Here is a 57,671-nt window from a genome sequence, read left to right as displayed (position 1 = left end):
TGAAAAAGAAGATGGAGATGTATTTAATACATTTGGCCGATTAGGCGCTTCAGCTAATGCCTTTACAAGTTTTACAAGAACTGCTTACCTTTTTTCTAGTACCAATCATGTTTCTGAAAGTTTAGAAACATTATTAAATTTTGTTCAAGAACCTTATTTTACAGAAGCAACCGTTAATAAAGAAAAAGGTATTATTACTCAAGAAATTCAAATGTATGAAGACGAACCAGACTGGCGTTTGTATTTTGGTATTTTAGGCAATATGTATCCGAAGCACCCATTACACATCGACATTGCCGGAACAGTGGATAGTATTATGGATATCACTCCTGAATTGCTGTACGAAAACCATGCGACTTTTTATCACCCTAGCAATATGAATTTATTTGTAGTAGGAAAATTAGACCCTGAAGAAATGATGCAATTGATCCGAGAAAACCAAACTAAGAAAGAATACTTGCCGGTCGAAACAATTGAACGAGTCTTTCCTGAAGAGACGATTCATGATATCAAGGTATTTGATTTCATTAAAATGCCTGTTAGTCGACCAAAAAGTATTGTTGGAGTAAAAGGAATCAATATAATACCAAATGGTATAAAAGCTTTAGAATATAAAACGACCATGGATTTACTACTGACTTTATTATTTGGTCCTACGTCAGCAAATTATTTAGATTTGTATGATAAAGGAATAATAGATGATAGTTTCTCCTATGAGTTTAATTTGGATCGTACCTTTCATTTTATTGATATTAGTGGAGATGCAAAAGATGCTACTGTGTTTAGTGATGAAATTAAGAAATTGTTACTCAGTGCAAAAAGTAGTTCAGAATTAACTGAAGAAAATTTAGCATTAGTTAAAAAACGAATGATTGGTCAAGAATTGCAGTCTTTAAATTCTTTAGAATACATTGCGAATCAATTTAGTCAACCCTCTTATGGAGAAGCAACTCTATTTGATATTGTTCCCATTATCGAAAGGATTACACTGATAGATATTAAAAAAGCAGCTGAAAAATTTATGGTTGAAGAACATATGACCACTTTTCATATTTTACCAAAAGAGGCGAATGAAGCTTGAAATTTGCATTGATCATGGGAGCAAGCGGTGATATAGGAAAAGGAATAGCGCAAGAATTAGCAGAAAAAGGCTGGTCGCTGTATTTGCATTATCATTCAAATGTAGAAAGCATCAATAGTCAGTTGCAGGATTATCAAGAACGCTACTCTAAACAAGATTTTTATGCAGTGTCTTTAGATATGACTAAAGAAGAGGATATTCCTCTTTTTCTTAATTCAATTTTCCAAGTTGATGTTGTTATTTTCGCTAGTGGTTTTACAACTTATCAGTTACTAACAGAAGTATCTTCTATGGACATGGAGCGTATGTGGGCAGTGCATGTTAAAACGCCAGTTATTTTAATGCAACAATTGCAAGATAAATTAGCTCGTTCGAAACATGGAAGAGTTATTTTTATCAGTTCTATTTACGGGGAAACGGGAAGTGCGATGGAAGTTTTTTATAGCACGACAAAAGGTGCTCAACTAGCTTTTGTTAAAGCGTATAGTAAAGAAGTAGCCAGCTTAGGAATAACCGTAAATGCTGTTTCTCCAGGAGCGATTGCGACTAAAATGAATCAAGAATTTACTTTAGCTGAAATAAAAGAGTTGGAAAGTGAAATTCCATTAGGACGGTTAGGAAGTATTTCTGAAATCAGTTTTTGGGTTACTCAATTGGTAGATAAAAGAAGTGGCTATATGACAGGTCAATCAATCATTATCAGCGGTGGTTGGTTAAAATAGAGAAATAAATGTTGCTGGAGTTTTAGTTATGTTATAATGCAAATGATATTAGATTTTCTCTTTAAATTAAGAGAATAGGTAGGTGAGACAGTTGAATGAAATTGGTGAAAAGTTAAAAGAAGCAAGAAAAGTAAAAGGGTATACATTAGATGATTTGCAACAAATGACAAAGATTCAAAAGCGTTACTTGATAGCTATTGAAGAAGGCAACTATGATGTTATGCCGGGAAAATTTTATGCTCGTGCATTTATAAAACAATATGCAGATACTGTCGGTTTGAATGGAGATCAATTGCTAGAAGAATATACGGATGCAGTGCCACATGCACATGATGAAGAATTCGTCGAAAAAGTTTCTACCGGTCAAACGCGTTCTGGGAAGAACATTGAAAATGTTTTATTAACAAAATTTCAAAATAATTTGCCTACAATTTTAATTGGTATTCTGGCAGTAGCTATTGTAGCAGCCATTTATTTTGCTGTAATCAAAACAAATAATCAAGGTGATGAAGCCATGATCACAAATAATTCTGAAGCAATATCCGTCTCTAGCGCTGAATCTATCTCAGAAAGTGAATCAGAGCCAACGACTGAATCAGCAGAGTCAGTTGATAGTATAGAAGAGGCTCTAGGAATAGAGATTGTATCTTCTACTGGGTCGACCACAACTTATGCGGTCACAGGAAATGCTGAAGATAATAGTTTGACATTAACAGCAACAGGTGGAGATTCTTGGATCAGCGTTGAAGGGGATGGCGCGACAATTGATGCTCAATTGATAGCAGATGGATCTACTTTAGAAACGGAAATTCCAGAGGGAACTTCATCTTTAGTGATTATAATTGGGAATACACCTGCAACAGAAATCAATCTTAATGGAGAAGATGTCCCATACGCTCCAGAAGCTGAAAATTCTGTGCGACAAGAAATTGAATTTCAATTTGAGTAAAACACTGTTACAGGTACTTTGAAAGGGTCCTTTAATGGGAATACTCTTTCAACTAATGTACCTGTTAATGAAGAGAGGAAGCAAAAAAATTGAACTTACCGAATAAACTTACAGTATTGAGAATTTTTATGATTCCACTATTTGTTATTATTGTATTAGCACCTTTTGATTGGGGCGTTATTCATCTTTTAGGTTCTACGATTGAGATGACTCAATTGGTAGGGGCTGTTTTATTTGCATTAGCAAGTTTCACAGACTGGTTAGATGGAAAAATTGCACGTAAGCAAGGCTTGGTAACAAATTTTGGTAAATTTGCTGATCCATTAGCTGATAAAATGTTGGTTATGACTGCTTTAATTATTTTAGTTGGACAAAACCTAGCTCCTTCTTGGGTTGTTTCTATTATTGTCTGTAGAGAATTAGCGGTTACTGGATTGAGGTTATTATTAGTGGAGCAAGGTGGAACAGTCCTAGCTGCAGCCTGGCCTGGGAAAATTAAAACGGCTACTCAAATGTTAGCTATTATTTTACTATTTATTGATAATTTACCATTTGAAGGAACTGGATTACCACTGGCTTCTATTATGTTGTATATCTGTTTGTTCTTCACTGTTTATTCGGGTGTAGATTATTTTGCAAAAAACAGTGCAGTATTTAAAGGTCCAAAATAAGCGGAAAAATTTAGAAACAACTAAAAAAGAAGGTCCTTTGAGTTGAATTTCAATGGACCTTCTTTTCTTGTCCTCTTGAAAAGTATGTTAAAATAAAGTTGCTAAATCAGTAAAGCTTGTATTTTATTTTCAATCGAATGACAAATTAAAATTTAAGAAAAGAATTCGCGTAATATAAAAATAGGAGTGAGTAAAATGAATGCTGAAATCATAGCAGTTGGAACAGAATTATTAATGGGACAAGTGATCAATACAAATGCATCTTTTCTATCTCGTGAGCTATCATTATTAGGAATAGATGTCTACCATCAAGTTGTGGTTGGAGATAACCCGAAACGACTGTTAGAAGCTATCCAAGTTGCAGAGCAAAGAAGTGATTTAGTGATTCTGTCAGGAGGTTTGGGACCTACAAAAGATGATATAACAAAGCAAATATTAGCTAATCATTTAGCTAAAGAACTAGTTTTAGATAAAAGTACAATGGATAAAATAATTGACTATCATGAAAATAGAAAACGAACAATGTCAGAAAATAACCGATTGCAAGCCATGGTTATTGAAGGTTCTACTATTTTGAAAAATAAGACAGGACTGGCAGCCGGGATGTTTTTAAAGGAAAAAAGTAAAGCTTTTATACTACTACCAGGTCCACCAAATGAATTAGAGCCAATGTTTATAAATGAGGTCAAACCATTATTAAGGGGAGAACCTAAAGAGGAAACTCATCTGATATCAAAAGTTTTACGCTTTTTTGATATCGGCGAATCTCAATTAGCTGCTGAATTAGATGATTTGATTGAGGAACAGAAAAATCCTACTCTTGCTACCTATGCTGGTAAGCACGAAGTAAGGCTTCGTATAACAGCAAATGGAAGTACTGCAGCAGCTTGTTATCTATTATTGGATAACATGGAAGCTACCATTCAACAACGCATAGGAGACTATTTTTATGGGTATGGAGAGGATGCGCGATTAGTAAATGTTGTTGCTGATTTATTGAAAGAACAAAAAATGACTCTTACAGCCGCTGAAAGTTTAACTGGCGGTGCCTTTCAAAGTTGTATGACAAGTGTTTCAGGTGCTAGTGATTATTTCAAAGGAGGTATCGTAACCTATAGTAATGAAGTAAAAACGGCTATTTTAGGAGTTTCTAAAAAAACGATCGAAAAATTTGGTGCCGTCAGTGCTGAATGTTCCATTGAAATGGCAAAAAATGCACAGCAGATGTTTAATACAAATATCGCCCTCTCGTTTACTGGAGTTGCAGGCCCAAGTAGGCTTGAAAAGAAAGAAGTAGGTACCGTTTGGATTGGTGTTGCTATTAAAGGAGAAACAGCATTTGCTAAAGAATATCATTTGGGGAAAGGGCGTGACAGCAATCGAGAAAAATCGATTATGTCTGGTTTAGACTTAATCCGAAGAGTACTACTTGATCTCCCCATACAACAAAAAGTTTTTGAAAAAATAAATGATTAAATATCCAGTTAAAAAGACCGAATGTTTGTTCGCTTTTTTCTTGCTTTTTTTATAAAAGAAAGGTATGATATTTGTTGTAGCAGATGAAATTATGAATGATTAATTAATAGTTAAAAAGACTTGAGGAGGATTTAATTAATGGCAGACGATCGTAAACAAGCATTAGACGCAGCATTAAAAAAAATCGAAAAAAACTTTGGTAAAGGTTCCGTTATGAGATTAGGAGAAAAAATAGACACACGTATTTCAACAATTCCTAGTGGCTCATTAGCATTAGATGTAGCTTTAGGTGTGGGTGGCTTTCCAAGAGGAAGAATTATTGAAGTATATGGTCCTGAAAGTTCAGGTAAAACAACAGTGGCATTGCACGCTGTTGCTGAAGTTCAAAAACAAGGCGGAATTGCTGCATTTATTGATGCTGAAAATGCTTTGGATCCAAAATACGCAGCTGCTCTTGGCGTAGACATTGATGAATTACTATTATCTCAACCTGATACAGGTGAACAAGGCTTAGAAATTGCAGATGCTTTGGTTTCCAGTGGGGCAGTAGATATTGTTGTAATTGATTCAGTAGCTGCGTTAGTACCACGTGCAGAAATCGAAGGAGAAATGGGAGACTCTCACGTAGGGTTACAAGCTCGTTTGATGTCTCAAGCTTTACGTAAATTATCTGGATCAATCAATAAAACAAAAACAATTGCGTTATTCATAAACCAAATTCGTGAAAAAGTTGGCGTAATGTTTGGTAATCCAGAAATTACACCGGGTGGTCGTGCTTTGAAATTTTATGCTACGATTCGTTTGGAAGTTAGAAGAGCTGAACAAATTAAACAAGGTACAGAAATCATGGGTAACCGCACAAAAATTAAAGTTGTGAAAAATAAAGTTGCTCCGCCATTTAGAGTTGCTGAAGTAGACATCATGTACGGAGAAGGTATATCTCAAGTTGGAGAACTAGTAGACATGGGTTCTGATAAAGATATTATTGATAAATCTGGTGCATGGTACTCTTATAATGGCGAACGTATTGGTCAAGGTCGTGAAAACGTCAAAAAATTCTTCAAGGAAAATCCTGAATTAAGAGCTGAAGTTGAGAAAAAAGTTCGTGCTGCTTATGGTTTTGGAGAATTAGGAACTGAAGAACCAGAAGTAGAAAAACCTGAAGATGATTCTTCAAAAGATTAAAGGAAAAAAACCAATAAGCGTTATGCTTGTTGGTTTTTTAATTTTTTCCGCTCAAGATGAACGAAAAGGGACGCATAAATAAATCAACTCAACTCAATGAAAGTTTATGAAAGGGCTACAAAACCATTATTTAAGTTGACATGTCTCGTCACTACAATTAAAATTAACTTATCTATTACTTTACAATTAGATATCGGGTAGGTTTTATTGGTATAAAGCTATTCATAATCTACCAAATAATGGATAAATAATAAATGACAAATTAAATAGATGATACGGAGGTGGAAGAATGGATTTTAGAAGTGTTACCTTCGCTATCGTTACTTTAGTTGTCGGTCTTATTGTTGGATATCTCGTCCGCAAAGCAACCCATGAAAAAGAGCTAGCTGGTGCTAGAAACACTGCAACTGGAATATTGGAAGAAGCAAAAAGAGAAGCAGAAACCATGAAAAAGGAAGCGATGTTAGAAGCGAAGGATGAAAGCCATAAATATCGAACTGAAATTGAAGCAGAGCTAAAAGAGAGAAGAAACGAAGTTCTAAGACAGGAAAATCGTTTGCTGCAACGCGAAGATAATATTGATCGCAAAAACGATAGCTTAGAAAAGCGTGAACAATCACTTGAGGCTAATGAAGCAAAATTAAGTTCTAGACAACTGAATGTTGACGATATAGAGAAGAAAGCCATTGAATTGGTGAAACAACAAGAAAGCGAATTGGAACGAGTAGCGGCTTTGTCACGAGAAGAAGCAAGACAATTGATTTTGCAAGAAACAGAAAATGAATTGTCTCATGAAGTAGCTGTTATGGTGAAAGATTCTGAACAAAAAGCAAAAGAAGAGGCTGATCGTAAAGCTAAAAACTTAATTGCGTTAGCTATTCAACGCTCCGCAGCTGATCAGGTTTCAGAGACAACGGTTTCCGTTGTGACGTTGCCTAATGATGAAATGAAAGGGCGCATCATAGGACGTGAAGGACGAAATATCAGAGCACTAGAAACGCTGACCGGTATGGATCTAATTATAGATGATACGCCAGAAGCAGTTGTTCTTAGTGGATTTGACCCAATTCGTCGTGAAATTGCTCGAATGACTCTTGAAAAATTAATCCAAGATGGACGGATTCATCCAGCTCGAATTGAAGAGATGGTAGAAAAATCACGTAAAGAAATGGATGAAAGAATTAGAGAAATTGGCGAACAAGCTACTTTTGATGTAGGTGTGCATTCGTTACATCCAGACTTGATCAAAATTTTAGGACGTCTAAAATTTAGAACAAGTTATGGTCAAAACGTGTTAAGCCATTCTATTGAAGTTGCGAAATTAGCAGGTGTGATGGCTTCTGAATTAGGAGAAGACGTTACATTAGCTAAACGTGCTGGTTTACTCCATGACATTGGTAAAGCATTAGATCATGAAGTTGAAGGATCCCATGTTGAAATTGGTGCAGAAATTGCGATGAAGTATAAAGAAAATGAAACAGTTGTGAACTCAATTGCTTCACATCATGGTGATGTAGCAGCAACATCTGTCATCTCTGTTCTAGTAGCTTCGTCTGATGCAATATCTGCAGCACGTCCGGGCGCAAGAAGCGAATCACTTGAAAATTATATTCATCGTCTTGAAAAATTAGAAAGTATTTCTAATGATTTTGAAGGGGTTGAACAAAGTTTTGCTATACAAGCAGGTCGCGAAATCCGAATTATGGTTAAACCTGAGAAATTAGATGATTTAGCAGCAAGTAAGCTTGCACGTGACGTTAGAAAACGCATCGAAAGCGAACTGGATTATCCTGGGCATATTAAGATAACCGTTATTCGTGAAATAAGAACGATTGAATATGCGAAATAGAATTAGTTAAACCAACCGATACAAGCCAAAGATGAATCTGGCTCGTATCGGTTTTTCTATTATGATTTTTAAAAATCATTTCTAATTTAAGAAAGATTAAGAATAAAACTAAGGGGTCAGCTTTTATTTTAGGCAATTTATTGTTAAAATATAGAAGATGAAAAAGAGAAGAGGAATAATTGAATGAAATTATTATTTATTGGAGATGTTGTCGGTTCAATGGGTCGCGAAATGGTTCATGATTATTTACCTAAGCTGAAAAAGATGTATAAGCCGCAAGTAACCATTTTAAATGGTGAAAATGCAGCTTCAGGCCGTGGAATAACAGAAAAAATTTATAAAGGTTTTTTACAAGATGGTGTTGATATTGTAACGATGGGAAATCATACATGGGATAACCGAGATATTTTTGAATTTATTGATGATGCTAAAAAAATGATTCGCCCAGCTAATTATCCTGAAGGAACACCAGGTAAAGGAATTTCTTATATAAAAGTCAATCAACTTGAATTGGCCGTTATAAACTTACATGGTCGTGTTTTTATGACAGATGTTGACGACCCTTTCAGAAAAGCTGATGAACTGGTAGACGAAGCATTACAACGGACACCTTTGATTTTTGTTGATTTTCATGCAGAAACAACAAGTGAAAAACAATCAATGGGATGGTATTTAGATGGCAGAGTATCTGCAGTAGTTGGAACCCATACTCATGTACAAACGAATGATGCACGTATTTTACCAAATGGGACAGCTTATTTGACAGATGCTGGAATGACGGGTCCTTATGATGGAGCGTTAGGAATGGATCGCGATGCTGTACTTAGAAGATTTTTGACCCAAATGCCAACACGATTTGAAGTGCCTAAAGAAGGTCGGAAAATTCTTTCGGGTTGTTTTATTGAACTTGATGATGTTACTGGCGAAGCTAAAAAAATTGAAAATATTGTTATCAATGACGATCATCCATTCAATGGTGGATTTGAGTAAATTAGTCGAAATGAATGTTTGCTGAACAATAAATAATCAAAAAGGGGCGAAAAACATGCCACAAAAAACAAAACAAACGCCTATGATGGAACAGTATCTAGGAATAAAAGCAAACTACCCAGATGCTTTTTTATTTTATCGCTTGGGAGATTTTTATGAGCTGTTTAATGAAGATGCTATTAAAGCCTCACAACTTTTAGAAGTAACATTGACAAGTCGCAATCGCAATGCAGATGAGCCAATTCCGATGTGTGGTGTACCTTATCATGCGGCTAAAGGCTATATTGATAATTTAATCGAAAAAGGATACAAAGTAGCTATTTGTGAACAAGTTGAGGATCCAAAAACAGCTAAAGGTATGGTGAAAAGAGAAGTCGTCCAATTGATTACACCAGGTACGGCTATGGATATTAAATCAATGGATGCTAAAACAAATAATTACTTAGCAGCCTTGATGAGTACAGAAACAGGTGGTTATTATTTAGCGTATGCTGATTTAAGCACTGGGGAATTAAAAACAACAAAGCTAAATTCATTAGAATCTGTGATGAGCGAATTGATGAGTTTGAAAACAAAAGAAGTTGTTTTTAAAGAAGCAAGGGAAGTAGAAGTACAAGCGAAATTAAAAACAACATTAGGAATCATGGTATCAACGCAAAAAGAAATAATTGAAAGTGCAGAGTTTTCTTATTTAACGAATGAGATAGAAAATAGTGAATTGATCAATGTTGTAAAACTATTGTTGTCCTATTTATTTGTTACTCAGAAAAGAAATCTAGGCCATCTTCAAAAAGTAGAAGTTTACTCTCCTGCTAATTATTTGAAAATGGATCATTATTCTAAGCATAATTTAGAATTGGTCTCTTCGATTCGTACAGGACAAAAAAAAGGAACGCTATTGTGGTTATTAGATGAAACCAAAACAGCTATGGGAGGAAGACTGCTAAAGCAGTGGATTGATCGGCCTCTTATCCAAGAACAACAGATTTCTATGAGACAAAACATTGTTGAAAGTTTGATCAATCATTTTTTTGAACGAACCGATTTAAATGAAGCTTTGACTAGAGTATACGATTTAGAACGGTTAGCTGGTAGGGTTGCATTTGGCAATGTTAATGGGCGTGATTTAATTCAACTCCAGACATCATTGCGTCAAATTCCCCAACTAGTTGAGATCATACAGCTAATGAACAAAGGCGAGTGGGATCAATTTATCACCGAATTAGATCAAGTTCCTGAAGTCGTTGATTTAATTGATCAAGCAATAGCAGAAGAAGCGCCTCTTTCTATAAAAGATGGCGGGATCATTAAAGATGGTTTCAATGAAACGCTGGATACTTATCGTGATGCTATGCGGAATGGGAAAAAGTGGATCGCTCAGTTAGAAGCAGAAGAAAAAGCAGCAACCGGAATTAAAAACCTAAAAATCGGATACAACCGTATTTTTGGCTATTATATTGAAATCACTAAATCAAATCTTATTCATTTACCTGAAGGGCGTTATGAGCGAAAACAAACGCTAGCTAATGCTGAACGATTTATTACGCCAGCTTTAAAAGAAAAGGAAATTTTAATATTGGAAGCCGAAGAAAAGTCGATGCTTTTAGAGTACACTTTATTTACGGAAGTTAGAGAAACGATTAAACAGTATATTGAACGATTGCAAAAATTAGCCAAAACAGTCGCGGCTATTGATGTATTACAAAGTTTTGCAACCATAAGTGAAAAATACCACTATACTCGTCCTATCATGGCAGCTGATAGCCAGGAAATTAGCTTACTAGAAGGACGGCATCCGGTTGTTGAAAAAGTACTAGGTCAACAAACGTATGTACCAAACAGTGTTGAAATGGATCAAGAAAAAGAGATTTTACTTATTACAGGACCTAACATGTCTGGTAAAAGTACGTATATGAGGCAACTAGCCTTGACGGTCATAATGGCTCAGATGGGTTGTTTTGTCCCTGCTGATAAGGCAAATATGCCGATATTCGATCAAATTTTCACACGTATTGGTGCAGCAGATGATTTGATTGCCGGACAAAGTACTTTTATGGTGGAAATGATGGAAGCGAATGAGGCTTTGCGGTATGCATCAAAAAATAGTCTGATTCTATTTGACGAAATCGGTCGCGGTACAGCAACCTATGATGGTATGGCATTAGCAGAAGCCATTATTGAATACATTCATGAAAAAGTTCATGCAAAAACGTTGTTCTCAACCCATTACCATGAACTAACGGTTCTAGATGAACGATTGCCTCGCTTAAAAAATGTTCATGTTGGTGCGGTAGAAGAAGAAGGAGAGTTAGTTTTTTTACACAAAATGCTCCCAGGTCCTGCAGATAAAAGCTATGGGATACAAGTTGCCAAACTGGCAGGTCTCCCAGACGAATTGCTGTCACGTGCAACAGTGATTTTAGAGCAGTTGGAACAAAAAGAGGAAATTGTCTTAAATCAGTCCACTCAAATTGATTCGGTTCAAGAGGCTCAAATTCCAAACAAGACTTCTGAAAAGAAAGAAACTAAGGTGATGGATGATAATCAACTTTCTTTATTTGGGCTTCTGGAAAATTCTGAAACTGAAGTTGTTCAAGCTGTTCGGAAAATGAACTTATCAACCATGACACCTTTAGATGCATTGAATTGTATTAATGAGTGGCAGCAAAAATTGAATTAATCTTAGTTAGTGGAAAGGAATGGAATAGATGGCAAAAATTCAAGAACTTTCAGATGTATTAGCTAATCAAATTGCCGCTGGAGAGGTAATCGAACGCCCAGCTTCAGTTGTAAAAGAATTGATTGAAAATGCAATTGATGCAGAAAGCAGCCAGATTGACATTCTTATCGAAGAAGCTGGATTAAAAAAAGTACAGGTCATTGATAACGGAATAGGCATCGAACCAGAAGAAGTTCAAAATGCCTTTAAGCGGCATGCAACTAGTAAAATTTATTCGCGAGATGATCTCTTCCGAATCCGAACACTTGGGTTTCGTGGCGAGGCTCTGCCCAGTATCGCCTCTGTTTCAGAAGTTGCTTTGGAAACGTCAACCGGTGGCGAACGCGGAACGTACCTTTCTTTGAAAGGCGGTAAAATTGTTGAGGAAAGATCGAATGAAGCACGAAAAGGCAGTAAGATTACGGTTGAGAATCTTTTTTTTAACACACCCGCACGTTTGAAATACGTAAAAAGTTTACAAGCAGAACTATCGAATGTAACAGACATTGTAAATCGACTGGCTATTAGTCACCCGAAAATTGCTTTTCGTTTAATTAATGATGGCAATCAGCTTTTAAGAACAGCTGGCAATGGTGATTTGAAACAGACGCTTGCTGGCATTTATGGGGTAGCTACGGCCAAAAAAATGAGAGAAATAAAAAAAGAAGATTTAGATTTTAAAGTATCTGGATTCATATCTTTGCCAGAACTTACAAGAGCCAGCCGAAACTATATTTCAATTATTATCAATGGACGCTACATCAAAAATTATTTGATAAATAAAGCTATTATCGCAGGTTATCGTTCTAAATTAATGGTTGGACGTTACCCAGTTGTTGCAATTGAAATTGATATGGATCCATTGCTATTGGATGTAAATGTTCATCCGACAAAGCAAGAAGTCCGAATCAGCAAAGAAAAAGAATTGATGCAATTGGTAGAATCAGCCATTCAGGATTGTTTAAGTAAAGAACAATTGATTCCAGATGGGCTAGAAAATTTGTCATTTAAAAAGAAAATAGATTTACCTATGGAAGAAAATGAGCAAACAACATTTGAACTTCAACAAGAAAGAATTTTTGAAAATGAAAACAACGAAATAAAGGAATCTGAAAAATTTTATATATCACCCAAATCCGATTTGCCACATTACCAGCCGACTTCCTTTGGAAGTGAAACGGGTCATGAAATTGAAAAAGAGCAAGAAAGTATCGATATAGATGTACTAGAAGAAAATAAGACCAGTGATAGTTATGACAAGAGGGTTAGTGAACTGTACGATCAGCATCAAGAGTCTCCTTTAAAAACAGCAGATAAATTAATGAAGAAACAAGCTTCTACTAAGGAATCGATTGATCAATTTCCCACTTTGGAATATGTTGGTCAAATGCATGGTACTTATTTATTCGCTCAAAATGAAAAGGGATTGTATATTTTGGATCAGCATGCTGCTCAAGAACGGATAAAATATGAGTATTTCCGAAAAAAGATTGGTGAAGTCAGCACTGACTTGCAAGATCTATTGGTGCCTATTATGTTGGATTATCCAAATAGCGATGCCATCAAAATTAAAGAGAATAATGATGCATTAGAAATGGTTGGTATCTTTTTAGAACCGTTTGGCCAAAACAGTTTCTTGTTGAGAAGTCATCCGGTATGGTTCAATCAAGGTGAAGAAGAAATGATTGTAAGCGAGATGATTGATATGCTATTGGATCATGGAAGTGTGAGCGTTGCTAAATTTAGAGAAGCAGCAGCCATAATGATGAGTTGCAAAGGCTCAATCAAAGCAAATCATTATCTTAATGATGCAGAAGCTAGAGCATTGCTAAAAGATTTGAAAATGACGGAAAATCCTTATAATTGTCCACATGGGAGACCTGTAGTAATCAATTTCACCAATAAAGATATGGAGAAAATGTTCAAACGGATACAAGATCCGCATTGAATTTCTTAAATGAGATTCAATAAATTGAAGCAACATAACAAAAAGTGTAAAATATATGATAGATACAAAAAGGAGGATTTTCATGACTAGCTATGATAAAAAAGAATTGAAAAATAAACTTACAGATATTCAATTTGAAGTAACTCAAAATGCAGCTACTGAACGTCCATTTACAGGAGAATATGATGATTTTTATGAGGATGGTATTTTTGTAGATGTTGTAAGTGGAAAACCACTATTTTCTTCAAACGATAAGTATGATGCAGGGTGCGGTTGGCCGTCTTTTACAAAACCGATAGAAGAAAAAGAAGTTATCGAAAAAATGGATACCAAATTTGGCATGCGCCGTACTGAGGTAAGAAGCTCAGAATCAGACTCTCATCTAGGACATATTTTTACAGATGGTCCTCAAGCTAAAGGTGGTCTACGTTACTGTATCAATTCAGCAGCATTAAGATTTGTGCCGGTTGATAAGTTAGACGAAGAAGGTTATAGCAGTTACCATAAATTATTTGCATGATTTATTTTTGTGAAATTTGATAAGCACTCTTTAGCTGTTTGACTAGCTAAAGAGTGCTTATTGTTTTTTTACATAGTCTTTTTTTTGGAAGCAACTCCTTTTTATTAGGCAAATGTGGTAAAATGAAAAGCGAACAGGTGTGCCTTTTTCCGCCTAGTAAAATGATAGAATGAGTGAATGGAGAAAATAATATGTATGAATACATTAAAGGAATAGTGGTATTTATTAATCCTGCTTACATTGTCCTTGAAACAAATGGAATAGGGTATCAATTATTTATTGCTAATCCTTTCCGTTTTTCAAATAAATTAAATGAGGAAGTAACCATTTATATTCATCAAGCAGTTCGAGAAGACGCCATTACGCTATACGGTTTCAAAGATTACGATGAAAAACAATTGTATTTAAAATTGCTTAGTGTTTCAGGAATAGGTCCAAAAAGTGGTTTGGCTATTTTAGCAAATGATAATCATCAAGGTTTAGTACAAGCAATTGAAAATGAAGATGCAGCTTACTTAACTAAATTTCCAGGAGTGGGTAAAAAGACCGCCGCACAAATTGTATTAGATTTAAAAGGGAAATTAGCCGATTTAACGCATACTCATGTTGAAAATACGGCTGACTATCAACAAGAGTTAGTTTTGCCAACTAATTATAGTCATGTCACTGAAGCAATTGAAGCCTTAGAAGCTCTAGGGTACAGTGCAAAAGAAATCAAAAAAATTGAACCTCAAATCCGTAAATTGAATAAAGAATCGACAGATGCTTATTTAAGAGAAGCCTTGCGATTATTGATGAAAAAATAAGCAATCAAGCAAATAAGAAAAGTGGTGAAAAATAATGGATTTAGATGAACGTATTATTTCTGGTGATAGCAGTACAACAGAAGAAATTTCATTAGAAAAATCTTTGCGTCCGCATTATTTAAAAGAATATATTGGTCAAGAAAAAGTAAAAAAAGAATTATCTATCTATATAGAAGCAGCGAAAAATCGCGAAGAAGCATTAGATCATGTCTTGCTTTACGGTCCTCCTGGATTAGGAAAAACAACTATGGCAATGGTTATTTCAAATGAAATGGAGGTGGCTATACGAACGACTAGTGGTCCTGCAATCGAGAAAGCTGGAGATTTAGTTGCTTTATTGAGTGAGTTAGAAGCTGGAGATGTTCTTTTTATTGATGAAATCCATCGAATGCCAAGACTTGTTGAAGAGATGTTGTACTCTGCCATGGAAGATTATTTTGTAGATATCATTGTGGGACAAGGGCCAACTGCACATCCAGTTCATTTTCCATTGCCTCCATTTACTCTTGTGGGCGCAACTACAAGAGCTGGACTATTATCTGCACCCTTAAGAGATCGGTTTGGTATTGTATCGCACATGGAATACTACACAGTAGAGGAGTTGAGCGATATTGTTTTGCGTTCAGCTGATATCTTTAATACTGAGATAATCGAATCAGGTGCAATTGAAATTGCTAGACGTTCAAGAGGAACGCCTCGTGTAGCCAATCGTTTATTAAAACGTGTAAGAGATTACGCGCAAGTACGATCTAATGGAATGATAAAAAAAGAAATAGCAGATGAAGCATTAGCGATGTTGCGGATCGATCAAGAAGGACTTGATTTTGTTGATCAAAAACTATTGAAAACGATGATCGAAAATTATAACGGTGGACCGGTTGGCCTATCTACGATTGCAGCTAACATTGGAGAAGAAATTGAAACAATTGAAGATATGGTTGAACCGTTCTTACTACAAGCGGGCTTCCTTCAACGAACACCGCGTGGAAGAATCGTAACACATTTAGGCTATACTCACTTAGGTTATCCTATTAATTACACAGACTAGTCGGGCAGACATATTGAATTGTTGTTATTAAAAAGTAAATAAGGGTATGGTCACTTCTTTTAGAAATAGACAGATATCTTTATTTTTCCCGGTTATAAATTTAAAATTGTAGATGCTTTCTCAACCGATTTCCATTTAACTAAACAATATTAGCGATGAAGAATATCGGTTCTTTAGCATTAGAGATATTCTATTTATCTGAATAAAATAAAAAATAGAAGTTGGCTTTTTAGGCCAACTTCTATTGGTTTTTAGAGAGGATAGGAGTGAATCAGCGAATCGTTAAAAAACGAAACTTTTGATTTGAACTTCTTTTAAAAACGACATACAGGTTCTTTACTACTTTTTTAAACTGTTACTAATCTGAAGCGTTTTTCAAATATCTGGGACAGTGAATCTGGTAACTCAAAACAGAATGTTGATTTTAAATGTTTTTTCTGAATCTAAACACTAAAGAAATTCGACTAATTCACTTCTATAAGCATCTCTCTATCCACCTATAATATACCATTTATAGAAAGCGTTTACCAATCAAGTGACTTGAAATTTAAAAAAAGTTTTATTTTCTTAAAATAGTGTGATAAACTGTAGTATTAGTGAGCACGTACTTGTTTTAAAAGATGTTGAATTTGGAGGTTTAAGTAAGTGGAAAACGTAAACGAGGAAGCAGTAACAAATACGCAACAACGCATTATTGATGCAGCATTAGATTTAGTTTCTCATGTTGGATATAAAAGTACCACAACTAAAATGATTGCACAAAAAGCCGAAGTCAATGAGACAACTATCTTTAAAAATTTTCAATCCAAACAAGTTCTAATGGATACGGCGTTCAAGCAGCATACTAAACAAATCACTAAAGAAGTAGATGAGTTTTTCTCTCAAAGTTTTAATAATACGACAGATCTAATGAAGCAATCTGGACAATTTATTGCAAAGATATTCGATAAACATCGTCAAATTGTTATTGGTACAATTAAAGAGGTAGGAAATGAACAAACAAAGACCATTTTTACCTATAGACAAGAGTATATTCAACAGAAGCTATGTAATAAATTAAAAGATTGTTCAAATGATCGTTCATTAACTGATCAACAGTATGAGACAATTGTTTTTATATTTAATAGTGCAATCATGAGCCTTCTAGTTGATAAAGCCAGAAAAGAATATTCAGATGATGAACAATCTATGACGATCCAATTGGATGATGTGATTGAGCTGATATTAAAAACAGTGAACTAATTTCTACTGAATTTAATTTGAAATCAGTTAGGAAAATGAGTAATTTAATTTAATGAAAGTAGGAATAGAAACATGTCAGAACCAGCAATCAAGTACCGATTAATAAAAAAAGAAAAGCATACAGGAGCTAGGCTTGGAGAAATTATTACTCCACATGGAACATTCCAAACGCCTATGTTTATGCCAGTTGGTACGTTAGCAACGGTTAAAAGTATTGCACCTGAAGAATTAGAGTCAATGGGAGCAAGCATCATTTTAAGCAATACGTATCATTTGTGGTTACGCCCAGGAGAAGATATCGTAGAAGAAGCAGGTGGACTTCATAAGTTTATGAACTGGGATAAAGGCATTTTAACGGATTCAGGTGGATTCCAAGTATTTTCATTAAGTGATATGCGAAAAATTGAGGAAGAAGGTGTCCATTTTAGGAACCATTTGAATGGTTCTAAAATGTTCTTGTCCCCAGAAAAAGCAATCAATATTCAAAATAAATTGGGTCCAGATATCATGATGAGTTTTGATGAGTGCCCGCCTTTTGATGAAAGTTTTGATTATGTGAAAAAATCAGTTGAACGGACAAGCCGTTGGGCGGAACGTGGGTTAAATGCTCACGCAAAACCAAATAGCCAGGGATTATTTGGAATCATTCAAGGTGCCGGGTTCAAGGAACTTCGTCAACAAAGCGCCCGAGACTTGATATCAATGGATTTTCCTGGATATTCAATTGGAGGATTATCTGTAGGAGAACCTAAAGAAAGTATGGATAAAGTGTTAGAATACACTATACCGCTGATACCAGAAGACAAACCACGTTATTTAATGGGAGTTGGAACAGCTGACTCTTTGATTGATAGCGTTATTCGTGGAGTAGATATGTTTGATTGTGTACTACCTACTCGTATTGCTCGTAATGGGACATGTATGACGAGTAAAGGTCGTGTCGTAATCAAAAATGCCCAGTATGAAAGAGATTTTGGACCACTGGATGCTAAATGTAATTGCTATACTTGCCGTAATTATTCGAGAGCGTACATACGCCACTTAATTAAATCAGGTGAAACATTTGGACTGCGTTTAACAAGTTACCACAATCTATATTTCTTGCTAAATGTAATGAAAGAAGTTAGACAAGCCATTATGGATGATAATCTATTAGAATATAGAGAAAGTTTCTTTGAAGAATATGGGTTTAATAAATTAAATGCCAAAAATTTCTAAAGGTTTTATAAGATTATCGGTTAAGAGATAGCAATCAGACACAATTTTTGGTAAAGTATATAATGAAAAGATGTTTTAAAGAAGAATGGAGTGAAATAAATGGAATTAATTCTTAATTTTCTACCTTTTATTGCGATTATGGCTTTGATGTATTTTATGATGATCCGTCCACAAAAAAAGGCTGCTACAAAAACACAAAATATGCTTGACGCTATGAAAAAAGGTAATTCAATCGTTACTATAGGTGGGTTACACGGCGTTATTGATGAAGTGAATACTACTAATAATACTGTTGTAATAGATTGCGATGGAATCTTTTTAACATTTGAAAAGAAAGCTATTGCTCGTGTAGTAACTACAGACGTTTCAAATTCTGTAAAAGATCTTGGTACAAACACTCCATCACATACAGCAGATGAAAAAGTTGACGAAGACCTTTAATATTGATAATCAATTGCTTAAAAAGGATGCCATCAGAAAAAACTGGCGGCATCCTTTTTAGTGTTTTAATGGTATTTAAAAAACTAATTTTTTGGTTAGAATATTATAGCAATTAATTACAAAAAAATGGAAATAAGGTATTTCGAATAAGGAAGGAGTGTGTGCTTTTGATTAATGAATCTTTTACTTACTATACCAAGTATGAGCCTTGGTTAAATTTAAAAATTCAAGAGTTTAACCAGTTGGGATATCATCAAATAGGTGAAGAAGATCTATGGAAGTATATTGTAAATATGTGTTGGAAAAAAAATGTCCCAGCTCATTACTATCAACAGATTAATGATATTATGAAGACTACGCCTAATCATTACTTAGACTATGCTGCAATAGAAGCACAAGTTTACAAAGTTACATCGCTTGATGATATGAATTTAGAAGATTTATTTTAAAAGGAATCAGATGAATTATTCTGATTCCTTTTGTTTACTGTTTTATGTGAATTTATTATTTTGTTTTTATAAATAGAATTTAATTATTTGCAATAAAAAAACGCCTTTAAACCTTTGTTTAAAGGCGTTTTAAATATTTTTTAATTAAATTCAATTTAGTGCTTTACAAAAAAAAGGAATTAGAGTATGCTTATTGTGAATTAGATAACAATATTAGGAGGAATTAATATGATGGAAGTTAATACTAAGGGAAAAATTAAAACTGGTAAAAAAAATAGTTTAAATAATCAAACTAGTGTAGCTGATGATATTGAACTTTTAGTTAATCAAGGAAAAGAAGCTCTAGGTATTCTAGAAACTTTTGATCAAGAGAAAATTGATTTTATTGTCCATCAAATGGCGATGGCAGGTTTAGACCAACATATGCCTCTAGCTAAAATGGCAGTAGAAGAAACTGGTAGAGGAATCTATGAAGATAAATGTATCAAAAATATGTTTGCAACAGAATCAATTTGGAATTCAATAAAAGATAATAAAACAGTAGGGATCATTAGTAGAGATAGCCAAACAGATTTAATAGAAGTAGCTACTCCGGTGGGTGTAGTATGCGGGGTCACACCGGTTACTAATCCAACGTCTACAACGATGTTCAAAGCGTTAATTGCTTTGAAAACGCGTAACCCAATCATTTTCTCTTTTCACCCAAGTGCTCAAAAGTGTTCTATAGCTGCAGCAAATACATTGAAAAAAGCAGCCATAAAAGCTGGAGCACCAGAAAATTGTATTCAATGGATCGAGAAACCTTCTTTAGAAGCAACCAGCGCCTTGATGCAACATCCAGGAATTGCTGTAGTATTAGCAACCGGAGGTTCAGCAATGGTTAAAGCGGCTTATTCAACAGGTAAACCAGCACTAGGTGTTGGACCAGGAAATGTTCCAAGCTACATCGAGAAATCTGCTAAAATCAAACGAGCAGTAAATGATATTATTGCCTCAAAAACATTTGATAATGGGATGATATGTGCTTCAGAGCAAGCAATTATTGTCGATAAAGAAATTTATACTGAAATAAAAGAAGAATTCAAACAACATAACATTTATTTTGCTAAACCAAATGAACTAGAAAAATTTGAAAACGCTGTAATGAATGAAGCAAAAATTGCTGTTAATCCCGGAATCGTAGGACAATCTCCATATGAAATTGCCGCATTAGCGGGTATAGAAATTCCCAAAGAAACAAAAATGATTATCGTAGAATTAAACGGCGTAGGTGCTGACTATCCATTATCTCGCGAAAAACTATCTCCAGTTCTAGCTATGATCAAAGCAGATTCTACTAAACATGCATTTGAACTTTCTCAACAAATGCTAGAATTAGGTGGGTTAGGTCATTCAGCAGCGATTCATACTCAAAATGATGCTCTAGCAGAAAAATTTGGGGAAGAAATGAAAGCTTGTCGTATTTTAGTTAACTCACCAACGGCTCAAGGAGGAATAGGTGACTTATACAATAACATGATTCCTTCATTAACATTAGGTTGTGGATCGTATGGGAAAAACTCAATTTCTAAAAATGTCACAGCTATTAACTTAATGAATATTAAAACAATTGCGAAACGGAGAAATAATATGCAGTGGTTTAAATTACCAGCAAAAATTTATTTTGAAAAAAATTCTCTTGCTTATTTACAAGAAATGGAAGACATTGAACGCGTATTTCTAGTATGTGATCCAGGCATGGTGAAATTTGGCTATGCAGATAAGGTTACACAAGAGTTAATGAAACGAAAAAATAAAGTTCAAGTTGAAATCTTTTCAGATGTTGAACCAAATCCATCTACTGATACTGTTAAAGCAGGAACAGAAGCAATGATTCATTTCCAACCAGACACCATTATTGCCATTGGTGGTGGTTCAGCAATGGATGCTGCTAAAGGAATGTGGTTGTTTTATGAAAAACCTGAAACGATTTTCTTTGGAGCTAAACAGAAATTTTTAGATATTCGAAAAAGAACGTATAAGATTCCCAATCTAACAAAAACACAATTTGTCTGCATACCAACTACCTCTGGTACAGGATCAGAAGTTACACCATTTGCAGTTATAACAGATAGTGAAACTCATGTGAAATACCCATTAGCAGACTATGCATTGACTCCTGATGTTGCAATAATCGATCCACAGTTTGTGATGAGTGTGCCAAAATCTGTAACAGCTGATACAGGGATGGATGTTTTAACGCATGCGATTGAATCATATGTTTCCGTTATGGCCAGTGATTACACAAAAGGTCTAAGCCTTCAAGCAGTCAAACTTGTATTTGAAAATCTACGCACATCTTATGAATATGCTACAGAAGAGTCTCGTGAAAAAATGCATAATGCGTCAACAATGGCTGGAATGGCATTTGCAAATGCGTTCTTAGGTATCAACCATTCGATTGCTCATAAAATTGGAGCTGCTTATAATATTCCTCATGGACGCACTAATGCAATATTGTTGCCTCATGTCGTTCGGTATAATGCTAAAGATCCTGCAAAACATGCTTTATTTCCAAAATACGAATACTTCCACGCACATGAAGATTATGCTGAAATAGCTAGATTTATGGGATTTAAAGGGAATACTACAGAAGAGTTAGTAGAATCTTTAGTCCAAGAAATCAATAATTTAGGTAAAGATGTTGGAATTACTATGAGTTTGAAAGGTCAAGGATTAAGTTCTGAAACATTACATGATACAGTTGATCATTTAGCTGAATTAGCTTTTGAAGATCAATGTACAACAGCAAATCCGAAACAACCTTTAATTAGTGAACTAAAACAAATCATCATTGAAGCATTTGAAGAAATTTAATAGAAAATAAAAAACGGAAACTAAGACTTGGTCCTAGTTTCCGTTTTTTTGTGTTGAATATTTGATTAATTTGCATTAAATACTTGTAATAACATTATTTTAAGGTATACTTTTAACGTAAGTTAGGTTAACCTAAAAAGGTAGGGGAAAATTATGACACCAAATAAAGAAGATTATTTAAAAATGGTTTATGAACTTGGTGAAACAACTAAAAAAGTAACAAACAAACAACTTGTTTCTGGCCTTAAAGTATCTGCGGCTTCTGTAAGTGAAATGATCACTAAGTTATTAAAAGAAGGATATGTTGGACATATTCCTTATAAAGGTATCCACTTAACAGAGGAGGGGCTCCAAAAAGCAAGTGCATTAGTAAGGAAACATCGACTTTGGGAGGTGTTTTTAGTAAATAACTTAGGTTACGCATGGAATGAAGTTCACCAAGAAGCTGAGGTGTTAGAGCATGTTACTTCTATTGAATTAACCAGACATTTAGATAAGTACTTAGATTTCCCAACAGTTTGTCCTCATGGAGGAATGATTCCAGCTGAGAAAGAAGTTGTTCATGAAAAATTTCTTTCGACTTTAGTAGATAAAGAAATTTATGATGTGGTTAAAATTAAAAGAGTAGCCGATGAAAAAGAACTACTTGATTATTTAGCTTCATTGGATGTCAACATAGGCGATAGATATAAAATTATTGATATAGGTGCTTATGAAGGACCCATAACGCTTGAAGCAGAAGGTAAGCAACTTGTAGTTAGTTACAAAGCAGCTACAAATATTTTTATTGAATCAGTATAGAAAGTAGGAGAAAGATGGACACAATTAAGCGCACTTTTTTCGGAGCACTGCTTATTGCATTAATTTTTTTAGCTGGTTGTTATAATTTTGATTCAGAACAGGCTTCGGATAAATTACAAGTTGTAGCCACAACGACTATGTTAACCGATTTATTAAAAGAAATAGGTGGGGAACATGTTGAAGTAAACGGATTGATGTCCGCTGGGGTAGATCCCCATTTATATAAAGCAAGTGCAAGAGATGTTATTTTTATGCAGTCTGCAGATTTAGTAGCCTATAGTGGACTAGAGCTTGAAGGGAAGATGGGCGAAATATTCCAAGGTCTTGAAAAACAGAAAAAAACAGTTATAGCGTTAGAAAATGGATTGAGTGAAAAAGATGTTATTTTCACTGGGGGAAACAGCAAAACGATTGACCCACATATTTGGTTTGATGTTGAGTTGTGGCAAAAAGCAGCTGTAGAAGTATCAAAGGGGTTGATTTCTGCGGATCCTGAAAATGAAATAAGTTATCAAGCAAACGTAGAAGCATATTTGCTCGAGTTAGAAGAGTTAGATCTATATGTAACCAATCGAGTAAACGAATTACCAGAAGAAAATCGTATATTAGTAACAGCTCATGATGCTTTCAGTTACTTTGGTAAAGGATATGGATTTAACGTTATTGGACTTCAAGGATTAAATACAAAAGCTGAAGCCGGAACAGGAGATATTAGCCAATTAGCGGATTTTATTGTAGAAAATGATATAAAAGCTATTTTTATTGAATCTTCTGTTCCAACAAGAACTATCGAATCTTTGCAAGCAGCTACAAAAGCAAAAGGTTTTGATGTTGAAATTGGTGGAGAACTTTATTCTGATTCGCTGGGAGATCAAGAAAATGATACAGAAACTTATATCAAAACGGTGAAGTCTAATGTAGATACCATTGTTGATGCGTTAAAATAAATCAAAGAGACTGGAGTGCATACCGTATGGAAATTGAACAAATAGAAAAAGAAACTGCAATACGATTAACTCAATTAACTGTAGCTTATGAAGCTCAACCAGTGTTGTGGAATGTTTCTTTTAGTATCCCTAAAGGAACATTGACTGCAATTGTTGGGCCAAATGGGGCCGGTAAATCTACACTTATCAAATCATTAATCAATTTAATCAAGCCCGTTGCTGGCGAAGTTGAATTTACTTTTGAGCAAACTAAAGATGAAAATTATGGGAAAAATAAAAATTTAGTTGCATATGTACCTCAAAACGGAAGCGTAGACTGGGATTTTCCAACAACGGTCTTAGACGTTGTTGTGATGGGAAGATATGGTCACTTAGGATGGTTTAAAAGACCTAAGAAGAGAGATAAAGCTTTAGCAAATGAGATGCTTATAAAAGTAGGTATGGCAGATTTTAAAAATAAACAAATCAGTCAATTATCTGGTGGACAAAGACAGCGTGTCTTTTTAGCTCGTGCATTAGTTCAAGAAGCAGAAATCTACTTAATGGACGAACCTTTTCAAGGTGTGGATGCCCAAACCGAAAAAATTATTATTCAATTATTAAAGGAATTGAAAACAGATGGGAAAACAATCGTCGTTGTTCACCATGATTTACAAACTGTTCCAGAATATTTTGATGAAGTTGTTTTAATCAATCGTGAATTGATTGGAAATGGACCAGTTGAAACAACCTTTACTAAAGAATTGATTGCTAAAACTTATCGCCAAAGTCAAACAAAACCATGGGAGGAAGAGTAAATGGATGTACTGAGTACTCTTTTCTTTGATTATACTTTTCAAGTAGTCGTTTTTGGTTCGAGTATTTTAGGCTTGTTGAGTGGCGTTATTGGAAGCTTTACAGTTTTACGCAAACAAAGTTTACTTGGAGATGCAGTTAGCCATGCAGCGCTACCAGGTATCTGTTTAGCTTTTATACTTACCTCGAATAAGCAAATGGAAATTCTTTTACTTGGGGCGCTTATTTCAGGTTTACTTGCTACTTGGTTAATCATGGTGATTGTTAAACATTCTAAAGTTAAATTCGATAGTGCATTAGCGCTGACAACGGCAATTTTCTTTGGTTTTGGTTTAGTATTGCTGACCTTTATCCAAAAAAGTCCAAACTCTAATCAAGCTGGTTTGGAAAGTTTTATTTTTGGACAATCGTCGACTCTGTTAGAGCGGGATGTGAGAATTATGTTCTTAGTAGGCGTAGTGCTCTTAATTTTAGTCGGTGTCTTCTGGAAAGAATTTAAATTAATGGCTTTTGATCAAACATTTGCTACTAGTATTGGACTACCAGTCTATTGGCTAAATAGTCTTTTAGCGACATTAACGGTAATTGTTATCGTAATGGGATTACAATCAGTTGGAGTTATCTTGATGAGTTCTCTTTTGATTGGACCGGCTGTAGCTGCCAGACAATGGACAAATCATTTATCTATTATGGTCGGATTGGCAGCATTATTTGGGGCTGTTTCCGGAATTGTTGGAACGATGATCAGTTCATTAGGCCAACAAATCCCAACGGGCCCAACAATTGTCTTAGTAATTAGTTTAATTGTGCTAGTCAGTATTCTGTTCTCTCCAAGTAGAGGAATTATTTGGAAAATGGTCAAAACTAAACAACGTAAAAAAGAATTTTCGATTCAATTAAAGAAAGGCGGATAAAGTATGAACCCTGTTTTTGAAATACAGCTCATTGCCGTTTTAGTTGCTGTTGCGTGTGCATTGCCAGGTGTCTTCCTAGTAATACGTGGGATGGCTATGATGGCAGATGCCATCACTCATACGATTTTATTGGGCATTGTTGTAGCTTTCTTCATTACCCAAGATTTAAATTCGCCGTTTCTGATTTTAGGTGCTGCATTTGTAGGGATTCTTACAGTTTGGTTGACTGAATTGATCCATCAAACAAAATTGTTAGATAAAGATGCTTCTATTGGAATTATTTTCCCATTGTTGTTTAGTATAGCCATTATTTTGATAACCCGCTATGCTGGGGATGTCCATTTAGATACAGATTCAGTGTTATTGGGGGAACTAGCTTTTGCTCCTTTCGACCGAATGATTTTATTTGGAATTGATGTTGGCCCACAAGCAGTGTATTCAATGTCTATTATACTCGTTATACTGCTACTGTTTATTGGTTTTTTCTATAAAGAACTTAAACTGACCTCATTTGACTCTTTGTTAGCAGCATCATTAGGTTTTTCACCAATTTTACTGCATTATGCATTGATGTCTTTAGTATCAGTTACAGCGGTAGGGGCTTTTGAAGCAGTTGGATCAATACTAGTAGTAGCCTTTATGGTGGGACCTCCAGTTTCAGCGTATCTTTTGACAAATCGATTAAGTTACATGTTAGGAATTAGTGCTGCTTTAGGAGCGTTTAATAGCTTAATCGGTTTTCAATTATCTATGTACTTTGATGTCTCTATCGCGGGTATGATTGCAGTTGTCACTGGTTTAACATTTGCAATAATTTTTGTGTTTTCTCCCAAGAATGGCTTTATTAATGAACTGCATCGTAAAAAAAGACAGCAGAAAATATTGAAAAAAGCATTGAAAAATCATTTAAACTAAAAATTGTTTTTGAAGGAGCTGAGAGAATTACTTCAGCTTCTTCTTTGTGTTCACTAACAAATTTAGACTCTAGGTCAAAAGGTATGGATGATTCAAGATAAAACTTCTTCTGGAATGTATGAGTTTGCTTGTGGAGCCATGGTACCGTCTGTAAGCCTAAGGTCTTACAGACTTTCAAGCCTCAAATAAAAACGTATTCTTGCTAAAGCGCCAACGGTTTGTAATTCGCATTGAATCCAATGCATGGCTACAAGCAACCCTATTCCGCCAGAATTTTTGTATGAGTCATTAATTGAATTATTTATGCACACCAAAAATTCTAGAGCCCAAGTTTAGATACGCTCTAAAATGAATTTGAGGTAACTCTATTTGTAACTTTACTGACTAGAAATCTTGATTCAGAATATGTGTTCCCTTATAATAGAGTGAAGGAGGTGGAAAAGGATGGACATTGGTGTAGTAAGATTTGATGAACCAAAAAGAGACACAACCAGGAAAATCATACACATTGACATGGACGCTTTTTTTGCCTCAGTCGAAGAACGAGAGAATCCAGATTTAAAAGGAAAACCTGTGATAATTGCTCGACATCCAAAAGAAACAGGTGGAAAAGGAGTTGTCGCAACAGCAAATTACGAGGCTCGTAAATTTGGTGTCCATTCTGCAATGAGCGCTCAAAAAGCATTTGAATTATGTCCGCATGGAAATTTTATTTCTGGACATTATGAGTTATATCGAGAGGTATCAGCACAAGTTCGTGCGATATTTGAGAGATATACGGATATTATTGAACCACTTTCTTTAGATGAGGCTTACCTAGATGTTACTGAGAATAAAAAAAAATTATCAAGTGCAACTTACATTGCTAAACTCATTCAAAGAGATATCTGGCAAGAAGTACATTTAACTAGTTCAGCTGGAGTATCATACAATAAATTTATTGCTAAACTTGCTTCTGATTACCATAAACCTGCTGGAATAACAGTTATTCCTCCTGATAAAGCCTTAGCTTTTCTACGGGAGCTACCCATTGAAAAATTTTATGGAGTAGGGAAAAAGACAGTTGAGAAAATGCATGAAGCAGCTATTTATACAGGGGAAGACTTGTACCAAAAAAATGAAATGGAATTGATTCAAGAATTTAAAAGAATGGGATATTCTCTTTACCGGAAAGTTAGAGGAATAGATAATTCTCCAGTTCAAGTAAGTCGTGAAAGGAAATCGGTTGGTAGAGAATTGACTTATGGCAAAAATCTGACAACAGTACAAGAAACTTTAAGCGAATTAAGATTCATCGCAAATAAAGTCCAACTATCTCTTCAAAAGAATCAAAAGCACGGAAAAACGGTCGTGTTAAAAGTACGCTATTCTAATTTTGAAACGGTGACAAAACGGATAACATTGCCTAATTATGTTAAAGATAGTGAGGAAATCTTTTTTCATGCTCAAAATCTTTGGGATGAAATTGGAATAATGGATAGAGGTATACGATTATTAGGCATTACAGTCACCAATTTGGATCCATTAGCTTACGAAAATATTATTTTGCCTTTATGGGACAAAGAGATTAGTTATTAAATAGTGTTACATAACACCATCAATTGCAATCTCTTTTTCTCAACGGTATAATAAATAGTATCTGTGTTACCTTATTTTGACGATGAAAGGGGAACAAAAATATGAAAATTTCTTGGCACGGTCAGTCTTGCGTACAAATACAGACAAATTCAGGAGTTACTATTTTGATTGATCCTTTTATAACTGGAAATCCTAACAGTGATTTAGATCCTAATACGGTTGAAGCTGATGTGATCTTTTTGACACATGCACATAATGATCATATTGGTGATACAGAACCTATCGCAAAAAGAACAGGAGCATTAATTGTTGCAAATGTAGAAATTGCATCATTTTTTGAAAAGAAAGGTTTAAAAACTCATGGTATGCAAATGGGTGGCAAACATCAATTTGATTTTGGAGAAGTTAAAATGACTCAAGCTATTCACGGTTCTTCTTATGAAATAGAGGGAGAAGCAATCACTTTAGGACTAGCTGCGGGAATTATCTTTAGTGCGGATGGACAAACGATTTATCATGCGGGAGATACCGCTTTGTTTACTGATATGAAGTTAATTGGAGCGTATAAAGCTATAGACGTGGCCTTTTTACCTATTGGAGATAATTTCACTATGGGACCAGAAGATGCAACTATTGCTGCAAGTTATGTCCAAGCAAAGAAAGCTGTCCCAATTCATTACAATACCTTCCCGTTAATTAAACAGAATGCTGAAGAATTTTGCATAAGTTTACCTGAAGAGCAAGGACTAGCATTAGAAATAGGCGAAATATTTGATGTGTCTAATGTATAGTATGGAGGTAAATGAATGGCTACAAAACATGATCAAATCATAACCTATATTGAAACCTTACCAGTCGGGGAAAAAATTTCAGTTCGATCAATTGCAAAAAATTTGAGTGTGAGTGAAGGAACGGCTTATCGAGCTATTAAAGAGGCTCAAACGAATGGATTAGTTTCAACGATTCAAAGAGTCGGAACCATTCGTATTGAACGTAAAATAAAAGAAACTTTTGAAGTGTTAACCTATGGAGAAGTTGTGAAAATTATTGATGGCGATATCTTAGGTGGTGAAGAAGGGCTAGATAAAGATCTAAGTAAGTTTATTATTGGTGCCATGACAGAAGAAGCAATGGTTCGTTATATTACACCAGGTTCTTTAATGATTGTAGGAAATCGTGAAAATGTACAAAAAATAGCTCTTGAACATGGTGCTGCAGTGTTAATCACTGGTGGTTTTAACACAAATAAAGAAATTATTTTATTAGCGAATAAATTGAAAATGCCCGTGTTAAGGACAACATATGATTCTTTTACTGTAGCAACCTTGATCAATAGAGCAATCACAGACCAACTGATCAAAAAAGAAATTATGTTGGTGGATGATATTTATACCAAGGCTGATCAAACGCTTTATTTAACAGCCAATCAATTAGTATTAGACTATCGGGAACTGAATAATCAAAGTCAGCATACACGATTTCCAGTAGTAAATAAAAAAGGTCGTTTAATAGGAATGGTCACTGCTAAGGACATTATTGGCAAACAGGATCATGTAAGTATCGAACGAGTGATGACAAAAAATCCTACATTTGCAAAAGTGCATATGAGTGTTGCAAGTGTTGGACACTTAATGATTTGGGATGGTTTAGAAGTTATCCCTATCGTTGAAGATAATTTAATGCTTATTGGTATCGTTTCAAGGCAGGATGTTATGAAATCCATGCAATCCTCTCAACATCAACCACAAATGGGAGATACATTATCTGATCAAATCAATGAGAATATAGAAATTTCAACATCTTCTTCAAAATTAGATTCTTCTGAAATTCCTTATTATAAGTTTAAAGTTACACCTCAAATGACCGATAATGTTGGAACACTTTCATTTGGATTATTAAGTGAAGTCATCACTACTGTAGCAAAAAATACTTTGGTTGTTTTTCAAAAAAAGAATGCCATACTTGAACAAATGAATCTATATTATTTGAAATTGGTTCAACTTGGCAGTGAAATAGAAATCAGACCACGTGTTTTCGAAATAGGTAGAAGGACTGCAAAATTAGATATTGAAGTTTATACAGATACTGTTTTAGTAGCGAAAGCGACAGTAGTCTGCCAATTGATGCAAAAAAGCTAAAGGGGAAAAATAATGACGATAAGACTATATAATCAAATATTTGAAGCAATTAAAGAATCGGAAACGGTTATTATTCATAGACATAAAAATCCCGATCCAGATGCTCTTGGATCTCAAGGGGGACTGGCAGAAATATTAAAAGCTAGTTTTCCAACTAAAAAAGTGTTAAAAGCAGGTGGTCCAGTAGGTGATTTGAATTATTTAACTGAAATGGATGACGTTCCAGATGAAGCTTATCAGGAAGCTTTAGTTATTGTGACGGATACTGCAAATACACCGCGTATCAGTGATGAAAGATACAGCCAAGGTAAAATTTTAATCAAAATGGATCACCATCCTAATGATGATGATTATGGAGATATTACTGTAGTGAATACGAAAGCCAGTAGCTCAAGTGAAATTATTGCAGATTTTTGTTTTCATTATAAAAATGAATTAATAATGACGACTAAAGCTGCTGAGTTATTGTATGCGGGTATTGTCGGAGATACTGGCCGATTTTTATATCCAGCTACCACATCTAAAACGATGCGTATCGTGGCTGATTTAATGGAATTTCCTTTTAAACCTGATGAAATCAATCGTAAAATGACTGCAATGTCTCGAAAAGTAGCTCAATTATCTGGATATGTTTTACAAAACATAGATATTCATGCTTCGGGTGTAGGTAAAGTTATTTTGACTAAAGCTATTATGGAACAATTTGGCGTCAAAGATGCCGAAACTTCTGCAATCGTTTCTTTACCTAGTACACTGGAAGAAGTTGTTTTGTGGGGGATATTCGTTGAACAACCAGATGGTCGTTTCCGTTGTCGATTACGTTCTAAAGGTCCCATTATTAATGAAGTAGCAAAAAAACATGATGGCGGAGGCCATCCACTAGCGAGTGGCGCCAACGCCAAGGATTTACTTGAAGTAAATCAAATTATTCAGCAATTGATTCAAGTAGCTGAGCAAAGTTAAAGAAAGTCAAAGCAGAATAGTGAAAAAATGTTAAATGTAAAAGAGCACCGCGCTGAATTAGCGCGGTGCTCTTTTACATTTTTAGAAATAAGTTAATTTATTTCATTCATAGCGACTTGCGGAGTTTTCTTTAAGATATCAATGACTTCAAGTGTTCCATTACCAGCTTTGATAACTATAAAAATATGATTATTAAAGGTTAGTTCTTCGCCGATAGAAATATCATATTTTTGATTCATCATCCAGCCACCGATGGTATCGACATCTTCTTCTTCAATAGAAAGACCAAAAATATCATTTACATCATCAATCAACATTCTTGCACTCACACGATAATGATGGTCGCCAATTTTTTTGATTTCTGGCTCACCGACAACTTCATAGTCATCACTAATATCGCCAACAATTTCTTCAACAATATCTTCCATTGAAATAATACCGCTGGTTCCACCGTATTCATCAACAAGAACGGCGATTTGATTCCGTTCTTTTTGCATTTTAACTAGAAGTTCTTTAATAGGAATGGTCTCAATAACAGAAATAATGGGTCTAATGTACTCTGCAAAGCTAAACGTCTCAGACAATTTTGCTTCGACAGCGTCCACATAGACAGCAAAAATTTCTTTTGTATTTATGATCCCTAATACAATATCTTTGTCGCCATCTTTGATTACCGGATAACGGGTAAAGCGTTCTTTACTAACTAATTGAGCTATTTCTCTTAGAGTCATTGATGTTGATACGGTTACCATTTCCGTACGAGGTACCATGATTTCACGACTCATTCGATCGTCAAATGCAAATACGTTTTCTACAAATTGATATTCATCACGATTAATTTCGCCACTTTTTAGACTTTCTCCCATAATTATGCGAAGCTCTTCTTCAGAAACACCTTCTTCAGGCTCGCTGATGTTTTTCATACCAATTCGACGTGAAATACTATTTGCGACACGATTCAATAAATATACTAAAGGATACATGATACGGTACCATGCCTGTAAAGGCTTGGCAATAAAGAGCCCAATTTGTTCTGTCTTATTAATTGCAATATTTTTAGGTACCAGTTCTCCAATAATAACTTGAAGAGAAGTTAGAATGGTAAAAGATAAAATAATGGAAGCAATTGTTGAAGCAGAAGATGGAATAGAAAAAGATGAAAACATAAGATCGAATAAGCGACCAAAAGTAGGATCTCCTAACCAACCAATTGCTAATGAAGTTATCGTCACACCCAGTTGGGTAGCTGAGAGATAAGTATCTAATTTTTGTGTCATTTTTTTTAATAGAATAGCTCGTTTATCGCCATTTTCAATTAAGTAATCCAATCTTGACGGACGAATACGGACTAGTACAAATTCCGACATTACGAATAGTGATGCGAGAAATAAAATAATAAAGAATACAATGATTCCAGTTGTAATTGACAAATTGTTGTCTACGTTGAAGTGATAACGTAGACTTCACCTCCTTGTAATATGGTTTCTAATGATATTTAGTGATGTTTGGTTTTCATACAAAGAGCATTTCAATTATTAAACCGTAAATTCCACAGGATGAGGATAAGTACAAAGTTGAAAGGAACCAAAAGAACTAGCATTAAAAATTAGACTATTCTTTTGATAAACTAATCCCCCTATTTTATTTTCTGTCCCAAGTTCTCACCTCATCCTTAATTATTAAACTTAGATCAAACAATAAATCTGCTTTTTCATTTTAACAAAGTCTTTAACTTTACTCTACATCAATATGGTAAAATGATAAAGAAAAATGTATAAAAAACTAAGTAAATTATTTGATTTTAAACATGCCCTCCTTAAGTAGGATGTGTCTTTAATATTTTTTTGATACACTAAGTAAAACTAAGGTCAATTTAAAAAATTACTATTAAGGAATGAATGCGAATGAATGAATCCCCTTTTTTAACTAAGATAAAAAGAAACTTGCTTGTTTTTTGGAAATGGGTGAAACCTTATCTGATAAAGTTTCATCAAAAACGGCAACGATTTTGGAAAAGATATCATGTTAATAAACTAATTTTTTTAGTTATGTTAACTATGGCTTTAGTAGCCAGTACGTATTTATTATTTTTAGCAAAAACTGCAAACGTTTCTACGCTAAAAGCAGGTTTGGAACAAACAACGACGATTTATGATGTCAATAACGAAGAAGCCGGGACACTTTATTCACAAAAGGGGACCTTTGTTTCGATTGATAATATATCTGAATCTATTGAAAAATCTGTTATTTCAACTGAGGATAAACGCTTTTATAAACACTCAGGTTTTGACCCAATTGGGATTGCAAGGGCGGCCGTTGGGTATGTTATTAATGGAGGGAATATCGTTGGTGGCGGGAGCACGATTACCCAACAATTAGCTAAAAATGCTTATTTGACATTAGATCAAACCTTTATTCGTAAATTAAAAGAACTCTTTTTAGCTATTGAAATTGAAAAAGTCTATACTAAAGATGAAATTTTAGAAATGTACCTTAATAATTCGTACTTTGGAAATGGAGTATGGGGGGTAGAGGACGCTTCGCAAAAATATTTTGGAAAATCTGCAGTTGATACTACTTTATCAGAAGCGGCAACAATAGCTGGGATGTTAAAAGCTCCTACAAATTATAATCCTATTGATAATTATGATGCGGCTATTTCTCGAAGAAATACGGTACTGGACTTAATGGGGACAAATGAAATTGTGCCCTTAGAAGAAGTCGATGCAATAAAAGCTACAGGACTAACATTAGTAGATGCCTATTCGGGAAAAGAGGGGTATCAATACCCTTCTTACTTTGATGCTGTACTGAGTGAGGCCATCTACACATACGGTTTAAGTGAAGAAGAAGTCTTAAATAAAGGATATAAAGTTTATACTTCATTAAATCAAGATTACCAACGTGCGATGGATGAGTCTTATGAAAATAATTATTTATTTCAAAATGCAGAAGATGGGACAATTTTAGAGAGCGGTTCTGTGGCGTTAGACCCAAAAACAGGCGGAGTTTTTGCGATATATGGAGGACGAAAAGAGCATACATTTAGAGGGTTTAATTATGCTACACAAACAGTCAGACAGCCTGGTTCTATCATGAAGCCTTTAGCTGTTTATACTGAGGCTCTAGAACAAGGATACACGATTGATTCAATGCTTGTTGATGAGCCGATTTCATATGGTGAAGATAACTATACTCCTGAAAATTTTGACTATCAATATGAAGGAGAAGTCCCTATGTATCAAGCATTGGCAGAGAGCAAAAATACCTCTGCCGTATGGCTTCTAAATGAAATTGGATTAGATAATGGATTTAAAAAAGTTGAAGAATTCGGAATACCTCTTGTTGAAGGTGCTGAAGGAGATGGCTACTTAGGGTTAGCATTGGGAGGCTTAAGTAAAGGCGTATCCCCACTTCAGATGGCGAGTGCTTATACAACTTTCGCTAATGAGGGAGTCATGAGTGAAGGGCATTTCATTACTAAAATCGTTGATGCTACAGGTGCTGTCATTGCTGACAACACGGAACCCGAAAAGAAAAAAGTTACTACTCCAGAAGTGGCAGATCAAATGACGAGTATGTTGATGGGAGTATTTTCAAATGGGACAGCACGAAACAATAATCCATCAGGTTACACAATAGCCGGTAAAACTGGGAGTACTGAGGTAACCTTTAATGACGAAGGTGGTACAACCGATCAATGGACAGTGGGTTACACCCCTGATATTGTAATCACGACTTGGATGGGATTTGATCCAACGGATGAGGAGCATTATATGGAAACAGGTAGCTCTACAGGTGTCGGTCCATTGTTTAAAATACAAATGGAAAATATTTTACCTTATACAGAGTTGACATCTTTTAATACAGAAAGTGCTGCAGAAATTATTGCTGCAGAAGAAAAAAATGAAGTGGATTCTGGTGATTGGAAGCAAGAAATAAAAGATACAGTTGATTCATTAGGCGGTAAAGTAAAAGAAAAATCAGATATTTTGAAGGATAAAATTGGGAATTTATTCAATGGCTTTAAAAATAAAGTAACACAATAAATAGTAAAATTCAGATGATTTAGCCGAGAATATTGGAAAAAAAGTGTGTGAAATGATATAATAATTAAGATGAAAACAAAAATTTGAATTGGAGTGTGAATTTTATTATGAGTACAAATATCTATGATACAGCTAACAGTTTAGAAAAAGAATTAAGAGATAGCGAGGAGTACATTACATTAGTGGCCGCTTTTAATGAAGTAAAAAAAGATGAAGCAGCTAGCAAAATGTATCATGAATTCCAAGAAGTTCAAATGAAATTGCAACAAAAGCAAATGTCAGGAGAACAAATTACTGAAGATGAAATTGCTGAAGCTCAACAATTAGCGCAAACTTCTGGTGATAATGAAGTTATTAAAGATTTAATGGAATCTGAACAACGGTTAAGTACGTTGATTGAAGATTTAAATCGAATCATTATGAAACCTGTTCAAGATGTTTATCAAGCATAATGATAGATGATTAAAAAGAACTCACTATTATGAAAGAGTAGTGAGTTCTTTTTTTCTGACATTAATGGAACATATGTGCCCTTTAAAATAGAACGTACAAGGAAGGAGATAAAAGACTAAAATGGTTAAGTTTATTCATGCAGCTGATTTACATTTGGACAGTCCTTTTATTGGTTTAAAGGGTTTGCCTGATTTTATTTGGAATGCTATTTATTTATCTACATTTTCTGCTTTAACCAGTATTGTAGATAGTGCAATTAAAAAAAATGTAGATTTTGTTTGTCTAGTTGGAGATATTTATGATAATGATGAACGAAGTGTTAAAGCACAAGCCTATTTACGAAATGAAATGGAAAGGCTGAACGAATTAAAAATACCCGTATATCTATTGCATGGCAATCATGATTACATCGAAAATACGGGATTACATTTAGATATGCCGGATAATGTTATTTTATTTAATGAACAAGTAGAAACAAAATGGCTTATGACTAAGGGAAATGAACAAATAGCTATTACCGGCTTTAGTTATGATAAAAGATGGATTCTTGAAAGAAAAATCAATGATTATCCAGAAAAACATCCTCAAGCGACTTATCATATAGGATTACTGCATGGCTTTTCAGAAGGTCTAGATTCAGAACATGGAAATTATGCTCCGTTTACACTTTCAGAGTTAAGAAGTAAGAAGTATGATTATTGGGCTTTAGGTCATATTCATAAACGACACCATTTAGCTGAAAACCCTCCTATTATCTATCCTGGAAATACTCAAGGAAGAAGCAGTAAAGAAAGTGGAGAAAAAGGATTTGAATTAGTAAATTTAGCTGAATCAGGTGTACTAACTGAATTTTGCTCTACCGCAGCCATTCAATGGAAGACTATTGAACTCTCTGTTAAGGAAATGAAAAATTTAGATGAGGTTTATAAAGCTTTAAAAACAACTATTGAAGAACAAAAAAATGAAAAATATAGCCTTTTTCTTTCGATTCGTTTAATAGACAGCGAATGTTTGCTTGAAGGAGTTGTAAAAAAAATCCAGCAAGGTGAAATAGTAGAAGCTTTACAGCAAATTTCGAAAACAGAAACTTTCGTCTGGGTTCACAAGATAGAATTACAAATGAAAATTGAAAATCATATACCTGCTATTCAAAAGCTTTTTCCAGAACAATGGGCTAAAGTACAAAGTGAAATTGAAAAAGAAAATCTATTTAACGAATCAACTAATGCACTTTTTGATTTCCCAGGGATTGAAGAAGTTGTAGAAACACGTGAAGAACACTATCGAAAAAAAATAGTGCTAGAAGCTATAGAATTGGTTCGTAACCAACTAGGATTTGAAAGAAGTGATGATCTTGAAGATTGAATCAATTGAAATATATGGCTATGGAAAATGGGTAGATCACAAAATTGAAAATATAACTAATTTGCAATTATTTTATGGTGAAAATGAAGCAGGAAAAACTACAATCATGTCGTTTATTCATAGTATTCTTTTTGGATTTCCTTCTAAGATAAGTTCCGAGCTGAGGTACGAGCCTAAAAGCAGCAGTCAGTATGGCGGAAGGCTCTTTTTGACTGGAACTCAATATGGAGATGTTCAAATTGAACGTGTAAGAGGAAAAGCTAACGGAAACGTGACAATAACTTTTGCTAGCGGTGAAACGGGCGGAGAAGACTTTCTGGAAAAGATTTTATCTGGACTTGATAAAGCAACCTATCAAGCTTTATTCTCTTTTAATTTAACTGGACTGCAAAAAGTACAACAGTTAAATCGTGAAAAATTAAATCGCTACTTTTTAAGTGTAGGAACAATTGGAAATGAACAGTTATTAAAGGTTGCAGATAAGTTCCAAGTAGAAGCAAGCAAGTTGTTTAAACCTAATGGGCGCGTAACTATTATCAATAAAAAAATGGCAGAAGTTGAAGCGAAAAGAAAACAGATGAAATTAGCTAAAGAAAAAAATAGTCAGTATATGAATTGGTTGCTTGAAAAGGATAACTTAGAAAAAGAGTTAATTAGTTTTAAAGAACAACAAACTCATTATGAAGATAAATTAGTTAAGTTAAACCAATTAGAAAATAACTGGGTCCTTTTTAGTGAAATGCAAGATATTCAGCAGCAAATAAAGAAAGAACATTCAGTTGAATTGCCTAAAGATGGATTGTATCAGCTGAACCATTACAATCAAGAAATAAATCAACTAAAATTAACCATTAACCAACAACAAGAAAAGCTGAATTATCTTAACAACAAGACTGAAGAGACCCGGTCTTTAAAAATCTTTATTGAACATAGGGATAAAATTACTCAGTTAATGGATCAGTTAGATGATATCCAAGCAACGTTACAAGAGGTAGGGTTTATTAAAGAAACCCTTTCAGAGACTGAATATCAATTTTTACGTGAAAAGCAACAACTGGGGCTACAGGAGCTACAAGATATACCTGCTGTTATAACAGTGGAGAGTCGAAATAAATTAAATGAATTACACGATAAACAAAATCAAATTAATTTATGTGAAAAACAATTAATCGAACGTATAGCGTTTTTGAATTTTCAACAAGAATCCTTAGGGGATCAACTTGATAAATTGGAAAAACGACTTTGGAATAATCAAACCTACCAAGAAGTAAACGATCAGTTAGAAAAGAGCAATTTTAATCAGTTTGCGGATACTAAGGTAGCAAAGAAAAGGATAAATTCATTCAGCAAGAAAAACCTTGTTAGCTTAATAGGTGGACTACTCTTAAGTGCGTTAGGTCAATATCTTTCTAATGAAATTGGCTTACTACTCATAGTTATTGGTTTGGGATCAGCTTTTTATAGTATATGGTCAATGATTAAGAAAAGAAAGATTGTAAGTAAAAAAGAAGAAATCAAAGAATATCCATATTCGTTTGAAGAATATATCCAGCAAACGGAGATCCGAAAACAATGGAGAGAAAAACTTGCAGAAATCGATCAAGTGATTCTTGAATTAAATGAAAAACAGTCTCAAAGTGAAAAAGCCAATAGCCAAAAATCGATTATTGAACAAGAATTTCAGTTATTAAAACGAGAATATGGTTACCCATTACATTATCTGATAAAAGAATTAGTAGAAAAAGTTGATATTTTTGAAGGAATAAGAGAGAAAGCTAACAGTATACAGGAGAAACAAAAACAGTTAAGAAAAAAAGAAGAAAGAGTTGCCATGTGGAAAGAGGAAATTAGTTACTTGGAACCTGTTATTTTTGTTGACTGGACTAACCACGAACAATTGATTGAGGGAATAAAACATTTTTTCAAAGAAGTTACAGCTGATGAAGAAAAAATTAAAAATCTTGCAAAGCAGCAAAAAGCAGTTCATCAATATATTGAGCAATTCATTATGCAACAAAAAGAATTTGAACAAAAGCGTATACATCTTTTACATTCTATTAAAGTTAAAACAGAAGAAGAATTTCGCAAGAAATATGTATTAAGTGAAGAATTAACAATAAAAATTGCTCGATTAAATTTATTAGAGCAGCAGGTTGGCGAATACAGCGAATTGCTTGAAACCTATCGTGATAAGGCTGCCTTACTGGAAAGTATTCAAGGTATAAAGATAAAATTTAAACATTTAAAGGAAGCAATCGAAAGTACCTTAAACAAAAAAATTAAAATAGAAGTTGCTTTGAAAAATTTAGAAGTTGGTGGAGAGTATTCAGAATTGCTGCAAGAATATGCCAATTTAAAAAGTGAAACACAAATTCTAGTTGATGAATGGACCGTATACAAGATAGCGGCTGAACTTATTGAACGTACATTAACTAAAGCCAGAAAAGATCGTTTCCCAGCCACTATTCGAGACACTGCATATTTTTTCAATACTTTAACAAAAGGTAACTATGAAAATGTTTTTTTGAAAGATCAGACAATCACGGTTCAAAGAAAAGACGGTACTTTATTTGAAGCTTTTGAACTATCTCAAGCAACAGCTGAACAACTCTATGTTGCTTTGCGTTTTTCATTTGTAAAAAATGCCAATGACCTAATTCAACTCCCGTTATTAGTTGATGATGGTTTCGTGAATTTTGATCGACAACGTAAAAAAGAAATGTATCAACTATTAGAGCAAATTAGTGAAGACGTACAAGTGTTTTATTTTACATTTGATGAATCAGTTACAGATGTTTTTCGAAAAGAACAAGTAGAAATGTTATAATAAAGAAAAGTAGTGAATAGAAAGAGGGATTCAAATGGGGAAAAGATTATTTGAGTATAAGAACGATGAGACCTTTGAGCTTTATTTATTAATTAAATCTGCAGATATTCGAGTTGCAAAAAATGGCAAAAAATTTATTGCTTTTACATTTCAAGATAAAAGTGGTCAAATGGATGGTAAATACTGGGACGCACCGGAAGAGGATATTGCTGCCTTTACTGCCGGAAAAGTTGTGAAAGTTTCTGGAAAACGAGAATTATACCAAGGAAACCCTCAAATTAAATTATTTAAAATTATGGGAACGAAATCTGGCGATCCAGATAATCCAGATTTATACGTTGAAAGAGCACCATTAAAAAAAGAAGATATGTTGGAAGAAATAAATGATACTTTGTTTGAAATTACGAATGCCAATATGAACCGTATTGTACGCTTTTTATTAAATCATCATCAAAAATCTTTCTTCCAGTATCCAGCAGCAAAAAGGTTTCACCACGCTTTTACTGGTGGTCTAGCTTTTCATACGGTGTCAATGTTGAGAATCGCGAAGACGTTAGCGGATCAATACAAGGAAATTAATCGGCCTTTACTTTATTCAGGAGTTATTTTGCATGACTTAGGTAAAATCGTTGAACTTTCTGGGGCGATTGCTACTGAATATACGTTAGAAGGAAATCTATTAGGACATATTGTTATTGTAGATGAAGAAATTACAAAAGCCTGTATTGCACTAAAAATTGATGAAAAAAGTGAAGATGTACTCCTTTTAAAACATATGGTTTTAGCCCACCATGGACAGCTTGAATATGGTTCCCCGGTTAGACCGAAACTAAGAGAAGCTGAAATTTTATCTATGATTGATAATCTAGATGCGACTATAACTATGTTGAATTCTTCGTTAAATAAAACTGAACCTGGTTTATTTACAGAGAGAATCTTTGCATTAGATAATCGATCATTTTATAAGCCAAATGAATCAGAAAAGACTAACGAAAATTAAACAAGTAAAAAGGGTTTAGGACATTAGTCCTAAACCCTTTTTACTTGTTATCTAATATAAATAACTACTTTATTGAACTTTCAGAGAGCTGAATGATTATTCAGCAGCAGACTCTTCAGTAGCAGGCTCTTCAGTAGCAGGCTCTTCAGTAGCAGATTCTTCAGTAGCAGATTCTTCAGTAGCAGACTCTTCTTCAGTTACCAAGTAAGAATCCATGGCAGTAGACAAGTCTTCATCTTCGATAAGAATGTTAGCATCTTGCATGATTCCTGAAATAACTTCTTGAATATAAGCACTATCAGCCAATTTAGTTGTTAATAATTGTTCTTCTATAGTGTCAGTTTCTTCTTCTAATGATCCTTTTTCAGGTTTTTCAATCATTTTAATAATATGGAAGCCATATTCTGTAGCGACTGGTTCAGTTGTTGTTTCGCCTTCTTCTAAAGCAAGTGCGGCTTCTTCGAATTCAGCAACCATTTCACCGGTTGAAAAAGTTATTTCTCCACCATTAGCTGCAGTAGCAGTATCTGCTGAATTTTCAGTAGCAAGTTCTGCAAAATCAGCACCATCATTTAATTGAGTGATAAGATCTTTTGCTGTTTCCTCATCTTCTACAAGAATATGAGCTGCTTTGACTGGTGCCACATATGCATCATAAGCAGTTTGAATTTCTTCTTCAGTAAACTCAGTTTTATCTTTTACTGCTTCTTCAATTAAAAGATTTAAACGAATCGTGTCTTTATAGTTATCAGGAGTATAACCTTGTTGCAACATAACATTTTCAAATGCTTCGGCTCCACCCATAGAAGTTTCTTCAGTAGTATATTGTTTATCTACTACTTCATCTGTAACAACTTCACCATATAAATCTGTTAAAACATCTTTAATGATTAATTGTTGTAACATACTTGTTCCTACAGTTTCTTTCATTGAGTCATAAAACTCTTCCTCTGTAATTTTTCCTGCAGTTGAAGAGGCAACAGTACTATCAGAACAGCCGGCAATTGTAAGTCCTGCTATGATAGTAGCCGTAACTAGTAATAATTTTTTCATTCTTTAACACATCCATTTCTTATATTTGCTATAAATAAACATTTCATGATAACAGCTATAAATATACCATACTCATTTACATAAAAAAATCTAAAATCTTAATATTTAGTTTAAAGTCAATTAAAAATCACAAAAAAAACATAAATCTGAAGAAATTACGAAAAATGAGTAATTTTTACTCGCATAGTAGAGCAAATCAGCGTCTAAATACAAAAAAATGAGGTAGAGACCTTAGTCTCAACCTCATAAAACAAGATACAATAAATATATTTTATTTCATACTCTGAGTTAAATCTTCCATATCAGCCGTTAATTTTTCGGTATGTTCTTGAATACGACGCATACGAGGCTCAGCTTCATATGAAAATTCGTCAACGGATTCTTTTATATCTTGTGTAAATTCTTCAGCCAACGTTTTTCCTTCATTGGTTAATTGAGCTATTGCTCCTTTTAAATCGTTGACACTTTTTGAAACATCGTTTACAAGTACTGTTGTATCATCAATATAAGATTTTAATACAACTCTATTTTCTCTGCCAGTGTGTGGAGACTTAAGAAGACCATAAATTCCTCCAGCAGCAGCACCTAAAATTAAGCCATTCATAAAATGATTAGCCATTATTATCCCTCCAATTTGCTTTTTATTGTTAATGCTATTTTATCTAATTCTTCAGATGTGAAATTTTCAGAATGATCACCGAAATGAATAGAAAAATCATCTTGCTCATCAAATCGAGGCAAGATATGTATGTGTGAATGAAAAACCGATTGGTAAGCTACTTTACCATTATTATTTATAATATTCATTCCTTTAATCTTAGGGTTAGAATTCTTGATTGCTTTTGCAATTTTTGGAATTTTACCGCCAATAGTAGCTGCTAATATTTCATCTACTTCAAAAATATCGGACACATGTTTTTTTGGAACTACTAATGTATGACCTGGTGTAACTTGTGTAAGGTCTAAAAAAGCTACAACGTCATCATCTTCATAAACTTTTCTGCTAGGTATTTCATTATTGATAATTTTACAGAAAATACAATCTGCCATTTAGTCCCCTTCTTTCTACTATTAAATCTTTATATGCAAAATGTGGTGAATTGAGAAATGGGTTCTCTTATTCAGTAAATGTATCATAAAAGTTAAAGAAAGTGAAACAGTAACGCATTAAAAGAGAAAAGATTCTCTTCTTTTCTTATGGTACAATAACTACAATAACATGTATAGAAGGGACTAAATAATTATGAGTTTAAAAGTAGCACATATTACAGGAGGCTATAGTCAAATACCTGTATTAAAAGACGTATCTTTTGAAGTAGGAAATGGAAAATTAATTGGATTAATTGGCTTAAATGGAGCCGGTAAAAGTACAACTATAAAACATATTATTGGCCTCTTACAATCTCAAAAGGGAGAAATCAGTATAGATGGTCTAACACTGAAAAATGACAAAGAAACTTACCGTAAAAAATTTGGGTTTATCCCTGAAACGCCTGTTTTATATGAAGAACTTACGCTAAAAGAACACATCGAGATTACAGCAATGGCATATGATATACCCATTGAAATTGCGCATGAACGTGCAAAGAAATTATTAAAAACATTTAGGTTAGAAAAAAAATTAGAGTGGTTCCCAGCTAATTTCTCTAAAGGAATGAAGCAAAAGGTTATGATTCTTTGTGCGTTTTTAGTAGAGCCAAGCTTATACATTATAGATGAACCTTTCGTAGGGTTAGATCCTCTAGGTATCAATGCACTGCTGGAATTAATGGAAGAGATGAAAAAACAAGGCGCTTCTATTCTAATGTCAACTCATATATTAGCTACAGCTGAAAGGCAATGTGATGGGTTTGTTTTATTACATGACGGTAAAGTTAAAGCTGAAGGAACTTTGGAAGATTTGCAAATGACTTTTAATATGCCAAATGCAACCTTAGATGAATTGTATATTCAATTAACAAAAGAAGAGGATAGCAAATGATGATAGAAATATGGAAGCAACGAGTTAAACGACATCAAAAGAAAATGATGAAGTATCTAAAGTATATTTTTAATGACCATTTTGTAATCGTTTGTTTATTTTTAGTCGGTGCTATGGGTTATGCTTATTCAAATTATCTGAAAACAATAACGGTTTATGATGTAAAAGGTCAAATAGTCGGAACAGTCATTTTTACAGTAGTGCTAAGTGTTGGCAAATTAGCTACGCTTATTCAACCAGCTGATGCAGTATTTATGCTACCTAAAGAAACGGCTATGGAAGATTATTTTAACCAAGCTAAATGGAGAAGTTTATGGCTGCCTAGTTTTGTTAGTGTTGTTGCTGTAGCTGTGTTAATGCCATTACTGGTTGCAATGGCCGGATTTGCTTTTTCTGATATGCTTTATTTTGTTCCAATGTTAATTATTTTAAAAGAAACAGAACTCAACGCCCAAGTACTAAATTTAAAAATAAAAGAACCAAAAGAATGGATTAAAATACGTCTGGTTTTATTTGGTATTTACTTTATTGTATCGAGTGTGGCTCTTTTTATTAGCCCACTAGCTGGATTATTATTAGCTGCGGTTGTAAGTATTAGTTATCGCTTTTTATTGAATCGAAAGAATGATACCTTAATATATCAATGGGAAAAAATATTAAAAGGTGAATCAAATAGAATGAAAAGGATTTACCAATTTATTAACTTATTTACAGATATTCCAGCATTAAAAAGTTCTGTTAAAAGAAGAGCTTACTTGGATATCTTTTTGAAAAAAATCAAAAAAACTAATAGTAATGTATTTTACTACCTCTATGCTAGAGCTTTTTTGAGAAGTACTGAGTACAGCGGCTTGTACATTCGTTTGACGGCCATTGCTATGTTGCTTAGTAGTTTAGGCAATTCCTTCATCTTAAGTATTTTCTTTATAGGAGTCTTTTTGTACTTGACAGGATTTCAATTATTACCACTCTATTTTCATTTTGATGATTTATCGTTAACTATCTTATACCCGATAAAACAAAAGGATAAACTTCAGTCACTAAAAAAACTTGTATTATTGTTAATGATATTCGAAGGGTTATTGATTACGGCTGTATCTGCAATTCACTTGTCAGTTATAGAAGTGCTTATTTTATTAGTAGTTAGCGTAGGTTTCAATTTAGGTTTTTGTCAGTTTTATCTGCCTATTCGAATAAATAAAATGATGAAATTACAGCAATAACAAAGCAAATAAAACTACCAGCTAAACTTTTAAATGCGCAATGGACTTTTTTTTGATATGATAGAAAAAAAATATATCTATTTTAATTTGAAGAGAGAGGTAAAAAAAATGAAAGTAATTTGGAATAATGAAATCGTTGAGCGTAGTGAAGTTAAAATTGACATGGAAGATAGAGGATACCAATTTGCGGATGGAATCTATGATGTTGTGCGTGCTTACAATGGTAAGTTTTTCACTTTAAATGAACATGTTAACCGTTTATTTTCCAGTGCTGAAAAAATTGATTTGATTTTACCTTTCACAAAAGAGGAATTGAAGCAATTGTTAAGTAAATTGATTGAAGTAAATAATATTGATATTGGTAATATATACATGCAATTGACTAGAGGTATTGGAATTCCAAGAAATCATTCATATCCTAATCCTGAGTTAGTTCCGGCAGTTTTTACCGCTACAACTACAATAGTTCCGCGGGACCAAGCAGCTATGGATAAAGGGATGACCGCTTTTATTGTACCTGATATGCGATGGTTGAGATGTGATATTAAGTCAATAAGCCTGCTCGGTAATATTATGGCTAAACATGAAGCGCATAAACAGGGTGGAGATGAAGCGATTCTTCATCGTGAAGGAGTAGTTACAGAATGTTCTTCTTCAAATGTTTGGATGATCAAAGATGATACGATTTATACTCATCCAGATGGGAACCTTGTTTTACCAGGTGTTACTAAAATAATGTTGTTAAAGGTAGCTCGAGAAGCAGGATTATCAATTAAAGAAGAAGCCTTTACGATTGAGGATCTGAAAGAAGCGGATGAAGTATTTGCATCTAGTACTACTATGGAAGCAATGCCGATAACGTTTATCGATGGGAATCCTGTAGGACAAGGAAAACGTGGACCAGGAGTAGAAAGACTTCAACAATTATATGTAAATGCTGTAGAACTACAGTGTGGAAAAATAAGATAATTAAAAACTAGGAAAATCAGCCAAGTAGCTCATATGGCTGATTTTTTATATAGAAAATTAGAATAGTAAAATATAAATAAAATAAATAAAAATGTGATAAATTGGCTGTGTAGGCTTGTACTCTCAGTTGTTAGAAACTCAAATAAGTATTTCTAGAAAAAGAACGTATATATGCTTGACGTAGAAAGAAAATCTATTTAAAATAGAAAAGGAACAGGAAGATAGGTGTCTTTTGTGATATCTGTTCTTTTTTTGTCTTGAGTTGCAGGTGAACTAAATAAATATTTAGTGCTATTGGTTTAACGGGTCTAATCTTTTTTTACTTTTAGAATAAGATTTTATACTCCCGTTTTGCTTTTCATGTCTGTGTAGAAATGTTTCAGAATATAAAGCAAGGAATGATTCGGTATGGATTTTGAAAAAGATTCTGGATGGAAGCTGCATCCCGTTGGTGGTGACACTGGTCAAGCTTATATGGGTACAAGGGCAGAAGAAAAGCTTTTTTTGAAGCGAAATTCTTCACCTTTTTTAGCTGCATTATCTGTTGAAGGAATTACGCCAAGATTGATGTGGACAAAACGTATTGGTAATGGCGATGTGTTGACTGCTCAAGAGTGGTTAAACGGAAGAGCTCTTACAAAAAAAGAAATGTCTTCACCAAAGGTAGCAAAACTCATTAGCCGAATACATAATTCTGTGACACTAAGAGGAATGCTCGCTCGTGTTGGCGGAGAAGTAATTACACCTAATCAGTTAATTGAAAAATATGAAGAAAAACTGTCTTTAGATTTACAAACTCATCCTTTATTATCACTTATCATAAAAAAGTTAAAAGATGAAGCAGAGTTAATGAGCACAGTTGAAACAAAAGTTTGTCATGGAGATATCTATCGAAAAAATTGGCTTTTATCAGATGAAAATCGTCTTTATCTTGTTGATTGGGATTCTGCTATGTTATGCGATCCAGCTATGGATGTAAGTATGTTGCTCTGCCAATATGTCGCAAAAGATAATTGGGAAGATTGGTTAGAACACTATGACACAGAAATAACTGAAGAATTGAAAAAGCGGATAAAGTGGTATGCCTTAATGAACTATTTGCTCCAAACAAAACAACATCATCAAGAAACATGGTTCCATGAAATGAATAAAGATATTGTCATGTTGCAAAGCCTTTATCAAGGAGAAAATTATTTTTTTGAATAAAAGATGAAAATTGGTACTTGTTTACAGTTATTCAAATCCTCTTTCTACTTTTGAAGAGGATTTTTCTATGTAAAACAGTTAAAAGGACAATGCAAAAATAGACGGAATGGAGAATAAAGATATGCGTTTAAGACGTAAACCAAATGCACCACAAAAAATTGCTGAATTTCCTCAATATATACCAGAACAACCCGATAATTGGGTAGGGAAGTGGCAAGAAAGATTTGACAATGATCATCCCATCCATATAGAAGTTGGTACAGGCAAAGGACGCTTTATTACTGAAATGGCAAAGCTTCATCCAGAAATCAATTATATTGGTATTGAACTTCAAATGAGTGTCATAGTTGTTGCGTTAGATAGATTGATTGAAGAAAAACTACCGAATTTGCAATTGTTACATGTTAATGGAGGTTCAGTGACACAATATTTCGCAGAAGGAGAAGTTGATCAAATTTACTTGAATTTTTCTGACCCATGGCCAAAAAAAAGGCATGAAAAAAGACGGTTAATGTATAAGAGCTTTTTAGAAAGTTATGAACAAATTCTTGTTTCTGAAGGTGAAATCCACTTTAAAACAGATAATCAAGGGTTATTTGAATACTCTTTAGCTAGCTTTTCAAAATATGGTATGACAATTGAGCAAGTGTGGTTGAATTTACACGAAAGTGATTTTGAAGGGAATGTTAGGACGGAGTATGAAGAAAAGTTTTCTTCTCGTGGCAGTCGAATCAATCGTGTAGTTGTGAAATTTCCTAAAAAAGAGAAATAAAAAAAACGTTAAACCAAGAATGTTTTCTTGGTCTAACGTTTTTTATGCTAGACGCGGTATAAGTCTAATATACTTCCAGTATAAGCATCTGCGATAAACTCATATTGAATCAATTGGTCTTCTTCTATTCTTGAAATACCCCCGTAGTAGACGTCAGTTTTAAGAGCAAATTTTTGCAACGGAACTTTTTGTAACTCAATCCAAGAACCTTCTATCGGACCTTCTTTTAAAAATAATTGTTTAACGTATTTTAAAATGGTATCTCCTTGAATAGCTCTTTTTTTAGTGATTAATTTATGAAAATAATAACCACAAGCAAGTCCCGTTCCAAAAATTAAGCCACCAGCCAAAATGTACGGTGTTGTTTCTTTAGTTGTACAAGCCATTTAATAAACTCCTCCATTTAAGATGTTTTTTATATTATACCATGTTTAAAAATAAATGAAATTAAAGCATTCCCACTTAAAATCATTAAGATTTAAGGTATAATAGAATAAAGAAAGATTATAAGGGGGATAGATCACATAGGTAGCCACAAAAAATTTATGTGAGTAGACAAAAATGGAAGATAAAACATTTGATTTGATAAAAAGATTAACTGAAGCACAAGGAACAAGTGGATTTGAACATCGCATACGCGACATTATGCGTAAAGAAATGACTCCATTAGTAGACGAAGTCTTACAAGATGGACTTGGAGGTATTTTTGGAGTTCGCAAAAGTAAAGCTGAGAATGCACCTAAAATTATGATAGCAGCACATATGGATGAAGTTGGTTTCATGGTAGCTAGCATTTCAAAACAAGGTTTATTTAGAGTCGTTCCATTAGGCGGTTGGAATCCATATGTTGTATCGGCACAACGGTTTACGATTCAAACAGCTAAAGGAGACTATCCGTGTGTCTCTTCATCAGTTCCACCTCACTTATTGAGAGGCAAAGATGGTGCTGACAAAAAATTAGATATCGCTGATATTTTATTCGATGCTGGTTTTGATTCTAAAGAAGAAGCCGAAGCTTTTGGAGTTCGTCCAGGGGATGCAATCGTTCCATTAGTTGAAACAGTTAAAATGGCAAATGGAAAGAAAATTTTAAGCAAAGCATGGGATAATCGCTATGGAACAACCGTCGTACTTGAAGCTTTAAAAGAATTACAAGGTGAAGAATTACCAAACACCTTGATTGCTGGGGCTAACGTCCAAGAAGAAGTGGGTTTACGTGGAGCTAAAGGCGCTGTTCATCAATTTAAACCTGATTTATTTTTTGCTGTAGATTGTTCACCAGCAGATGATTTAACAGGAGATGAAACTAAATTTGGCCATCTTGGTGAAGGTTTTTTATTGAGAATTCAAGATCCTGGAATGATTACTTTAAAAGGAATGCGCGAGTTTTTGCTTGATACTGCAGAAACACACAACATCCCTTATCAATACTTTGTTTCTAAAGGCGGTACAGATGCTGGAGCAGCTCACCAAATGAACAACGGGGTACCAAGTGCTGTCATTGGAGTCAGCGCTCGTTATATCCATACGCATCAAACAGTTTTTCATATTGACGATTATGCTGCAGCAAAAGAAATGGTCATTCAAGTTGCTCGTACATTAGATCGCAGTGTTTTTGAAACAATTAAAAAAAATAACTAATTAAAGATAGAAAGAGGAATTTAAATTGGAATTATTAAATACGGTTGAGGAATTTTATATAATAGTTAGAGAAGCTAAGAAAAAAACGATTTTTTTCTTTACAGCAGACTGGTGCGGGGATTGTCAATTTATCAAACCTCTTATGCCTGAAATTATCGAAAGTCACTCTGAAATTGATTTTATAGAAATTGATCGCGATAAATTTATTGATTTATGTAGTGACTTATCAATTTTTGGAATACCTAGTTTTGTAGCATTTGAAAATGGAGAAGAGACTGGACGGTTTGTTAATAAAGACCGCAAAACAAAAAATGAAATCGAACAATTTATAGCAACCCTTTAATTGATGATTAAAAATGAATAAGAGGAGATGTTATTATGTTAGATACACAACAATACCAACGCATACTGATTGCAGTAGACGGAAGTGAATCTTCAGAACATGCACTTATGAAGGCAATTAAAATAGCAGAAAGAAATAAGGGTGAGTTGATTATCGCTCACGTATTTGATTTGAATGCTTATGCTTTAGGAATGGTAGATACTGCAGGAATAAGTACAATTGATGCAATAGGAATAGATGTTGATAAGAAATTAATGGAAGAAATGTTAGCAGAATACAAATTAAAAGCTAAAGAAACTAATATAAAAAAAGTTCAAACAATTATGGTGCAAGGAACACCTAAAATAATGTTATCAAAAGATATACCTAATGACTATCAAATTGATTTAATTGTGGTTGGACAAACAGGTATGAACATTGTAGAAAGATGGATGATGGGCAGCGTAAGTGAATACATCATTCGTAATGCTCCATGTGATGTTTTGATAGTACGAAATAAAAAACAAGATGAGGAAGTTAAAAATGATTAGTGTTTACAATAAAGAAGGTATTGGAGATACAATTATTGTCATGTTAGAGAATAGTGAATCTAAGGAACAAAATTTTGAAAAAAAAGATAATGTTGTTCGAATTTATAAAGAAGAGACTAATCAAACAGTTGGATATAATTTTTTTAATAGTTCAAATATAGTGGATAGTGAAACAGGACAAGTCTTGTTGACTAAAGAACAAATAAAAAATTTGAATAAATCCATCATTTCTGCGGGATTTTATGATATTTTAGAGATTGATGATTCTCCAAAATTTGTCATCGGTGAAGTGAAAGAATGTGATCCACATCCTGATTCAGATCACCTGTCTATTACACAAACTGAGGTGGACAATGGAGAAATTCTTCAAATTGTTTGTGGAGCATCAAATATTGCTCAGGGCCAAAAAGTTGTAGTTGCCAAAGTGGGTGCTTTGATGCCTAATGGATTAGCGATATGGGATGGCGAGTTAAGAGGAAGGCCAAGTCATGGCATGATTTGTTCTGCACGAGAATTGAATATAAAAGATGCTATAGAAAAAAAAGGTATCTTAGTTTTACCAGATTCTGCTATAACAGGTGAAACTTTCCAAGTGAATTGATCCAAGTTATTCTGGGAAAGCACTTTAAAAGCTATCTTTCAAAAAAACGAAATGTTTTTTTGAAAGATAGCTTTTTATATTGGCTTTTTTATGCGCAAATTGAAAGGATATTGTCTGTTTCTTAAAGAATGCACCTATAATCACTTTATTTTTTATGGTAAAATAAGATTTGGAGTAAGGTAGGAAAGGAGGGTCATCATGCCTAAATATGATGGACCTAGTTATCAAAAAAATAAAGATAGTCAAAAAAAATTCAAATTTCCTTTCTATCGGGATACAGAGAAAGTAACAAATAAGGAAGATTCTCTCAAAAATTCACATTTAAATAATGATGATAGCCAAATAACTAAACAACTAATAAAAAATAACGAGAAAAATCCAGAAATTGATTTTACAACTTTTCAAAAAAATAATATTTCTGTTAGAAATTATCTCTCAACCATTGGTAAAGAAGAACAAAGAAAACAAGATGAATTAAAAAAACAAAAAAAACAATTTGAAAAAAGAATCAAACAAACAAACTATTCAAAAGAATCTTTAAAACATGTGGCGACACCTTTTCAAGAGGGAAGAAGTTCGACCCCTTTTAAAGTTCAAAAAGTTCCATCCCCTTATTATGGTTTTCAAGAAAGATCTAATGAAAAAATTGAAGAAATCGACTATATAAAAATCCTTTCAGAGTTGAAGAAAAGACCAGAAGATTTTATGTTGTTTGAAGAATACCTATTAGATGAAATAAATCCAGTTTTTAAACAAAAAGAAGAAGTGGTACTAGAACTAGAAATGGTGCAAGAAGCACAAAAATTAGAACCAGTACTAGCATTGGAAACAGAATTAGATTTAGAACCAGAACCAGTTTTAGAACCAGAACCAGTTTTAGAACTAGAACCAGAACCAGAACCAGTTTTAGAACCAGAACCAGTTTTAGAACTAGAACCAGAACCAGAACCAGAACCAGAACCAGAACCAGAACCAGAACCAGAACCAGAACCAGAACCAGAACCAGAACCAGAACCAGAACCAGAACCAGAACCAGAACCAGAACCAGTTGGAATTTCTGAAGTTCAAAAAGCTGTTGTCAATAAATCTGAGACAATAGCTATAAACAGGCCGTTATATCCTATTAAGAAAAAACGCGGATTATCTCGTTCATTAGCAGGTATGATTGAGGACGAGCAAAACATTAGACTTAATCGAGGGAAAAATATTGCAAAATATTTTGGTGAAGGAATAGCAATACCAATACCCAAAAAAATTAGACAACCTGTCAGTCCAATTCGAGTTTCTAATAAGCTCAGAGTTGAGAATTCTGAAGAAATTGAGAATATGGAGCTAATGGCTGCATTAAGTCGAATGAATTATTTAGATAAACAGACATTTTCGACTAAGAATATGAAACAACCAGAAGTGCAACCAGAAGTGCAACCAGAAGTGCAACCAGAAGTGCAACCAGAAGTGCAACCAGAAGTGCAACCAGAAGTGCAACCAGAAGTGCAACCAGAAGTGCAACCAGAAGTGCAACCAGAAGTGCAACCAGAAGTGCAACCAGAAGTGCAACCAGAAGTGCAACCAGAAGTGCAACCAGAAGTGCAACCAGAAGTGCAACCAGAAGTGCAACCAGAAGTGCAACCAGAAGTGCAACCAGAAGTGCAACCAGAAGTGCAACCAGAAGTGCAACCAGAAGTGCAACCAGAAGTGCAACCAGATACAAATATTATAGAAAATCTAGAGAATGCTTTTATCGAAATAGTTGAAGAAGGTAGTGTGAAAGAAGTTGAACTGGAAGAAAGAGATGACTCATTAGAAAATACCATTATAACAATGGAAATGAATGAAGAAATTTATGATGAAAATTATATGTTTCCATCGCTAAATCTTTTACTTCGCCCGGTAAAACTCGAACCAAATGCAATTGATGACTGGGTTTTAACCCAAGCAGAAATATTGAATGAGACGCTAGATGCATTTAACATTCATGCTCAAGTAATCGGTTGGACAATTGGTCCGGCAGTTACTCAATTTGAACTCCAATTAGGTCGCGGCGTAAAAGTTAATAAAATAACAAATCTATCAGATGATTTAAAGCTTTCATTAGCTGCAAAAGATATCCGCATTGAAGCGCCAATTCTTGGGAAAAGCTCGGTGGGTATTGAAATTCCAAATAAAAAATCTAGACCAGTTATGCTATCTGAAGTTATGGAAAGTAAAGAGTTTAAAGAAAGTAAATCTCCTCTAACTGTAGCTATTGGAATTAATATTGCAGGAGAAGCAGTAGTTTCTACGATTGATAAGATGCCTCATGGTTTAATCGCTGGAGCAACAGGCTCAGGTAAAAGTGTTTTTATTAATTCGATTTTAGTGAGTTTATTGTACAAAGCTACGCCAAGTGAAGTGAGATTAATTTTAATTGATCCAAAAGCAGTTGAGTTGGCTCCTTATAATGAAATTCCTCATCTACTTTCTCCGGTTATTTCTGAACCTAAAGCAGCAAGCGAAGCTTTAAAATGGGCAGTAAATGAAATGGAAGAACGTTACCAAAAACTAGCTGCAGCAGGTGTTCGAAATATTGAACGATTTAATGAAAAAGCGGAAGAACATAAAGAATTTGGTTTGAAAATACCTTACATTGTCATCATCATTGATGAGTTAGCAGATTTAATGATGGTAGCCAGTAATGATGTACAAGATTCGATAGCAAGAATCACTCAAAAAGCACGAGCAGCTGGAATACATTTGATTGTTGCTACACAGAGACCAAGTGTAGATGTCATTACGGGTACAATAAAGAATAATATTCCAACTAGAGTAGCCTTTATGGTGTCTAGCCAAATTGACTCACGTACTATTTTAGATACAGGTGGTGCTGAAAAACTTCTTGGTAGAGGGGATATGCTCTTTCAAGAAAATGGTTCTGGACGTCCAATACGGGTACAAGGAACTTATGTTGAAAAAGAAATAGAACGAATCGTAAAACATGTAAAAGATCAGCGACCTGCTAGGTATCTTTTTGAGCCGGAATCTCTAATGGCAAAATTAGAATCTGTAGAGGGTAAAGATGATCTGTTTGATGATGTTCTGCCGTATATTGTTTCTGAAGGGCAAGTATCTGCTTCAGCACTTCAACGCAAATTTAAAATAGGGTTTAATCGAGCAGCTAATTTAATTGAATCACTCGAAAATGAGAATTTTATATCAGGACATAAAGGATCAAAACCGCGAGAAGTCTTTTTAACAAAGGCTGATTATGAAGAAAAATTCCTATAACAACTTTAAAAAGGAGAGGAAATTGATTTCTCTCCTTTTTTTCATTTTTAAATACAAGTGTACTCAATTTCATTTACAAAAATTATGTTAAAGATGTATGTCAATTGTTTAATTGAATCCGTTCCCAATATTTCATTCTGCTAAGAGTAAGTGTAATTAGAGGTTTTAAGTGTGCTATTAAATTATTTCGTGGTATACTAAGTTCGTTGTAATTTTGTCTTTTTTAATTAATTACAGACGATTCAGCTTATCTAGCAATTGATAAGATACAATAAAGATTTACTTTGCTGCATGATGATGTAAATCTAAAGAACGAACTGGGACATAAAATATAAAAATATCTTTCAAATACAAGTAGTTGAAAAAAGTTATATTTACGAATATGGAGGAAATAAAGTAATGAATAAAGAAACAATTTATCATTTCGTTGGTATCAAAGGTTCAGGTATGAGTGCTCTTGCTTTAATTTTGCATGATAAAGGATTTAAAGTTCAAGGTTCCGATATAGAAAAATACTTTTTCACTCAAAAAAATATTGAAGAAGCTGGCATTCCAATTTTAAATTTTAGCAAAGAAAATATTCATCCAGGATTAACCGTAATTGCTGGAAATGCTTTTCCAGATGATCATGAAGAGATTATTGCAGCAAAAGAAATAGGTTTATCTGTTATCCGTTACCATGATTTTCTTGGACAGTTTATTGGTCATTATAACAGTATTGCGGTTACTGGTTCACACGGAAAAACAAGCACTACGGGTTTGTTGGCTCATGTCTTAAGTACACTTAAAAATACAAGTTATTTGATTGGAGATGGTACAGGTCATGGTGTACCTGATGCAGACTTCTTTATACTAGAAGCTTGTGAATACCGTCGTCATTTTTTAGCCTATCGACCAGATTATGCTATTATGACAAATATTGATTTTGATCATCCTGACTACTATAGCAGTATTGATGATGTCTTTGATGCTTTCCAATCAATGGCTAGTCAAGTGAAGAAAGCCATTGTTGCTTGTGGTGATGATGAACAACTTCAAAAACTTCAAGCTAATGTACCCATTTTATATTATGGATTTGGAGATCATAATGATTTTCAGGCAAAAAATATGACTCGCTCAACAACTGGCTCTACTTTTGATGTTTACGTAAGAGATGAATTTTACGGGCATTTTGATATTCCAATATTTGGTAAACATAATATATTAAATGCGTTAAGTGTAATAGCTATTTGTCAATATGAAAATATTGATAAAGAAGGCATAATAGAAAATTTAAAAACTTTTAAAGGTGTTAAACGTAGATTTACTGAAAAACAGATGTTAGATATGGTAATCATTGATGATTATGCCCATCATCCATCTGAAATTCGGGCAACAATTGATGCAGCTCGTCAAAAATATCCAGATAAAGAAATTATCGCTATTTTTCAACCACATACATTTACTCGGACAGTAGCATTACTGAGTGAATTTGCAGAATCGTTGAATTTAGCTGACTCTATTTATTTGTGTGATATTTTTGGATCGGTAAGAGAAGATCAAGGAAATATCACAATTCAAGATATGGCTGATAAAATCAATAATGGAGCAGTTATATTAAGTGAAGAAAATATGTCCCCATTATTAGAACACCATGATGCAGTAGCTATTTTTATGGGTGCTGGAGATGTTCAAAAATTTGAATTAGCTTATGAAACATTGCTAAGCCATTCATCATTAACAAAATAACTAAAAAGAAACAGGTAATTATTGTTGTATACAATAATTACCTGTTTCTTTTTAGTAAAAGGTGATAGGTAAGTTCGCTATCTAGTTATTTTTTTGTTAAAATAGTAACGATAAGTATGTTCAATTAAAGGTTTTTTTAAAAGACAAACTAAAATAAATAGCAATAAAAGTAGTAACAAAAAGGAGATTTCATATGAATGAGAAAAAAAAATTAATACTGATCGATGGGAATAGTGTAGCATACAGAGCCTTTTTTGCTTTGCATACACAATTAGAAAGAATGAAAAATAAAAATGGACTACACACTAATGCTTTATATGGATTTCACAACATGATCGATAATGTTTTAACAAAAGAAAAACCGACTCATATATTGGTTGCTTTTGATGCTGGAAATACGACATTCCGTCATAGTTTCTTTGACGATTATAAAGCTGGACGTTCAAAAACGCCAGGAGAATTTTCAGAACAAATGCCCTATCTAAGAGATTTATTGGATGGATTTGGGATCAAGCATTATGAATTAGAAAATTTTGAAGCAGATGATATTATTGGAACCTTAGCTGCACAAGCTGATCCAACTATTTATGATGTAGTAGTTGTTTCTGGAGACCGAGATTTGACACAATTAGCAAAAGAAAATGTACGCGTTGATATTACGGTAAAAGGCGTTAGCGAATTGAAAGAATATACAATTGAATCCATTCAAGAGGAGATGGGCATCAGCCCATTACAAATTATTGATATGAAAGGCTTAGCTGGTGATGCTTCAGATAATATACCCGGAGTAACAAAAATTGGCGAAAAAACAGCTTTGAAATTATTAAAAGAATACGGTTCGGTCGAAGGAATTTATGAAAATATTGATTCATTAAAGAAAAGTAAGATGAAGGAAAATCTTATAAATGAACAGGAAATAGCTTTGCTAAGCAAAAAACTAGCAACTATTGATACAGACTCTCCACTAGAAATTAAAATTGATGATTTAATCTTTTCTGGATCAAATATGGAAAAACTCATAGGTTTTTATAAAGAAATGGATTTTAATTCTCATCTAAGTAAATTAGATACTTCTGAATATGATGCTGAACAAAACAGCCAAAAAGAGGAAATTTCATATGAACTAGTGACTGATGTTACACCAGACATGTTTAGTGATGATATGGCTCTTTACGTTGAAATGATGGGAGACAACTACCACACTTCTCCAATTTTTTGTGTAGGATGGGGCAATGATAAACAAATATATATTGCAGACCCTGAAGTAGTTTTTGCATCTGAATATTTTAAAAAATGGGCGAGTAAAGAAGAGGCTAAAAAACAAGTTTTTGATGCTAAACGAACTTATGTAGCTTTAAAAAGACAAAATATTGATATCACCTCCATTAATTTTGATATTTTATTAGCTTCTTATTTGTTGAATACAAAGGATAATAGCAAAGACC

49 protein-coding genes and 1 pseudogene (2 of these 50 only partly in view) are annotated in these 57,671 nt (G+C 34.0%); 45 read left to right on the top strand and 5 right to left on the bottom strand.

All coding sequences use genetic code 11. From position 1 onward, the window contains the following. The 28 genes and pseudogenes from yfmH to BP17_RS09465 form a co-directional block, all read left to right on the top strand. On the top strand, window positions 1-1,081 hold the 3' portion of the coding sequence (gene yfmH / locus BP17_RS09595; RefSeq protein WP_035053884.1) for an EF-P 5-aminopentanol modification-associated protein YfmH. Its footprint begins 221 nt before the window's first position; only the last 1,081 of its 1,302 coding nucleotides appear in the window; its start codon lies beyond the left edge, outside the window; it ends in the stop codon at window positions 1,079-1,081. Then, window positions 1,078-1,803, top strand: coding sequence for an elongation factor P 5-aminopentanone reductase (gene ymfI / locus BP17_RS09590; protein WP_035053882.1), 726 nt, complete (start codon window positions 1,078-1,080; stop codon window positions 1,801-1,803). Before yfmH ends, ymfI begins: the two co-directional genes overlap by 4 nt. Before the next feature lie 91 nt (window positions 1,804-1,894). Then, window positions 1,895-2,752 carry a helix-turn-helix domain-containing protein gene (locus BP17_RS09585; protein WP_035055396.1) on the top strand — a complete coding sequence of 286 codons (858 nt, stop codon included), beginning with the start codon at window positions 1,895-1,897 and terminating at the stop codon, window positions 2,750-2,752. A gap of 89 nt (window positions 2,753-2,841) precedes the next feature. Continuing rightward, a complete protein-coding gene (gene pgsA / locus BP17_RS09580; RefSeq protein ID WP_035053880.1) occupies window positions 2,842-3,423 on the top strand; it encodes a CDP-diacylglycerol--glycerol-3-phosphate 3-phosphatidyltransferase in 582 nt (193 codons plus the stop codon). Between the two features lie 195 nt (window positions 3,424-3,618). Continuing rightward, complete coding sequence (locus BP17_RS09575; protein ID WP_035053876.1) at window positions 3,619-4,899, top strand: competence/damage-inducible protein A; 1,281 nt, start codon at window positions 3,619-3,621, stop codon at window positions 4,897-4,899. Between the two features lie 138 nt (window positions 4,900-5,037). After that, window positions 5,038-6,084, top strand: a complete 1,047-nt coding sequence (gene recA, locus BP17_RS09570; protein WP_035053874.1) for a recombinase RecA — start codon at window positions 5,038-5,040, stop codon at window positions 6,082-6,084. Window positions 6,085-6,373: 289 nt separating this feature from the next. After that, window positions 6,374-7,933 carry a ribonuclease Y gene (gene rny, locus BP17_RS09565; RefSeq protein WP_035053872.1) on the top strand — a complete coding sequence of 520 codons (1,560 nt, stop codon included), beginning with the start codon at window positions 6,374-6,376 and terminating at the stop codon, window positions 7,931-7,933. Window positions 7,934-8,116: 183 nt separating this feature from the next. Further along, window positions 8,117-8,923 (top strand): TIGR00282 family metallophosphoesterase, encoded by an 807-nt coding sequence (locus BP17_RS09560; RefSeq protein WP_035053870.1) that lies wholly within the window; start codon window positions 8,117-8,119, stop codon window positions 8,921-8,923. Between the two features lie 55 nt (window positions 8,924-8,978). Beyond that, window positions 8,979-11,603 (top strand): DNA mismatch repair protein MutS, encoded by a 2,625-nt coding sequence (mutS, locus tag BP17_RS09555; protein ID WP_035053868.1) that lies wholly within the window; start codon window positions 8,979-8,981, stop codon window positions 11,601-11,603. Window positions 11,604-11,631: 28 nt separating this feature from the next. Beyond that, window positions 11,632-13,590, top strand: a complete 1,959-nt coding sequence (mutL, locus tag BP17_RS09550; protein WP_035053865.1) for a DNA mismatch repair endonuclease MutL — start codon at window positions 11,632-11,634, stop codon at window positions 13,588-13,590. A gap of 82 nt (window positions 13,591-13,672) precedes the next feature. Further along, entirely contained in the window at window positions 13,673-14,110 is a 438-nt protein-coding gene (gene msrB, locus BP17_RS09545; protein WP_035053863.1) for a peptide-methionine (R)-S-oxide reductase MsrB, read from the top strand. A 191-nt stretch (window positions 14,111-14,301) separates the two neighbouring features. Beyond that, entirely contained in the window at window positions 14,302-14,916 is a 615-nt protein-coding gene (ruvA, locus tag BP17_RS09540) for a Holliday junction branch migration protein RuvA (RefSeq protein ID WP_035053861.1), read from the top strand. Between the two features lie 34 nt (window positions 14,917-14,950). Next, a complete protein-coding gene (gene ruvB / locus BP17_RS09535; protein WP_035053859.1) occupies window positions 14,951-15,964 on the top strand; it encodes a Holliday junction branch migration DNA helicase RuvB in 1,014 nt (337 codons plus the stop codon). Between the two features lie 69 nt (window positions 15,965-16,033). Further along, window positions 16,034-16,166, top strand: a pseudogene (locus tag BP17_RS13665) (S-adenosylmethionine:tRNA ribosyltransferase-isomerase); the annotation flags it as partial. A gap of 443 nt (window positions 16,167-16,609) precedes the next feature. After that, the gene (locus BP17_RS09530; protein ID WP_035053857.1) at window positions 16,610-17,206 is read left to right on the top strand and encodes a TetR/AcrR family transcriptional regulator; all 597 of its coding nucleotides are present in this window, start codon (window positions 16,610-16,612) and stop codon (window positions 17,204-17,206) included. A gap of 72 nt (window positions 17,207-17,278) precedes the next feature. Then, window positions 17,279-18,424, top strand: coding sequence for a tRNA guanosine(34) transglycosylase Tgt (gene tgt / locus BP17_RS09525; protein WP_035053854.1), 1,146 nt, complete (start codon window positions 17,279-17,281; stop codon window positions 18,422-18,424). 99 nt (window positions 18,425-18,523) lie between these two features. Beyond that, the gene (yajC, locus tag BP17_RS09520) at window positions 18,524-18,865 is read left to right on the top strand and encodes a preprotein translocase subunit YajC (protein ID WP_035053851.1); all 342 of its coding nucleotides are present in this window, start codon (window positions 18,524-18,526) and stop codon (window positions 18,863-18,865) included. 167 nt (window positions 18,866-19,032) lie between these two features. After that, window positions 19,033-19,314, top strand: a complete 282-nt coding sequence (locus BP17_RS09515; protein ID WP_035053848.1) for a post-transcriptional regulator — start codon at window positions 19,033-19,035, stop codon at window positions 19,312-19,314. Window positions 19,315-19,545: 231 nt separating this feature from the next. After that, window positions 19,546-22,170: a bifunctional acetaldehyde-CoA/alcohol dehydrogenase gene (adhE, locus tag BP17_RS09510; RefSeq protein ID WP_408605797.1), complete on the top strand. Its 2,625-nt coding sequence runs from the start codon at window positions 19,546-19,548 to the stop codon at window positions 22,168-22,170. Between the two features lie 153 nt (window positions 22,171-22,323). After that, window positions 22,324-22,971: a metal-dependent transcriptional regulator gene (locus BP17_RS09505; RefSeq protein WP_035053844.1), complete on the top strand. Its 648-nt coding sequence runs from the start codon at window positions 22,324-22,326 to the stop codon at window positions 22,969-22,971. A 14-nt stretch (window positions 22,972-22,985) separates the two neighbouring features. Then, window positions 22,986-23,918, top strand: coding sequence for a metal ABC transporter solute-binding protein, Zn/Mn family (locus BP17_RS09500; protein WP_035053842.1), 933 nt, complete (start codon window positions 22,986-22,988; stop codon window positions 23,916-23,918). Window positions 23,919-23,944: 26 nt separating this feature from the next. Beyond that, a complete protein-coding gene (locus BP17_RS09495; protein ID WP_035053840.1) occupies window positions 23,945-24,715 on the top strand; it encodes a metal ABC transporter ATP-binding protein in 771 nt (256 codons plus the stop codon). Continuing rightward, window positions 24,716-25,627 carry a metal ABC transporter permease gene (locus tag BP17_RS09490; protein ID WP_035053838.1) on the top strand — a complete coding sequence of 304 codons (912 nt, stop codon included), beginning with the start codon at window positions 24,716-24,718 and terminating at the stop codon, window positions 25,625-25,627. It abuts the gene before it with no gap. A 3-nt stretch (window positions 25,628-25,630) separates the two neighbouring features. Then, window positions 25,631-26,542, top strand: coding sequence for a metal ABC transporter permease (locus tag BP17_RS09485; RefSeq protein ID WP_035053837.1), 912 nt, complete (start codon window positions 25,631-25,633; stop codon window positions 26,540-26,542). Window positions 26,543-26,986: 444 nt separating this feature from the next. Further along, a complete protein-coding gene (gene dinB / locus BP17_RS09480) occupies window positions 26,987-28,120 on the top strand; it encodes a DNA polymerase IV (protein ID WP_035053836.1) in 1,134 nt (377 codons plus the stop codon). 101 nt (window positions 28,121-28,221) lie between these two features. Next, a complete protein-coding gene (locus BP17_RS09475; protein ID WP_035053835.1) occupies window positions 28,222-28,911 on the top strand; it encodes a metal-dependent hydrolase in 690 nt (229 codons plus the stop codon). Window positions 28,912-28,926: 15 nt separating this feature from the next. Continuing rightward, complete coding sequence (locus BP17_RS09470; protein WP_035053834.1) at window positions 28,927-30,258, top strand: DRTGG domain-containing protein; 1,332 nt, start codon at window positions 28,927-28,929, stop codon at window positions 30,256-30,258. An 18-nt stretch (window positions 30,259-30,276) separates the two neighbouring features. Continuing rightward, a complete protein-coding gene (locus BP17_RS09465; protein ID WP_408605796.1) occupies window positions 30,277-31,221 on the top strand; it encodes a DHH family phosphoesterase in 945 nt (314 codons plus the stop codon). Between the two features lie 92 nt (window positions 31,222-31,313). Here BP17_RS09465 and BP17_RS09460 read toward each other — a convergent pair whose 3' ends face one another. Beyond that, window positions 31,314-32,651: a hemolysin family protein gene (locus BP17_RS09460; protein ID WP_035053832.1), complete on the bottom strand. Its 1,338-nt coding sequence runs from the start codon at window positions 32,649-32,651 to the stop codon at window positions 31,314-31,316. A gap of 474 nt (window positions 32,652-33,125) precedes the next feature. On the opposite strand from BP17_RS09460, the gene BP17_RS09455 reads away from it, so the two are divergent. The 5 genes from BP17_RS09455 (at window position 33,126) to BP17_RS09435 (ending at window position 40,915) form a co-directional block, all read left to right on the top strand. Next, a complete protein-coding gene (locus tag BP17_RS09455) occupies window positions 33,126-35,270 on the top strand; it encodes a PBP1A family penicillin-binding protein (RefSeq protein WP_035053831.1) in 2,145 nt (714 codons plus the stop codon). A 107-nt stretch (window positions 35,271-35,377) separates the two neighbouring features. Continuing rightward, window positions 35,378-35,722: a YlbF family regulator gene (locus BP17_RS09450; protein ID WP_035053830.1), complete on the top strand. Its 345-nt coding sequence runs from the start codon at window positions 35,378-35,380 to the stop codon at window positions 35,720-35,722. A 121-nt stretch (window positions 35,723-35,843) separates the two neighbouring features. Beyond that, window positions 35,844-37,088 carry a metallophosphoesterase family protein gene (locus BP17_RS09445; protein WP_035053829.1) on the top strand — a complete coding sequence of 415 codons (1,245 nt, stop codon included), beginning with the start codon at window positions 35,844-35,846 and terminating at the stop codon, window positions 37,086-37,088. Next, a complete protein-coding gene (locus tag BP17_RS09440; protein ID WP_051910516.1) occupies window positions 37,072-39,915 on the top strand; it encodes an ATP-binding protein in 2,844 nt (947 codons plus the stop codon). Before BP17_RS09445 ends, BP17_RS09440 begins: the two co-directional genes overlap by 17 nt. Window positions 39,916-39,949: 34 nt before the next feature. Further along, window positions 39,950-40,915 carry a 3'-5' exoribonuclease YhaM family protein gene (locus tag BP17_RS09435; protein WP_035053828.1) on the top strand — a complete coding sequence of 322 codons (966 nt, stop codon included), beginning with the start codon at window positions 39,950-39,952 and terminating at the stop codon, window positions 40,913-40,915. A gap of 96 nt (window positions 40,916-41,011) precedes the next feature. Here the strand turns inward: BP17_RS09435 and BP17_RS09430 are convergent, their stop codons facing one another. The 3 genes from BP17_RS09430 to BP17_RS09420 form a co-directional block, all read right to left on the bottom strand. Beyond that, window positions 41,012-41,968 (bottom strand): peptidylprolyl isomerase, encoded by a 957-nt coding sequence (locus BP17_RS09430; protein WP_035053827.1) that lies wholly within the window; start codon window positions 41,966-41,968, stop codon window positions 41,012-41,014. Between the two features lie 271 nt (window positions 41,969-42,239). Continuing rightward, entirely contained in the window at window positions 42,240-42,587 is a 348-nt protein-coding gene (locus BP17_RS09425; protein WP_035053826.1) for a YtxH domain-containing protein, read from the bottom strand. Between the two features lie 2 nt (window positions 42,588-42,589). Then, on the bottom strand, window positions 42,590-43,018 hold the full coding sequence (locus BP17_RS09420) for an HIT family protein (RefSeq protein WP_035053825.1): 429 nt from the start codon (window positions 43,016-43,018) through the stop codon (window positions 42,590-42,592). A gap of 193 nt (window positions 43,019-43,211) precedes the next feature. On the opposite strand from BP17_RS09420, the gene BP17_RS09415 reads away from it, so the two are divergent. From BP17_RS09415 to trmB, 5 genes are all read left to right on the top strand, one after another. Beyond that, window positions 43,212-43,949, top strand: a complete 738-nt coding sequence (locus BP17_RS09415) for an ABC transporter ATP-binding protein (RefSeq protein ID WP_035053823.1) — start codon at window positions 43,212-43,214, stop codon at window positions 43,947-43,949. After that, window positions 43,946-45,172 (top strand): ABC transporter permease, encoded by a 1,227-nt coding sequence (locus BP17_RS09410; protein WP_051910515.1) that lies wholly within the window; start codon window positions 43,946-43,948, stop codon window positions 45,170-45,172. The genes BP17_RS09415 and BP17_RS09410 overlap by 4 nt, the downstream gene beginning before the upstream one ends. A 108-nt stretch (window positions 45,173-45,280) precedes the next feature. Beyond that, the gene (dat, locus tag BP17_RS09405) at window positions 45,281-46,141 is read left to right on the top strand and encodes a D-amino-acid transaminase (RefSeq protein ID WP_035053821.1); all 861 of its coding nucleotides are present in this window, start codon (window positions 45,281-45,283) and stop codon (window positions 46,139-46,141) included. A 408-nt stretch (window positions 46,142-46,549) separates the two neighbouring features. Then, window positions 46,550-47,347, top strand: a complete 798-nt coding sequence (locus BP17_RS09400) for a phosphotransferase family protein (protein ID WP_035053819.1) — start codon at window positions 46,550-46,552, stop codon at window positions 47,345-47,347. Window positions 47,348-47,468: 121 nt separating this feature from the next. Beyond that, window positions 47,469-48,119 (top strand): tRNA (guanosine(46)-N7)-methyltransferase TrmB, encoded by a 651-nt coding sequence (trmB, locus tag BP17_RS09395; RefSeq protein WP_035053817.1) that lies wholly within the window; start codon window positions 47,469-47,471, stop codon window positions 48,117-48,119. A gap of 47 nt (window positions 48,120-48,166) precedes the next feature. Here the strand turns inward: trmB and BP17_RS09390 are convergent, their stop codons facing one another. After that, window positions 48,167-48,505, bottom strand: coding sequence for a PepSY domain-containing protein (locus BP17_RS09390; protein ID WP_035053815.1), 339 nt, complete (start codon window positions 48,503-48,505; stop codon window positions 48,167-48,169). A gap of 175 nt (window positions 48,506-48,680) precedes the next feature. Here BP17_RS09390 and pepA point away from each other — a divergent pair, with 175 nt between their 5' ends. The 7 genes from pepA to polA form a co-directional block, all read left to right on the top strand. Further along, on the top strand, window positions 48,681-49,760 hold the full coding sequence (gene pepA / locus BP17_RS09385; protein ID WP_035053812.1) for a glutamyl aminopeptidase: 1,080 nt from the start codon (window positions 48,681-48,683) through the stop codon (window positions 49,758-49,760). 25 nt (window positions 49,761-49,785) lie between these two features. Continuing rightward, on the top strand, window positions 49,786-50,103 hold the full coding sequence (locus BP17_RS09380; protein WP_035053810.1) for a thioredoxin family protein: 318 nt from the start codon (window positions 49,786-49,788) through the stop codon (window positions 50,101-50,103). A gap of 35 nt (window positions 50,104-50,138) precedes the next feature. Beyond that, window positions 50,139-50,633 carry a universal stress protein gene (locus BP17_RS09375; protein ID WP_035053809.1) on the top strand — a complete coding sequence of 165 codons (495 nt, stop codon included), beginning with the start codon at window positions 50,139-50,141 and terminating at the stop codon, window positions 50,631-50,633. Beyond that, complete coding sequence (ytpR, locus tag BP17_RS09370; RefSeq protein ID WP_035053808.1) at window positions 50,626-51,234, top strand: YtpR family tRNA-binding protein; 609 nt, start codon at window positions 50,626-50,628, stop codon at window positions 51,232-51,234. The genes BP17_RS09375 and ytpR overlap by 8 nt, the downstream gene beginning before the upstream one ends. A gap of 198 nt (window positions 51,235-51,432) precedes the next feature. Further along, window positions 51,433-54,498: a DNA translocase FtsK gene (locus BP17_RS13840; RefSeq protein ID WP_035053806.1), complete on the top strand. Its 3,066-nt coding sequence runs from the start codon at window positions 51,433-51,435 to the stop codon at window positions 54,496-54,498. A 399-nt stretch (window positions 54,499-54,897) separates the two neighbouring features. Then, window positions 54,898-56,226, top strand: coding sequence for a UDP-N-acetylmuramate--L-alanine ligase (murC, locus tag BP17_RS09360; protein ID WP_035053804.1), 1,329 nt, complete (start codon window positions 54,898-54,900; stop codon window positions 56,224-56,226). A 193-nt stretch (window positions 56,227-56,419) separates the two neighbouring features. After that, a protein-coding gene (polA, locus tag BP17_RS09355) for a DNA polymerase I (protein ID WP_035053801.1) crosses the window boundary here: on the top strand, window positions 56,420-57,671 show its beginning. 1,409 nt of this gene lie beyond the right edge of the window; 1,252 of the gene's 2,661 nt are visible here — the first part of the coding sequence; its start codon is at window positions 56,420-56,422; its stop codon lies off the right edge, out of view.

It is taken from the genome of Carnobacterium pleistocenium FTR1, from assembly GCF_000744285.1.
In the GTDB taxonomy this organism is placed as follows: domain Bacteria; phylum Bacillota; class Bacilli; order Lactobacillales; family Carnobacteriaceae; genus Carnobacterium_B; species Carnobacterium_B pleistocenium.
The sequence above is the reverse complement of the archived record's forward strand: the minus strand, read 5'-3'. Positions and strand labels throughout refer to the sequence as shown.

Bases quoted from the DNA above. Each gene is read 5' to 3' on its own strand.
- BP17_RS09425 (WP_035053826.1), bottom strand. From the start codon at position 42,587: ATGGCTAATCATTTTATGAATGGCTTAATTTTAGGTGCTGCTGCTGGA.
- BP17_RS09470 (WP_035053834.1), top strand. From the start codon at position 28,927: ATGGCTACAAAACATGATCAAATCATAACCTATATTGAAACCTTACCA.
- BP17_RS09420 (WP_035053825.1), bottom strand. From the start codon at position 43,018: ATGGCAGATTGTATTTTCTGTAAAATTATCAATAATGAAATACCTAGC.
- rny (WP_035053872.1), top strand. From the start codon at position 6,374: ATGGATTTTAGAAGTGTTACCTTCGCTATCGTTACTTTAGTTGTCGGT.
- BP17_RS09445 (WP_035053829.1), top strand. From the start codon at position 35,844: ATGGTTAAGTTTATTCATGCAGCTGATTTACATTTGGACAGTCCTTTT.
- BP17_RS09390 (WP_035053815.1), bottom strand. From the start codon at position 48,505: ATGGCTTGTACAACTAAAGAAACAACACCGTACATTTTGGCTGGTGGC.
- BP17_RS09415 (WP_035053823.1), top strand. From the start codon at position 43,212: ATGAGTTTAAAAGTAGCACATATTACAGGAGGCTATAGTCAAATACCT.
- adhE (WP_408605797.1), top strand. From the start codon at position 19,546: ATGGAAGTTAATACTAAGGGAAAAATTAAAACTGGTAAAAAAAATAGT.
- BP17_RS09495 (WP_035053840.1), top strand. From the start codon at position 23,945: ATGGAAATTGAACAAATAGAAAAAGAAACTGCAATACGATTAACTCAA.
- BP17_RS09435 (WP_035053828.1), top strand. From the start codon at position 39,950: ATGGGGAAAAGATTATTTGAGTATAAGAACGATGAGACCTTTGAGCTT.
- msrB (WP_035053863.1), top strand. From the start codon at position 13,673: ATGACTAGCTATGATAAAAAAGAATTGAAAAATAAACTTACAGATATT.
- BP17_RS09450 (WP_035053830.1), top strand. From the start codon at position 35,378: ATGAGTACAAATATCTATGATACAGCTAACAGTTTAGAAAAAGAATTA.
- ruvB (WP_035053859.1), top strand. From the start codon at position 14,951: ATGGATTTAGATGAACGTATTATTTCTGGTGATAGCAGTACAACAGAA.
- BP17_RS09410 (WP_051910515.1), top strand. From the start codon at position 43,946: ATGATGATAGAAATATGGAAGCAACGAGTTAAACGACATCAAAAGAAA.
- recA (WP_035053874.1), top strand. From the start codon at position 5,038: ATGGCAGACGATCGTAAACAAGCATTAGACGCAGCATTAAAAAAAATC.
- BP17_RS09575 (WP_035053876.1), top strand. From the start codon at position 3,619: ATGAATGCTGAAATCATAGCAGTTGGAACAGAATTATTAATGGGACAA.
- trmB (WP_035053817.1), top strand. From the start codon at position 47,469: ATGCGTTTAAGACGTAAACCAAATGCACCACAAAAAATTGCTGAATTT.
- BP17_RS09375 (WP_035053809.1), top strand. From the start codon at position 50,139: ATGTTAGATACACAACAATACCAACGCATACTGATTGCAGTAGACGGA.
- BP17_RS09455 (WP_035053831.1), top strand. From the start codon at position 33,126: ATGAATGAATCCCCTTTTTTAACTAAGATAAAAAGAAACTTGCTTGTT.
- BP17_RS09560 (WP_035053870.1), top strand. From the start codon at position 8,117: ATGAAATTATTATTTATTGGAGATGTTGTCGGTTCAATGGGTCGCGAA.
- BP17_RS13840 (WP_035053806.1), top strand. From the start codon at position 51,433: ATGCCTAAATATGATGGACCTAGTTATCAAAAAAATAAAGATAGTCAA.
- BP17_RS09490 (WP_035053838.1), top strand. From the start codon at position 24,716: ATGGATGTACTGAGTACTCTTTTCTTTGATTATACTTTTCAAGTAGTC.
- BP17_RS09505 (WP_035053844.1), top strand. From the start codon at position 22,324: ATGACACCAAATAAAGAAGATTATTTAAAAATGGTTTATGAACTTGGT.
- tgt (WP_035053854.1), top strand. From the start codon at position 17,279: ATGTCAGAACCAGCAATCAAGTACCGATTAATAAAAAAAGAAAAGCAT.
- ruvA (WP_035053861.1), top strand. From the start codon at position 14,302: ATGTATGAATACATTAAAGGAATAGTGGTATTTATTAATCCTGCTTAC.
- mutS (WP_035053868.1), top strand. From the start codon at position 8,979: ATGCCACAAAAAACAAAACAAACGCCTATGATGGAACAGTATCTAGGA.
- murC (WP_035053804.1), top strand. From the start codon at position 54,898: ATGAATAAAGAAACAATTTATCATTTCGTTGGTATCAAAGGTTCAGGT.
- ytpR (WP_035053808.1), top strand. From the start codon at position 50,626: ATGATTAGTGTTTACAATAAAGAAGGTATTGGAGATACAATTATTGTC.
- pepA (WP_035053812.1), top strand. From the start codon at position 48,681: ATGGAAGATAAAACATTTGATTTGATAAAAAGATTAACTGAAGCACAA.
- mutL (WP_035053865.1), top strand. From the start codon at position 11,632: ATGGCAAAAATTCAAGAACTTTCAGATGTATTAGCTAATCAAATTGCC.
- BP17_RS09485 (WP_035053837.1), top strand. From the start codon at position 25,631: ATGAACCCTGTTTTTGAAATACAGCTCATTGCCGTTTTAGTTGCTGTT.
- BP17_RS09430 (WP_035053827.1), bottom strand. From the start codon at position 41,968: ATGAAAAAATTATTACTAGTTACGGCTACTATCATAGCAGGACTTACA.
- BP17_RS09440 (WP_051910516.1), top strand. From the start codon at position 37,072: ATGATCTTGAAGATTGAATCAATTGAAATATATGGCTATGGAAAATGG.
- dat (WP_035053821.1), top strand. From the start codon at position 45,281: ATGAAAGTAATTTGGAATAATGAAATCGTTGAGCGTAGTGAAGTTAAA.
- yajC (WP_035053851.1), top strand. From the start codon at position 18,524: ATGGAATTAATTCTTAATTTTCTACCTTTTATTGCGATTATGGCTTTG.
- BP17_RS09475 (WP_035053835.1), top strand. From the start codon at position 28,222: ATGAAAATTTCTTGGCACGGTCAGTCTTGCGTACAAATACAGACAAAT.
- BP17_RS09400 (WP_035053819.1), top strand. From the start codon at position 46,550: ATGGATTTTGAAAAAGATTCTGGATGGAAGCTGCATCCCGTTGGTGGT.
- BP17_RS09500 (WP_035053842.1), top strand. From the start codon at position 22,986: ATGGACACAATTAAGCGCACTTTTTTCGGAGCACTGCTTATTGCATTA.
- dinB (WP_035053836.1), top strand. From the start codon at position 26,987: ATGGACATTGGTGTAGTAAGATTTGATGAACCAAAAAGAGACACAACC.